The organism is Streptomyces coelicoflavus (assembly GCF_045041415.1).
GTDB lineage: Bacteria > Actinomycetota > Actinomycetes > Streptomycetales > Streptomycetaceae > Streptomyces > Streptomyces coelicoflavus.
This window is the reverse complement of the sequence record NZ_CP108218.1, coordinates 7,887,153-7,943,470: the sequence shown is the minus strand read 5'-3', so window position 1 is coordinate 7,943,470 and position 56,318 is coordinate 7,887,153. Positions and strand designations below refer to the sequence as shown.

Below are 56,318 nucleotides of genomic sequence, written 5' to 3'. Positions count from 1 at the left end.
GTCCGTGCGGTGGCGGCCGGTCGTACGTGGGCGGCCAGGTGCCCCGTGATCCGAGCCTGGGCCAGCAGACGTGTCACCGCGGTCGTCCAGAGAACGAACGGGTCGGGAAGATGCAGGTTGATGGTGTCGCGCTCCGCCCACAGACGGGCGCCGGCCCGGGTCAGGGGATCCTCGGAGAGGGCGCGGGCGACCTCGTGACTCAGTACGACCAGGCGCTCCAGCGGCGGCACGGTGTGGTCGACGTAGCAGGCGGCGAGGCCTGGCCAGGTGGCGAAGCCGCCCTGGACGACGGCCAGCGCGATGCCCTCCTTGCTGGTGTAGTGGAAGTAGACGGACCCGCTGGTGCGTCCGGACCGGGCGCTTATGTCATTGACGCTGGTCCCCGCGTATCCGTGCTGGGCGAAGAGGCAGGCGGCCGCCTCGAGAAGTGATCTGCGGGTTGCTCTGGCCCGTTCCTGCAAGGTTCCGCGCTTTCCGCTCGTCCTGGAATGAATGACGGAAATGTAGTGCGCCCGCGTACGCCTGGAGCAATCGAGCGTCAACCGTGCGCGGTTGTTCCACATTCCTTTCGAAGATGCACGCGTGCGGGTGGACCCCGACCTCACCGGGCGCGATTCCTGGTCAACCGCGCCGCTCCGTCACCGCGCCCCGGCAGGCGTGCCTGGTGCGTCCGAAACGCGGCAAGTCACCTGTCTTGTCCGGCCCATGACTACCAGTCAGCTGCTCGATCGATTCCCGCATCCATGCAGCGCATACACCACGAACGCCTTGCGGGCGAGCACTCGAAATGGTGATTGCGTCTCGTTTCGAGTCGGAAATAACGTAGCCGTCGCAATGTTTTCCTTTTGCGGCTGATGCCCGTAAATGCGCACCCCCTGCTCGAAGCCCGGGCGGGAACGCCGACGGTCGGTCCTGACCGTTCGCCATGCCCTGCGGCATCACCACGAATCGCGGTCCTGCCACGCGCGGGACCGCCCACCCGAGGAGACACCATGGCGCCGATCTCACGCACCCTGGCCGACTGGTCACCCGAGGCCATCGTCTTTGACTGCGACGGAACCCTGATGGACACCGAACGGCATTGGCAGGACGCCCGCACACGGGCCTTCCGCGAGTTCGGACTGCGGACTCCGCCGGGTTTCGCCGAGCGGGCCAAGGGGGTGCACTACCTCGACTGCGGCCGCCTGATGGCACAGGAGACGAACAAGCCCGACCTGGCCGCCGACCTCTCCGCGGCTCTGCTCCGGCACTTCCTCTCGCTCGTCACGGAGGACCCGTTGACGATGCCGGGCGCCTCCGAGTTCGTACGGCTGTGCTCGCGCCGGCTTCCCTTGGCCGTCGCCAGCAACTGCCCGCTGGAGGTCGTGGACGAGAGCCTCCTCCGCGCCGGACTGCGACGGTACTTCCGGCATGTCGTCGTGCCCACGGTGCAGCCCGAGCACTCCCGCGGGCCGAGTCCGGCGGCGGAGGGGGAGGACGAGGCGGAGCAGGCTGTACGGCCCAAACCGTGGCCCGACGTGTACAGCAGGGCGGCCCGCCTGTGCGGGGTTCCGCCACGGGCGGCTCTCGCCGTCGAGGACTCCCTCACGGGGGTCGAGTCGGCGGCACGCGCGGGCCTGCGAGTGCTGGGCGTGGGACCGCTGCCCCACGGCGGCGACCGCGGCCGGGCCGACGTATGGATCCCGGCGCTGGACTGCGAAGAGGCGCTGGCCTGGGTGCGCAGCGGGTGACCGCGTACGACGGGACGCAACCGTCGAGGGCAGGGACGAGGGATGAGATCGGGAGGGCTACGGTGTCAGCGCGAAAGTGCTGCGGCTCGCGCGACAAGGGAGTCGCGGTGGCCCTCGCGTCCGAGGCTCGGGCTCGTCGGCACGTGTCCGTCACGAGAGACGCGAGGACGGTCCACCATGACCATGCAACCCTGGTTCGCCGAAGCCAAGCTCGGCATTTTCGTGCACTACGGCATCTACTCGGTCGAGGGCGTGCCCGAGTCCTGGGCACTGTTCGACCGTGTCATGCCGCACGAACGGTACATGCGCCAACTCGACGGCTTCACCGCGTCCGGCTTCGACGCCGCCGCCTGGGCCCGGCTCTTCGCCCGTGCCGGGGCCGGTTACGCCGTCCTGACGGCTCGGCACCACGACGGAGTGGCCCTGTGGGACACGCGGTTGAGCGACCTGAGCGTGGTCCGTCGCACCCCGGCCGGCCGTGACCTGGTCGCCGAGTACGTGGCGGCGATGCGTGACGAGGGCCTGAGGGCCGGTCTGTACTACTCGCACTCCGACTGGAACCATCCGGACTACGCATCGGTACGGCACCCCCGGTCGCCGCACCCCGAGCTGGTCGACAGCACCTACGTCTCTCCCGCGCCGGGCGCCGAGGACACGCGCGCCTGGGACCGCTATCTCGACTACCGGGACGGCCAGGTACGCGAGTTGCTCACCCGGTTCGGGCCGGATCTGCTCTGGTTCGACGGTGAGTGGGAACGCTCCGCGGAACAGTGGCGGATGTCGGAACTGGCGCGGACCGTCCGCGACCTGGCGCCGGACGCGGTGTGCAACTCCCGGCTGCTCGGCCACGGTGACTACGCCACGCCGGAGCAAGGGCTGCCGGTCTCGGCGCCGCAGGGACCCTGGGAGTTGTGCCTCACCGTCAACGACTCCTGGGGATTCCGGCCGCACGACGTGAACCACAAGACCGTGGGCCAACTCGTGCGGTACTTCGCGCAGACCATCGGCATGGGCGGAAACCTCCTGCTCGGTGTCGGCCCGCGCGCCGACGGCACCATCGTGGCGGAACAGGCTGAACGGCTCGAAGGACTGGGCGAGTGGATACGACGCCACTCCCCTGCCGTGCACGGCAGCGTCGCGGGTCTGCCGCCGGGGCACCACTACGGACCGAGCACGCTGTCCGCCGACCGCCGAACGCTGTATCCGGTCTGTTTCGACCCGCCGAGTGAAACGGTCTGCGTCCGGGGCCTGCGCAACGCGGTACGCCGGATCAGCGTCCTCGGGACCGGGACGGAACTCGCCCACCGGCGCACCGGGGGTCTGCACGACGTTCCGGGGGACCTGTGGATCGACGCGCCCGCGCCGGAGGATCTCGCTGCGCACGGCACCGTCCTCGCCCTCGAACTCGACGGGGAACTGGAGTTGTACACCGGTCAGGGCCGCGACTGAGCACAGCGCGCGGCCACGCCCGAGCACAGGGCGCGCCGTCGATCCCGCGGCTCCTCGCACCGCGCGCCCACCGCTGGCGTCCCGGCGTTCGGGCCGACGCGCGTACAACCTTCGCCGAAGCGCGGACGTCTACTCGGTGAACGCAGCAAGGTCCGTGCCCTCACCGCACCGCCCGACGGCGGGAGACGCACACGGTCGCACGCCCTTCATGTGCTGGAAGCGGCGGCGAGGACCGGTGCCGTACGGCAACGCACCGGTCCCCCGCCCCGGCGAGCGGGGTGGCGGCACACCTTCGCCCGCACCCGCCGCGGCCGGCATGGAGCCGCGGGCGGTCCCGGAGACCAGGGAGGTCTTCCTGTGCGTCACCTCGGACGAGCGGCCGTCACGGCCGCCGTACTCCTCACCCTCGGCGGCGGCGCGGTCGTCGCGGCTCCTTCGGCCGCCCCGGCCCCGACCCCTGTGCCCTTCCCGTCCATCGGGTGGCAGCAGCGCAACTGCGACTACGACGGCAACGGTTTCGACGACGTGCTGACCGGTGCTCCCGGCGCCACGGTGGGCGGCGCTACCGGCGCCGGCTACGTCACCGTCCAGTACAGCTCCTCGAGTGGTCTGAGCACGACGCAAAAGAGCGTGCTCCACCAGAACGTCTCCGGCGTACCCGGCGGCGCCGAGGCCGGCGACCGCTTCGGCGGGGCCGTCGCCTCCGGTGACCTGGACAACGACGGGTACGACGACGCCGTCGTCGGAATCCCGGGTGAGGATCTCGTCGGTCTGCCCGACACGGGCGGCGCCGTGGTGTTCTGGGGATCACCCACCGGGCTGCACGGGTCCGACAGCACCTGGCTGGAGAACGACACCCCGCGGGCCGGTGCCCGCTTCGGACGGGCCGTGGAGGCCGCTCGGTACTTCGCCCCCGATCCGGCGGACCCGGACGCCGACCCGCGTGATTCCCTCGCCGTCCTGGAGAACGACACGCTGCTGTTCTTCACCCTCTCGCCCGGCTCGACGGCACGGCAACCGACGCCGGCAAAGCAGCGTGTGCGAGCGGGCGACCTCGCGCCGTCGGACGCCGGTTTCGAGTTCCGCAACCTCTCCCACGGCAACTACAACGAGGACTCCTGGGCCGACCTGGCCGTCTCCGGCGTCACCAGCGGCGAGCAGCCGGGCGTCGGCACGGTGCGCGTCCTGCACGGCGCACCCGATGCCGGCGCTCTCGGCGACGGGGGCACCTTCCCGGGTGGTCCGGCCGTGGTCTCCGGCGACTGGGACGGCACGGGACAGGACGACCTCGTCATCGGCGACACCGGGGCCGGCGCACCGACGGGAGGCGGCATCACGCTGTACCTCGGCCGGGGCGACCTCTCCGGGCTCGAGCCCGAGCCGGCGCAGTACTGGACCCAGGACTCCCCCGGTGTGCCCGGGACCGCGGAGGCCGGCGACCAGTGGGGCGCCGAGCTGTCGGCCGGGGACACCGACGGCGACGGGCACCCCGATCTGGCCGTCGGGGCACCCGGCGAGGACATCGGCAGCGTGCCCGACGCGGGCGCCGTGTGGGTGCTGCGCGGCGACCGGACCGGCTTCAGCGGCGCCGGGGTGAAGAGCTTCGACCAGCGGCTCGCCGACATCCCCGGAACGGCGGAGAGGTCCGACCGCTGGGGCGGTCAGGTCCGGCTGATCGACGCCAACAAGGACGGTCTCTTCGGACTCCTGGCGGCGGCACCGGGTGAGAACACCAATGACGGCTTCGTCTGGGTGGTGCCCGCGTCGCCGTCGGGCCTGGTCGGCCCCGGTACCTGGACCTACGACGGCACACGCCTCGGAGCGCCGGCGGCCGACGCACAGTTCGGCGCGGCCGTCGACGAGTGACGGCGCGGTGCCGGAGGCCGCCGTCTCCCGGGACGGCGGCCTCGTCGTCCGAGCCCTCCGCCCGGTCAGGCGGTGGGGCGGGCGCCAGGGGTGTGGCCGAAGGTGCGGCGGAAGACGTCGATGAAGGTGCTGGCGGATGACCAGCCGCAGCGATGAGCGACAGCGGTGACAGGGGTGTCGTCGGCCAGGAGGATCAGGGCGTGGTGGAGCCTGATCTGGGTGCGCCACTGGGGATAGGTGAGGCAGAGATCGTCGCGGAGTCGGCGGGAGAGGGTGCGGGCGCTGGCGCCGATCTGCCGTCCGAGGTCGTCGAGGGAACGGTTGTCGGCCGGATCGGCGCGCAGGATGTCGTGCAGTGCCCGGAGCAGAAGGTCGGTGGGGGCCGGCAGGTGCAGCGGCTGCTCGGGGGAGATCCTGAGCTGGTCGAGCATGACGGCGCGCAGGCGCAGGTGGGGTGCGCTGTCGTCCTCGGGATCGCGGGTGTAGGCGACGATGAGTTCGCGCAGGAGGGGACTGACGGCAAGGACGGCCGGTTCACCGAGGCCGAGAGGGTTCTCCGTGGCGGGCAGGCCGACGAGATGGAGGTCGAGTTCGCCGTGGGCCTGGTGCTGGTGGACGGTGCCGGCCGGGATCCAGATCGCGCGGGTGGCGGGGGCGACCCAGGAGCCGGCGTCGGTGGTCACCGCGATGGTGCCCTTGCTGGCGTAGGCGATCTGGTGGTCGTCGTGGCGGTGCGCGTCGATCTCGCCGCCGGACGCCAGACGCTGGGTCCGGGTCGGCGCGACAGGCGTGTGGCGGATTTGCTGCATCACCTGTCAATTTACCGAAAGCGCGACACCAGGTGCTTCTCCCAGCATGGGAGGGTGCGAAGGAAAAAATCGATCGTGCTGCTGGCGGTGGGCCACGCCTGCGTCGACATCTACCAAGGCGCCGTCGCGGCGTTGATCCCGTTCTTCGTGGCCGAACGGGACTACACCTACGCGGTCGCCTCCGGCATCGTGCTGGCCGCGTCCTTGCTGTCCTCGGTGGCCCAGCCGGTGTTCGGCGCGCTCACCGACCGGTGGGCGATGCCCTGGCTGCTGCCGGTCAGCACCCTGCTGGGCGGCGTGGGCATCGCGCTCAGCGGCCTCGGCGGTTCCTACGGACTCACCCTGTTCTTCGTCGCCGTCTCCGGGATCGGGGTGGCCGCCTACCACCCGGAATCCGCCCGCGTGGCCCGGCTGGCCAGCGAAGGCAGCCACAGCGCGATGAGCTGGTTCTCCCTCGGCGGCAACATCGGCTTCGCACTCGCCCCGCTCATGGTCTCGGCCGCGATCGGACACGGCTCCCTGCACTGGACACCCGTCCTCGTCCTGCCCGCGCTCGCCGGCGCCGCGCTGTGCGTACCCGTACTCCGGATGCTCGCCCGTCCCCAGACCGGCACGGCCAAGACACGGGCGCCCCGCGGCGCGGACGACGTGGCCTCGTTCGTGAAGCTGTCGCTGGCGGTCGTCTTCCGCTCCATCGTCTTCACCGGCCTGAGCACCTTCATCTCCCTCTACGCCCAGCAACGCGTGCAGGGCAGCACCACCGCGGGCACCGCCGCCCTGTTCGTGCTCTTCCTGGGCGGCGCCGTCGGCTCGGTCCTGGGCGGATCCCTGGCAGGCCGCTACGACCGCGTCCGCGTCTCCCGCTGGTCCTATCTGCTCTCCGTCGCCGCCGTCACCGGCGTGCTCTACGCGCCCGGCGCGGCCATGTTCCTCTTCATAGCGCTCACCTCCGCCGGCCTGTACGTCCCCTTCTCCCTCCAGGTCACCCTCGGCCAGGACTACCTCCCCTCCCGCATCGGCACCGCCAGCGGCATCACCCTCGGCCTCACCGTCAGCATCGGCGGCCTCATCAGTCCTCTGCTGGGACACCTCGCCGACACCACGACCCTCCGGACCGCCCTCACCCCCCTGATCGCCATGCCCGCCCTGAGCTGGCTCCTCTTCCGCACCCTGCCCGAACCCACCGCCCCCGGCACCCGGACCGCGACGCCCGCATCCGCATCCGCATCCGCATCCGCACGACAAGACGCGCAGTCCCGCACCGTCCAGTGAGCACGCGTGCGGCGCGCCGGACGGACCGAATTCACCGAGGTCGAGTTCGGCAGTGAGAATGCCCTAGGCGTCCCGCAACGGGCCCGCCAGAACCTCTCCGACCGGGGAGACGACGGTGGATCCGCCGCCGATGAGCACGGTGTCCGGGTCGTCGCCCTGGACCGGATGGGCGTCGGCGGGCAGTGCGGAGCGCAGCAGGTACTGGTTGGCGCTCAGTACGAGGCGGCGGCCTTCCAGCGCCATGTGCCTCATGTTGGCCTGCCGGCTCTCGCGGTCGTCGACCGTCGGCGCGCACCAGATGCCCACACCTTTGCGGTACGACTGTTTCAGTCGAGGAGCGCGGTCGCTTCGACCTCGACGAGGACGTCCGGTTCGAAGAGGTGGTCGACGCCGATGAGGGAGGCCGGAGGCAGGGGGAGAGGGAGCCCGATCTCGTCGGCGACGGACTCGACCCCTGCCATGAAGTCGCCGATCTTCTCCGGGCTCCAGCGGGTCACGTAGAACGTCAGGCGCAGTACGTCCTCGAACGACGCACCCGCACCCGTCAGGCCGATGGACGTGTTGCGCAGTGCCTGGGCGACCTGGCCGGCCAGATCTCCGGGTGCGACCGGAGTTCCGTCGGCTCGTCGTGCGATCTGACCACTGACGTGGACGTGCTTCGTCCCCGTGCCCACGGCGACGTGGTGGTACGGGGTCGGCTGCAGCATGCCGTCCGGGGTGAAACGCTGAACTGCCATGGTGTTCTCTCCTCCACAGTAGGTATCTGTACGCTACCTAGTTGAAGAAGGACACTTCAACGAGACCAGGTTTCGCCATGGATACCGACGCCGAACTCCGCATCGACGCCCCGCACCGCGAACTGCTCGACCAGATTCTCGACAAGTGGTCGCTCAGCGTTCTGAACGAACTGTGCGAACGCCCGTGCCGCTTCAACGAACTGCGCCGGGCCGTCCCACAGGTCACGCAGAAGTCGCTGACCTCGACGCTTCGACGACTCGAACGCAACGGCGTGATCGAGCGCGAGGTCGTCTCCACCCGCCCCGTGGCGGTCAGGTACCGGATCACGCCCCTCGGCAAGACCCTTCGCCACCCCATCGACGTACTGCTGGCATGGGCCACGCAGAACATGTCCGCGATCGCCCGCGCGCGCGAAGCCTTCGACGTACGGGAAGAAGAACCCGGCCGCTGAGGCCTCGCTCACTCTCCGGGCTCCCCCGGCTCCCCCGGCTCTCCGGCCATCCGCCGGCCGACGCGGGCGGCGGTCTCGCGGAGCCAGATGTGGGCCGCGTCGTGGGTGTGCACGGGGTGCCACCACATCGCCTCCCGCAACGGCACGGCCTCGTACGGCGGTTCCACCACCCGCACGGCTGCGAGCGGGGCGAGGAGCCGGGCCGGACGGGCCTGGATCAGGGCGACGCGCCGGGTTCCGGCCACCAGCAGCGGAATGATCTGGAAGCTGTCCACGGAGACCTCGACCCGCGGCTCGATGCCCAGCATGCCGAGCTGGCGGACGACCGGGTCGGCATGCGGCGGCCGCGGCTCCAGCGGATCCTCGCCGAGGCCGTACGGGCCGGCGGGGCGTCGGTCCGGCCGGGCACCACCGCCGAGATCCTGGACCAGGACGCGGACGGAGTCTCCGTGCGTCTCAGCGACGGCACCGAGGGCCGCTACGACCCGGTGGTCGCCGCCGACGGCCTCGGTTCCGCCACCCGGGCCGCGATCGGCATCACGGACAGGCCCGAACCGACCGGCATGGCCATCTGACGCTCTTCGTGGTCAGGGCCGTGCCGGTGACGCCGGAGGCGATGGTGTTGGCAACGTCGGCGTCGGTCGCGGACAGCAGGTCCGGCCCGGCGAGGTAGCGGGAACCGTTGTTGACGAGCACGTCGACGCGGTCCGTGTGTTCCGCGACGCCGGAAGCGAAGTCGCGAACCGAGGCGGGGTTGGTCAGGGCCGGCGACTCCCGTGCCGATCGTCATGCGGACCACCCTGGAGGACGACCCAGGCCGTTTCGTCTGGACCACTCCCGCTGAGCGATGTGGGGTGTTGGGTGCTCGGTGTCCGCATGCCTCACCGCATCAGAGGCTGGCGGGGCGTCGGGGTCGGCAGGCCTCCCCCTTCGTCGAGGGTCACCCCGGCCGCGTGCCGCCTTCCGAGGTCCCCCTACCATCGCACTGCGTTCTTCGGCGGACACTGACACCGGTTCGGCCGTGCCCGCCGCCCCACATGACCCGACGACGTCCACCGACGGGGCGACGAAGCCGGCCATCGAGAAGGGGAAGACTCATGCGCGCCCGGAGCATCGGCACTGCGACCGCAGCGGCACTGGCCCTGGTGGCCGCCCGCGACCTCCTCCAGAAGAAGCACGCGCTGCTGAGGAATTTCCCGCTGGTCGGGCACGCCCGGTACCTGCTGGAGACCATCGGGCCGGAGCTGCGGCAGTACATCGTGACGTCCAACGAGGAGGAGCGGCCCTTCAGCCGTGATCAGCGGACGTGGATCTACGCGTCGGCGAAGGAGGAGAACAACTACTTCGGATTCGGCACCGACGTCGACGTCGAGCACGTGCAGGGACGCGCATACGTGAAGCAGCGCACGTTCGCCGACAGCCTGCCCGAGTCGCACGGCCGGCCGGACCTCCCCGATGCCGTGCCGTCCGCCAAGGTGCTGGGGGGACCGCGCGGCCGGGCCAAGGCGTTCCGCCCGAACAGCGTCGTGAACATCTCGGCGATGAGCTTCGGATCGCTCTCCGGCGCCGCGGTCACGGCCCTCAACAAGGGGGCTGCGCTGGCCGGAACGATGCACAACACGGGCGAGGGCGGCCTGTCTCCGTACCATCGCAACGGCGCCGACCTCGTTCTCCAGATCGGTACGGCATACTTCGGCTGCCGCAACGAGGACGGCAGCTTCAACCTCGACAGGCTCAAGGAAGTGGTCGCGGGCGCCCCGGTCAGGGCGATAGAGATCAAGCTGTCCCAGGGTGCCAAGCCCGGGCTGGGCGGGATGCTGCCCGGTGCGAAGGTGACGCCGGAGATCGCGGAGATCCGCGGCATCCCTCAGGGCAAGGACTGCGCCTCGCCGTCCCGCCACACCGCGTTCGGCGACGTCGACTCGATGCTGGACTTCGTCGAACTGATCGCCGCCGAGACCGGGGTGCCGGTCGGCATCAAGAGCGCGGTGGGTGAGATGGACTTCTGGGACGAGCTGGCCACGCTGATGGCGCGTGGCGACCGCGGGGTCGACTTCGTGACCGTCGACGGTGGCGAGGGCGGCACCGGGGCGGCACCGCTCACCTTCACAGACTCCGTGTCGCTGCCCTTCCGGATGGGCTTCTCCCGGGTCTACGGCGCCTTCGCCGAGCGGGGTCTGACCGACGAGCTGACGTTCATCGGCTCCGGCAAGCTCGGTCTGCCCGACAACGCCGCGGTGGCCTTCGCCCTCGGCGCCGACATGGTCAACGTGGGCCGGGAGGCGATGCTGTCCATCGGCTGCATCCAGTCGCAGAAGTGCCACACGGACAAGTGCCCCACGGGTGTCGCCACCCAGAACCCGTGGCTGGCCCGCGGCCTCGACCCGGAGTCGAAGGCCACCCGGGCCGCCGTGTACCTGCGCACCCTGCGCAAGGAGCTGACGAAGCTCTCGGCGGCCGTGGGCGTGGCCCACCCGGGGCTCATCACGGCCACGGACATCGAAATACTCAACGGTGACTACGACGCCCGTACCCTGGCCGCCGCCTACGGCTACAAGGACGGCTGGGGCGAACTCGGCCCGCGCCTCGCCCACGAGATCACCGCGCTGCTCGCGGCCGAGCCGGGCACGGCCCGGGACACTCTGCAGGCCTGACAGGCCCTCCCGTCGGTGGTGCGGGGGCGTTCGCGCGCAACGTCCCCGCACCGGTCCGCCCGGCCTCCGGGCCGGAGTCTCGTCGATGAACACAACGGCAAGTACGACGACGTCCTGAGCGTCAGCGACCTCGACCCGAATCCGCCCGCCGAAGCCACCGGCCCCGCCCTGTGCGGCCCGCTCGTCACGCCGGGATGGAGAGGGAACACCGAGCGGGTCGGTGGTGGGCTGCGACAAACCGCCTGCGGAGCTGTGTGCTTCGGACGACCGGTACGTGTGGCTGGGCCAGTGCCCGCAGAAGGCCGGTGTCCACAGCGGGGCCGGCGTCGCCGACCCCGATCGGAAGGGCCGTGCGGTCGGCACCCCGGTCAAGGGTCAACGACACGCGGACCGGCGGCCTGCCGTGAGGGACGGGCGTACCGTCCTCGCGCACCACGGGCAGCTGGTCGTCGACTCCGAGGCCTCCGTCGGCGAGGGTGACGTAGGCGTTCATGGGGCCCAGCGCGTAGAACGGGCCCTGTGCGACCCCGTTGCCCAGGTGACGGCGGCCGTGGTCCGCGTCCTTGCCGTCCCGCACGTTCTGGTTCCACCGGTCCACCGTGGCGCGCAGGGTGGCCGGGTCGACACCGATCGCGTCCGCCAACTCCTCCAGGGTCTCGGCGCGGTGGTACACGTCCGGCCGGTACCGCTTGTAGTCCTGCACTTAGGCGTACGAGACGCCCGGGAACGTGGAGACCGGGTTCGGCCACGCGGAGAACCTCCGCGCGACCCGCCGGTCGAAGATCATGAACCCCGTATTGCTCTCCGTGGCGGCCACCGCCCGGTACATGGTGACGTTCGGGCCGGTCCAGCTGGTCAGCGCCCCTCGTACAGGCGGTCCATCTGGGGGGTGTGGCCGCCGGCCTCCTCGCCCAGGTGGAAACCGTCGCCCGTGCTCGCCGGGTTCACCGGCGGGATCCGTGCCGCGTCCTCACCCACGTGCTTCGCCTTCAGCTCCGTGGAGGCGGAGTAGTCGCCCGTTGTCAGGACGACGCCCCGGCGTCCGAAGTACCGCATGCCGTTCGGGACGCCGACTCCACCGAGGCCACATCCGTGACGTCCACCGGCCCCGTCGCCCCCGCCACCTCGTCGGCCCACGAGGCCGACGGCAGGTCCAGGGCGAGCGTTCAGCGCGATGAGCGCATGGCAGGGACGAGGAGAGCGTCCACGTCCGGATCGCCCTGGGGGCCGGGGGTTGGGGGCCGCGACCCAGCGGTTACGGCTTGGTGTACTTCAAGGGACGGACGTACAAGTCACCCTGGATTGCCCAGAGCCGCGCCTTGCGCATCGTGATCCTCAGCGCGTAGAACGAACCGCGGTCGAGGTCCATGACGGACGAGTCGTGCCACGTGAGCCGGCGCCAGCCGTGGCCGACGTCTCGGAGCGTGCTGTTGTCGGCTTCGAAGCCGCGCTGGACGACGGTGCCGCCCTGGTTCATGAGGTCCACTTCGACCCAGCCGCCGTCATCGATGTCGACGAGCAGCTCGACGTCGTCGCCGAAGAAGTTGAGGCCCTGTGTGGTGATGGACGTCGGCTTGTTGCCTGTGCGGCTCTCGTAGCAGGCGAACTTGTCCTTCTCGATGTAGCCCCGGCCGAGTGCGGACTCGCGCCAGCCGGTGTGCCGGCCCTTCCCGCCCATGTAGTAGAAGTACAGCTTGTCGTCGATCTCCACGGGGACCGACGAGAAGATGACGCTGCTGTCGAAGTCGCCGCGCGGGTACTTCCCCATCCCCTCGCCGTGCGGGATGAAAGTGCTGTCCCCGGGTTCGACGTTGTTCCACTCGGTCAGGTTGACGGACCACTGCAGGGCCAGGTCGACGGTGTCGTGGTGCGGCAGCGCGGTGTCGCCGTCGCGGTACAGCGAGGCCAGGCCGAGGTAGAGGTCTCCGTACGCGAAGACCGGCATCGAGTAGATCTGGGAGTCGAATCCGTTGCCCCGGTGCACCTCGACCGGCTTGGACCAGTTGATGAAGTCCGCGGACCGCGACATCGCGGACACGCGGATGTTGCTGTCCCACAGCCGTGTGATGAGTACGTACTCGTCCGTGCGCGAGTCGCGGAAGACGAGGTTGTGGCAGTCCGCGCCCGGGGACGGGCTGTTGGCCGGCCAGGGCTTCAGTTCGGTGAAGTGGATGCCGTCGGACGAGAAGGCCACGCACAGCGACGTTCCACCGGCTTCGCGCAGCGTGATCAGCTTGTACCTGCGCGCGGGGTCGGGGTCCTCCGGGTCGTAGAGCACGGATGTGCCTTGGACGTGCTCGTAAAGGATGTTGTTGTTCTTGCTGCCGTCGAAGCTGACCAGACCCAGTGCGGGCTTGGTCCAGTTCACCCCGTCGGTGGACTCCGCGTAGCAGCAGCCGGTTTCCCGGTCGGCTATGACGTAGTCCCGCGTGAGCCGCTGGTCCGGGGGTGTGTCGAGCGAGGCCGGATCGCGGAGGAAGAGTGTGTAGTAGCAGCGGAACTTCTTGTGCTCGGGGTCCCAGAAGACGTTGGGGTACCCGTTGTCGAAGCGTGGTTCCCAGGGCAACCGGGGGTTCTCGAAGATTCCCTCCCGGAACAGCGGATTGTGGTCGTCGTCCTTGACGAAACCGCCCATCCCGATCCGGCAGTTCTCCATCCCCCGGTGGCCGTTCCAGAGTCCGGTGTCGAACGCGAAGTACTTGTGCGACCGGCTCGTCGGGTCGGCCGGCGGAGCACCGGCGGCCGTGGGGGCCGCGGCCTGCGGCCTTGCGCTCGACGGTCCCGCCGTGGCCAGGGCGCTCCCCGCCCCCAACGCCGTCACAGCCACACCACTGCGCAGAACACCGCGCCTCGTCACCGTTCTGCGGGTCTCGTCGCTCATTGCGCTCTCCTTGCCTCTGCCGCGAAGGCATTGCCTTAAAGAACAGACGTAAGACGTCTGCTGTCGGCACGGACAGTGCCAGCAATCAGCGTGTGACGCAAGAGTCACGGATGGTTCTCCCGGAACGTCGGGCCGGGCCCGACGACGGACGAGAACGCGTGATCGCGGACAGCGGAGCATCCAGCCCTGCTCCGACGAAGCTGTGCAGATCCTGCAGCCCCGGGGGCATCTTCGCGAGCTCCACCGTCACGGCTGACGGCGGCTGTTCGCCGAGTTCGACGCCGTGGTGTGTCCGATCACGCCGACTCCCGCGTTCCCGCACGACCACGGCCCTGATCTGCCGGCACGCCGGACCGACATCGACGGCGTCGGGGTTCCCGTACTTGGACCAGCTCGTCTGGGCCGGTCCGCTCACCATGCCCGGCCTGCCCGGCCGGCACGGCCGGGTCAGTCGACGAAGAAGTTCCAGAACGCACCGACCTCCGTGTCCGAGACCGCCAGGATGCCGAAGTCCGTGATGAGACCGTCCCGCTGGGCGTCGACCCCCGCGAAGCACGAGAGGGAGAAGCCCTCGCGGTACCAGTGAGGATCCGTGCCACCGCTGAGGTCCTCGGCGTTGGTGGCGTACACGGCGGCGGGGCCGAACCGGGCCAGCAGGGTGCCGGCGGCCGACCACAGCCGACGCCGTCGCACCGGGTGGCACGCGCCGGGCGGTTGGGCACCGCCGTAGGGTGTGGCGGTCCAGTGCAGCGCGGTCAGCTCCACCGCGGCCTCGTGGGTCAGCAGTTCCAGATGATGGTCGAGGTGATGCGGCTCCAGCCGGTCGAAGGGGTAGTACGGGGAGTGCCTGGTGCGCTCGGGCCATCCGGTGTGGGCGTCGGGCAGCCAGCCGCGCGGATCGCGGGTGCGGAACTGGAGCACCGCAGCGGCGTCCACCAGCCAGTCCTCGTGCCGTCGGGGTCCCACGGCGGCCAACTGGCAGCCCAGGGTGACCAGCGCCTGCCGCCATTCCCGGCGCCCGGCGCCGAGCGACGCCCCGGGAGCGTACGGAAGCATGACGGCACCCTAGCAACCTGAAGGACGGCAGCCCGGCCCGTCCCTGGGCCAGGAACTCGCCACGACCGGGGTGCTGGTCAACGCCGTCGTTCCCGCGGCCGTCACCACGCCCATGACTCCGACGGGGCGCTTCGCCGGCGACCTGCTGAGGAGGCTCAGTCCATGTCGGGCGGGCGGTCGGACTCCAGTGCCCGCATGGCCCGCGACGCGTTGAACGGCAGGATCGTGACCGCGATGTGCGGCAGCAGCTCCAGCGTCCTCGACATCTTCTCGCCGGTCCCCCGGTGCAGGAGCTTGCCGAGGGCGTTGGCGTACATCCGCCGGGGCACGAGCACCGTCAGGGACGTGTCCCCGTCCTGCGTGGTACGGACGGCCAGTTCCCGCATCGCGTGACGGAGCCGGCGGTCGGGGCAGGCCACCACTTCCAGCTCGACCGAGGTCGCGGACGTCGACGCCCAGCGGGCGGACAGACGGCGCGCGTGCGCCTCGTCGATGGCGAAGTGCACGGCACGGACGCTGTCGGGCCGCAGCTCGTGGGCGTAGCGCAAGGCCTTCAGCGCGGCCAGGTCCAGAGTCTCGACGAGGACGAACACCTGGTGGCGCCGGGTACGCGGCCGGTCCGCGCCCATGGGCAGCCGCTCCAGGGCGGCGGCCTCACGCCGGTACTCGCGGTTGATCCGGATCAGTACCCAGACTCCCAGCGGGAAGACCACGACGACCAGCCAGGCGCCCTCGGTGAACTTAGTGACGGCGAAGATCAGCACCACGGCTGCGGAGACGAACGCCGCGAGCGCGTTGACCGTGATCTTCAGTCGGCGCCGCGGTTCACGCCTGCGCAGGTGGTACGCGGTGAGGCCGCTGCCGGCCATGGTGAAGGCGGTGAACACGCCGATCGCGTACAGGGCCACCAGCTTGTCGACGTTGGCGCCCGTGGCGAGCAGCAGGGCGAGCGAGAGGGCGGAGAGCGTGACGATGCCGTTGGAGAACGCCAGCCGGTGCCCGCGCCGGGTGAGCAGCCTGGGCAGGAACCGGTCCTCCGCGACGAAGCTGGCCAGGAACGGGAACCCGGTGAAGGGGGTGTTGGCACCGGTGTAGAGGATCAGCGCGGTCGCCAGCTGGACGAAGACCAGTCCGACGGTCCCCACCGTTCCGGTGCCGAAGGCGAGCCTTGCCTCCTGGGCGATGACGGTGGGGGTCCCGTCGGCGTAGGGGACGGCGTGGGTGACGTGCGCGAGGGTGGAGACGCCCAGGACCAGGGCGGCGAGCACGCAGCTCATGGTGATGAGGGTCCGCCGGGCGTTGCGGCCCTGCGGTTCACGGAAGGCGGAGATGCCGTTCGAGATGGCTTCGAGCCCGGTGAGCGACGAGCCGCCGTTGGCGAAGGAACGCAGCACGATGAAGGCCGAGGCGCCGTAGAGCCAGCCGTCACCGGGGGTTCCGAGCGGCACCACGCCCGGGGCACCGAGGTCGGCGTGCGGCAGGTCGCCCGTCAGTCCGCGCACCGCCGCGACGAGGAAGACCAGGCCCATCGCGGTGATGAAGAGATAGGCGGGCAGCGCGAACACCCGGCCGGCTTCGCGCACCCCGCGCAGGTTCCCGTAGCCCAGCAGCACGATCACCACCACGGACACCGGCAACTGGAGGTGGTCCAGCCCCGTCCAGCCGTGGCCGGCCAGGTGGGCGAGTGAGATCAGCGCGTTCGTGCCGGCCGACACCTGGACGGCCACCGTGACGACGTAGTCGACGAGCAGCGCCACGGCGGCGACCTGGGCGACGTTCGGCCCGAAGTTCTCCCGCGCGACGACGTAGGAGCCACCGGCCCGGGTGTAGATCGTCACGACGTCGCTGTAACAGAGCGTCAGGAGCAGCAGCACCAGCAGGATCGCGCCGGTCACCGGCATGACCATGGTGAAGGCGGCCGCTCCGACCACCGGCACGAGGACCCGGAGCATCTCCTCGGAGCCGTAGGCCGACGAACTGATGCAGTCGGACGCGAGTACGCCGAGCGCCGTGGGGTTGCCGAGCTTCTCCTCGCTGACCCGCTCCGTCGTGAGCGGCGCGCCCAGGAGCCGCCGCTTGACGCGGTACATGGGCCGTTCGAACGTCATGGCGTCGTCACAGCGCGCGGCCGCCCCGGGCGCAGTGACCGGCATCGCCTCGACGCGCGGGCGGGGCGGTGGGCTGTGAGGGCATGGCAGGTCTCCGTTCGCCCCCGCGGGCGGACCTCCGGCTGGGACGGCACCGTGAAGGTGGTGCTCCTGCCGGAGTCGATGTCTCCGGTGTCGAAGGAGCAAGCCGCCCTTGGACGCCGTCACGGTGTGCGTGATCGGATCCTTGTCGACGACGGTGGCCTTCGCACCGGGGGGCCGAGGGGTCAGTAGCCGCCGTTGCCGGTGCTCGGCTTGGTCGTGATCTTCTTGCCGTCGGGGCCGACGACGAACCACTTGGCGCCGAAGGCGTCGACGCCCTGCCCGTTGGTGTCGTCGGCCTTCTGGTCGTCGGCGAACCTGTACAGCGGGTGCCCGTCGTACGTCACCTGCTCGGACCCGTCGCCCCGCTTGGCGGTCCCGAGCAGGTCCTTCTTCACGCCCTTGCCCGCGGTGGGTGTCTTCTTGACGGTGAAGGGCGGCCATGCCTTGGCACAGTCACCGTCGCACTTCGACTTGTTCTTCGTGTCCTTCTCGAAGAGGTAGAGCGTCCGGCCCTTCTCGTCGACCAGCATCTTGCCGTAGGTGCCGTCCTTGACCTCGGCCGCGGGTGCCGCCGACGAGGTCGCCGCCGGAACCACGTTGGTGTCGAGGCGGTCGGCGGCGTTGCCGGTCTCCGTACCGTCGGCGGCGCTTTCGCCGCCGTCGCCCGCACACCCGGTCGCCGCGGTGGCGACCAGCAGGGCGGAGGCCAGTACGGTGGCTGCCCGGAGCCGTTTCATGAAGGTTCCCTTTCTGGTCGGCCACCCCCAGGGGCAGCACCCGGCCCGCCTGTCGGGGCCGACGGGCTCAGTGCACCTCCGGGCTGACGGAGCGACCATCCGACCGCGTCTGTTCGGAGTGCGGCCACACCCGGATGGGCCCGTCACGGTGCCCCGCCCCCTCGGAGCCTCCTCGGAACCGCGTACGTCGTCATCGGCCCTCCCGGACGCACGATCCGTACCCTGGGAGATGTACTGGCCGCTCGGGCTACTCGTTCTCGTCTGCCCGGCAACAAGCGTGCGGTCTCTCGCCCCTGCGGGAGACCGCGGGTGGACGAACGCGGGCTGTCCCCGTTCTCTGGGGTGTCGCCTTGGTTTCCCAGCCGACGGCGCGAATGCAACGCGCACTTCTGCGCGCGGGCCATCTGGCCACCTTCGAACAGATGCCCCTCTTGGTCGCCCGGCACGCCGAGACCGCCGGCCTGCACCGAGCGGGGATCTTCGTGAGCGATCTCCAGGGAGAGGTGCTGCGGGAGGTCACCGGGAGCGGTCCCGACGCGGGCCGGGAGGGACAGCAGCTGCGGATCATGGCCACCGCGGCCGGGAGTGCGTACACCGAATCCCGGCCGATCACGGTCCGTGCCGTGGAGCAGGACCGGCTCCGGCACTGGCTCCCCCTGCTGGACGGCGCCGAGCGCGCCTGGGAGTGCTGCGCGTGGACACCGACCACGGTGACGACGCGGTCCTCGAGGCGGCCTTGGACCTGGCCTCACTGGTGGCACTGCTCCTGGCGAGCAAGCGCACCAACAGCGACGCCTTCGCCCGGCTGATCCGGACCACGCGGATGACCGTCTCCGCGGAGATGCAGTGGCCCGTCATGCCGCCCCGGACCTTCTCCAACGACCGGGTCACCCTCGCCGCGGCCATGGAACCCGCCTACGCCGCCGCAGGGGACGCCTTCGACTACGGCGTCGCCGGCGATGTCACCTACCTGGCGATCCTGGACGCCATGGGCCACGACACCGGCGCCGGCCTGACCGCCAACCTGGCCATGGCCGCCTTTCGCAACCAACGGCGCCAGGACGCCACCCTGCCCGAAATCTGCGCGGTCATCGAGCGGTTGCTCATCACTCACTACGCCCACACCCGCTACGCCACCGCGATCCTGGCCGAACTCGACATGACCACGGGGGTACTGACCTGGGTCAACTGCGGCCACCACGCGCCGGTCCTGGTCCGCGGCGGCCGCTGGACGTCGGACCTGCCGTGTTCGCCCTCGCACCCCCTGGGTACCGACCTCGGCCTCCCGGCCAACGTGTGCGACGTGCAGCTGGAACCGGGTGACCGGGTTCTGCTGTACACCGACGGCATCACCGAGGCACGCGATGCCGACGGCCAGGAGTTCGGACGGGAACGCTTCGTCGACTTCGTCATCCGTCACCAGAGCGACGGCCTGCCCGTGCCCGAGACGCTGCGCCGACTCATCCGCGCCGTCCTGGACTACCACGACGGCAAGCTCGACGACGACGCCACCGTCCTGCTCTGCCAGTGGCACGGCAACATCGACCGCCTTCCCGACCCCACCTACCCACCCGCCTGACCACTCGACCGGCTCGCGGTGCCAACGCGAGTCGGCCGTACTGATCGCGGTCCTCAGGTGGGCGCTCAGGCAGCGTGGTCCGGTGTCCGGTGCGCTTCCGCGGGTGCGAGATGGGCCAGGCACAGGGACGGCTCGACGAAGGGATCGAGCCGTTCGACGCGGAGCGGGGCGCGTACTTCTTCCAGGGCGCCGCGCATGAGGCCCAGGTGCAGCGAACACACCGTGTCGCGGTGCTCTTCGGCGACTTCCCGGAACGGGCAGTGGCGCAGCGGGACGACCGGGTTCGGACGATCCTGGACGGGGCCGGGGGCGAAGCCGACGTCCGTGAGGACCCGGGTCAGCCGCCGGACGGCCTCCTCGGTGTCGATGCGCCGGGCGGGCGAGGGGGTGTCGACGAGGTAGCGGCCCCACGCCTCCCCCGCGCCGACGGCGGCCCGGGCCGGTTGCGCCAGGGCCTCGGTGACGAGGCCGGTGAGCATCCGGGCGAGCAGTTGGTAGCTGCGGTGGCCTTCCCGTACGGGGGAGGTGGCGACGGCGCGGTAGACGACGCGGGGCCTCCCGGGGCGGCCGCTTCCCTCGGTGGCGCGCTCGGCGAATCCGTCCTTGACCAGAGTGTCGAGGTGGAAGCGGGCCGTATTGGAGTGCAGGCCGGTCTGCTCGGCGATCTCCCGTACACCGACCGCGCCGGGTGCGGCACGCAGCACGTCGAGCACATGGGCGCGGCTCTCCCCCACGGCGGGAGGTCCGGCCGGGTCGTGCAGCGTCCGTTCGCTCATTCCGCCGATTTTACCCAGCGCGCGTCGTAGCAACGAGGGGAAACCCGCCGCCTACCTCACCCGTGTGATGCGCACCTGCCACCGCTCGGGCCCGGACTCGACGTACTCCCAGGTGAAACGGCCGGAGTGGGTGGCCTCGAATTCGCGGCGCAGCGGCTTGGGATCGTGGTTGTTGACCAGGACGAAGCTCTCTTCGGCCGCCAGGCGGGCGAAGCGGGTGAAGATGCGCGGGTGGCGTTGGCCGTGCGGGATCTCGCGGACGTCGACGATCGCCGGATCCTCCAGCCGGCCACCCTCCAGGACGGTGGTGAAGTCGCCGACGAGTGCGGACAGGTCCACTCCGGGCAGTGCCGCCAGTGCGGGCAGCAGCACGGCCCGCTCCATGCCGACATGGACCGTGAGCATCCCTTCGAGGACGCGGACCGCGCCGGAGAGTGCACCCCCGTCGCTCGCGGCGGTCAGGGAGTCGGCGTGCCGGCCGATCGCGTCGGCCGCGGCACGGAGCGCCCGGACCAGCAGCCGGGTTTCGGCGGCGCCGGACGCGGCGGCGTACAGGGTCTGATCGGTGGCGGTCAGGAGGTCGCGCAGTTGTCCGGCGAACGCGGTGCCGGTCTCGGCGGCGGGCTCGGACCCGGTCAGCGCGGCCAGCCCCTCCAGTACCTTCCGGTGGGCTTCCTCGATGACCGCCTGGGCCTGGATGTCCGGGTCGGTGTCGGTCGCCTGGATGTACACGTCTGCGGCGGGTGCCATGTGTGATCCCTCTTCGTCCCGGCCGGGGCGGTCTGCCTCGGCGACTACCGGCGCCAATTATTACATGCGGATTCATAACAATGACTCCGTGTAACGCACTGATGCGGCAGCGGTGACGACGGATTTCGAGCGGACCCGTGCGCGGCCCGGGCGCTGTGGCGTCCGGACCCCGCACGGGACGCCAGGTCAGCGCTTCATCAGGGCGAAGACTCCCCAGCCGAGGTACTCACGCGTGCCGCGCGCGTACTGGGCGGGCTCGGTGTCGAGGGCCTTCCGTACCTCGTCGGCCAGTTCGTCGTCCGGATGACGGTCGAGCCAGCGGCGCATGGTGAGCCACTGGGCCGCGGCATAGCGGTCCCAGCACTCCTGGTCGGCGAGCGTCATCTCCACGACGTCGTAGCCGAGGCCCTGGAACTTCCCGATCAGGTCCGGGAGTTCCAGGAAGTCGGCGACGGAGGCGGCGTGGCAGGCGGTGGCGGTCTCCTCGTCCGGAGGGGTCCGCCGCCAGTAGGGCTCGCCGATCACCATCAGGCCGCCGGGGCGGAGGCTGCGATCGAGCAGTTCGGCCGTTCCGGCGACGCCGTTCCCGATCCAGGTGGCACCCACACAGGCGGCCAGGTCGACGGGCCGGTCCGCCACATGGCTCGAGGCGTCTCCGTGGATGAACTGGACCCGGTCGGCGACACCGAGTTCGGCGGCACGGGCCCGGGCCTGCTCGGTGAAGACCGTGCTGATGTCCACCCCGCTGCCCGTGACTCCGTGGTCGCGGGCCCAGGTGCACAGCATCTCGCCGGATCCGCTGGCCAGATCGAGCACCCGGGTCCCGGGGGCGAGGTGGAGAGATTCTCCCAGCGCGGCGAGTTTCGCCGGGGTCAGCGGGTTGTGGATGCGGTGGCCGCTCTCACGGATGGTGAAGATGCGGGGAAGGTCCATGACCGGGTTCCCTTCCGTCGGGCCGCGGTCGGCCGGAGTCGGAACGTGCGCGGGAGAGGAGGGAGCAGGTGGGTACGGCTCGGGTTGACGGGACAACGTGGAGACCCTTGGATCGGGGCCCCGTCGGACGGCAGGCGTGCCGAATCCGCTCCTACGCGGGAGGGAGGCAGGCGGAGGTCAGGACGAGGCCTGGGAGGTGAGGACGACTCGGGCGCCGCGCGCAGCGGGCGTTTCCACGACAGTCATCAACACACCTCCTCGTATCTCCGTAAGCCGAATGATCATCACACCGCTGCGCAGCCTAGCATCCGACTGCACGACCGGTGCACGGATGGCTTCCCTCCTGGCCACGTGAGACGCTGGAGGACGTATCGAATGCGAGACGCCGAGCCCCGCGCATCTCGTCGGCCGAAGCGGAACGGAGAGACCTCACATGGCGGGCGACTTTTCCGTGGGAGACCACGTGCGCTGGAATTCCGAGGCCGGACACGTCGAAGGCGTCATCGTCAAGAAGCACACCCGTGATGTGGAATTCAAGGGCCGTACGCGCCACTGCTCGGCAGACGACCCGCAATACGAAATCAAGAGCGACAAGACCGATCATGTCGCCATGCACAAGGGTGGAGCACTGAAGAAGGCGTAGGGGCGCTGTGAACCTGGTCCACACGCTCGGGCATTCGACGCGTGCATTCGACGAGGTGCTGGAGATGCTGCGCAGCCATGACATCACCTGCCTGGTGGATGTGCGCTCCTACCCCTCGTCGAGGAAACATCCCCAGTGGAACCGGTCCGCTGTCGTGGAGCACTTGCCGTCCGAGATCGAATACCGCTGGATCGCTCAGCTCGGCGGCCGGCGGCACACCCCCAAGGGGGTCCCCAGCGAGAACGGCGCTTGGCGGGTGAAGGCGTTCCGCGACTATGCCGATTACATGGCGGGCGACGAATTCGCGGAGGGTCTGGACCAGTTGATCCGGCTGGCGCGGCAGGAGCGGCCCGCGATCATGTGCAGCGAGGCGGTACCGTGGCGGTGCCACCGTCGGCTGATCACCGACGCGTTGCTGGTCGCCGGGGTGGAGGTCGTGCACATCATGTCGCGGACGGCCACGAGGCCGGCGACCCTGAACGAGCACGCACGGGTCCGCGACGGCCGTCTCGTCTACCCGCCCCCGGACTCGGAGGCGCCGTGACCTTCGTCGACGACGTCCGGGAAGCGGTGTGCTCGATCCCCGCGGGCGCGGTGGCCTCCTACGGTGACGTCGGCGAACGGGTCGGCGTGGGTGCGCGCCAGGTGGGGCGGGCCATGAGTCTGCTCGACGAGAACGTGCCGTGGTGGCGTGTCGTGTACGCGGACGGGACGCCGCCCTCCTGCCACAGCGGGCGGGCGCCGGCCCTTCTGCGGGACGAGAGAACGCCGATGCGCGGAACGCGAGTGGACATGACCCGCGCTCGCCATCGCTGGACGCCGTGACCCTGGCGGGACCGGCCGAGGCGGTATGTCATGGGAGGGGCCACCGCGGATGGCAGTGCGTGACGGCTCACCCCGCGCTGATCGAGACGACCTCCCGGACCACGGCCGAGTTCCGCCCCGCTCCCCGGCACGTCGACCGTGCCGGCGCGGTGCGGTGCGCCCGGATCGACGTCGAACAGCGCCGCTCGGGGCAAGCGGCCCGCGACGCGGATCCTCCAGCGGTCGCCGTCGCGTGACGTCTCGCTGACCGCGTAGTCGTGCCGGTCCGACCGGCCCGAGGACGGCCGCGACGGCGGCCTGCCGCGGCGGGAGGAGGTCCGGGTAGCCCCGCAGGTGCTCCGCGTGGATCCGACCGGCCAGATGTTCCCGCACCGCCGCGACGGAAGCCTCACCGGCGGACTGACCAGCACTCGTTGCCCCCGGCCGGGTTCACCAGTCGAAGGTGGCCCGCGGCTCGACGGTGCAGTGAGTCGTCTTGTCCACGTGTCCGGTACCGGCGACGCCGAGGCGGACGGTGGCTGTGTCCTTCGCCGCGACGGGCTCCTGTGCACCGGCCTCGGCCACGGTGCGGCCGGCCGAGTCCTGGAGGCCGACGGTGACGGAGAAAACGCCGTCGCGTGCGTTGGGGTTGTGCACCTGGAGAGTCACGAAGGGATCGTCCATGGTCGCGCAGCGCGTGAGTACGGCGGTGCCGTCCTTCATCGGCGGGGCGCTGGAGCGGGAGGGAGACGCTGCGGCGGCTGTGGGGCTGGCGTCGTGGGCAAGCCGCGCGTCGTCGGTGCCGCCGCCGTCCGTACTTGCCGCTTACGAACGGCCGTCCTCGCCGGAGACGCTGCAACCGCTTACGCCATCGCTGTCACGGCCGCACCCGGTCTTGTCCTGGCCGAGGGAACAACCACTCAATATGGGCACGATCACCATGGCCGCCACTACGGCCCTGTGGGCCCGCCCCCGCATGTACATGGCGCAAGCGTAACCGGCGCGGTCGGCCCGAGCCCGCGGCGGTCCCCGCCGGCCCGCCACCCACGTACAGTCGGCTCCGAGATGACCTGCGGGTGCGTATCACGGGTGTTGCCGCTGTCGCGCATGGCGAGATCCTCCTGCACTCGTGGGAAGCCATTGGCTCGGTGTCGCGCGTGAACGCGTAACCAGCCATGCACGGAGCAAACAGGTGCACGCGCAACCGGCGACGAGGCGGCTGCTCCGTCACCCGTTCAGTAGTCCTGCGAACCGTCGGGGGGCGCGGCGGGAGAGTGGGACTCCGGGGCGCGGGAGTGAACGCGTTGCAGGTGCAGGTGGCGGGTGAGGCGGATGGCGGGCCGGATGAGCAGTTCGATGCTGCCGATCAGGAAGCACCAGGTGCCGGTCGTGGTCCACTGCTCGGAGAAGAACATGACGCTGCCGGCGATGAACCACAACGCGATGAGCACGTCGTTGGCGATACTGGCGGCCTCGTAGCGCCGCCCGATGACGAGCTCCTCCCCTCCCAGGTGGATGACCAGGGACGTGCTTTTCGCAGTGTTCCTCATCCCTCCACGTTACGGACGCCGCGGGCCGAGACGCGAAGGCGGCGCGGTCACCGGCCGCAGGGAGTTGCTCCGTCTCCTATCGCGTGCGCATGAAGTACAGGTCCTCACCCCATGCGTCGAGTACGTCGCCGTGTCCGGCCTCGCGGGCCGCCGCCTCGACAAGAGTGAACGTGTTCCGTTGCAGGGCCGGGTCGCCCGTTGCCGAAATGTCGTCCACGGCACGGAGCAACACGTCGGTGTCCCAGCCCGGCAGGGGGTGTCGGGAAAGCTCCCACTCCAGGTACTTGTTGTAGGGGCGGGGGCGACGGTCGGTGGCGAAGAGCAGTTCGAGAAGGAACCGGGCGCTGTCAGCGGCGTCCAGGCGGGCTGCGAGGGTCTGGCCGTCCCGGTGGTTCTTGAGCGACCGATAGAGGGAGTTGGCGTACGCGTCGAGCCAGTCACTGGCGTTGCGGAATGCCTCTTCCGTCTCCAGGCTCGCCTTGTCGGCGATCATCCTGGCGATGCCTCCGTCGAGCCGGTCGAGCACGACGTGCGCTCGGGCGAGAGCGTAGCGTTCGAAGCCGGGCATCCCTGCTGCGCGGAAGTCGCTGAGGGAGATGACGACGAGGTCGAGCTGGGCAGTGCGGTGGCCGGCGAACCGGGTGAGATCGGTCGTGGCGTCGTCGGCGAGGACCACGTACACATCGTGGTCGGAGTGTCGGGTGGTCATGCCGTCGTGGGCTCGGGAGCCTTTGAGGACGAGGCCTACCACGGCTGGGTCGGCGGCGGCGAGTTCGGCGAACGCGTCGTAGGTGAGAGGCTGCTGAGCGGTCATGCTGTGGGTCTCCGCGGGGTGTGAAGGAATGCCTGCCGGGGCGGCCCCTTGCTCAAGAGGCGCCCTGCACCGTCTGCGGCAGCACAGGGCCGCCGCCCGGGAGATCAACGCACAGTCCGACCCTAACTCGGGCTCGGCCGTGAGGCAGGGGCTTCGCCGGCAGATGTCCGGGGGCGACGGCTCCGAGACATGGGCCGCCGGCCAACCGTGCACCTGGACAACGATGCCCGCGCCGCGGCCGACTCGCCGCGGGGCGGCCGCGGCGGAGGTGTCAGGCGTCGGTGACCGTCGTGGTCACCGGTGTCCCGACCTCGACGGTCCTGCTCACGGTGCAGAGGCGGTCGTGGGACGTCCTGACCGCGCGGGGCAGGATGGCGCGGGCCCGCTCCGCTCCCTCGCCGTCCGGGAAGGTCACGGTGAACGCGACCTCGAGGTTCGTCATGCGGTTGCCCAGGTCGTCGCTGACCTTGTCCCCCGCGACCGTCACGGAGAAGCGGGTGGGCTCGGCGTGCCGGCCGGTGGCGATGTCCACGTCCACGGCCGTGCAGCCGCCGATCGCGGCCAGGAACAACTCGACGGGGGTGAAGCCGGTGTCCTGATCGCCGTCCGCCGTACCGAAACTGATCGATCCGCCGCGGGTGTTGGTCGCCACGAACTGGCCGCTGCTGGTGCGTTCGACGACGACGGAACGCTTCGAGTGTTCGCTCATGTCGTTCACAGTAGTCACATCGCCGCACCGACCCACGGCGCCGGTCCGGCTCACTTCGAGAGAGGGACGTACGGGCCCCTGGTGCTCTTCCTCCGCCCTTCAGCGGAACGAGTGACCTGCGACGGGTCCGCAGATGTAGTTGCCCGGGTCGGCAGGGTCGTCGCTGATCCAGAACTGGGTCCACAGCACGGTGAATTCGGGTCGGCTGAGGTGACCGTCGGCATCCTGGTCGAGCCGGTCGAACACGTCCCCGGTCGTGACCCCTCGCCCGTGCCACAGGTCGATCAGCTGCTGGTGCTCGCCCCGGGAGATGCGGCCGTCGCCATTCGCGTCCACCGCGTCGAAGACCGTGTCGGCGGTGGCGGCGACGGTCTCCCGCATGGAGGGCAAGCGGTCGACCATGGCGAGGAGGTCGTTCATGTCGATCCTGCCGTCGTTGTCCGAGTCGACAGCCGCCGAGAGGTGCTGCCACCACCCCAGGAGCACGTCCTCGACCCGCGCCGCCAACTCCGCGTCCGCTCGCACCCGCGGCAGACGGCTCCACCGGCTCGCGAGGGCCGCGAAGTCCTCCTCCTCCAGGCAGCCGTCGCCGTTCACGTCGAACGCGTTGAACATGTCCTGCAGCTTGGTCCGCTGAAACTCACTGGCCATCAACAACCCCTTTGCACGCGGTACTGAAGGGATGCTGTCCGCGCACGTCGCCCGCCCAACAGCGTGTGGGAGCACGAGGTGTCGCGGCTACACCACCGAGCGCCGCACCAACGCGCCGTGCGCCTGTTTGAAGGCCCTCGGCACAGCCAGGGCACCGTGGAGGAAATCGCCGTGTGCGATGCGCCGCACGACGCTCTCACCGCCCCGGCGTGCCTTGTTTCCTGCCGCTGCCCGACACACGGTGAACCGGCGGAGATCAACTGATCGGCGCAGCAACGAATCGTTTCGCCGGGTGATCGGTGCGGCCGTTGACCGAAGCGGCTCCCCCGGGGCTGTGAATCTGGGCGTCGCATCGACAACGGATCGGCCGGCACGGGCAGTCCGAGCCGGCGATCCCCTACTGTCTGGAGCTCTCCTTGTCCCTCCGTCGCATCGTGACCAGCGCCCTCGCGTCCTTCGCCCTGGCCCTGGCCTCCGCCGGCGCCGTCACCCTGAGCGCCGGTCCGGCCGCAGCGAACCCCTGCGGCTTCTACGAGACCGCCTCCGACGCCTACTACAACCACTGCACCTCGGACGGCTCGCACATCGTCATCGAGATCGACGACTGGGGGCCCAACAGCGAACGGTGTGTGGTGCCCGGCGTGACCTGGATCGGCTCCAGCTCCGACATCGACGGCGCCTGGTACACCGGCCGCACCTGCTGATCCGCACGGCCCGCCCCGGGGCGCCTTGGCCTTGGGGCGGGCCGTCCGCGCTGCTCGCGGTCAGGCCTCCGGTGGCCACGGGCGGCAGAACGACGCCCAGGACGGTCAGGGGGCAGAATGGTCAGTCGCTCGACACTGGGAGAGGACGGACATCATCGTTCGGCAGCGACTGACACGCTCGGCCCTGGGGTGCATCGTCATCGGGACACTGATGTCCGGGGCAGCCTGTGCCCCTCCAGACCTCGGACCGCTCCCCCCGCGCTTTTCCGGCCCGGCTCTGTCGGCGGACACGGCGGTGTCCGAGATCAGGTCGGCGCTGGCGGCGGAGGGCGTCGAGGTCGACAGAGAGCCTTCGAACTCCCTGGGCAGGTGCTCCGAACGGCTCTCGGGACAGCACGCGCCGCAGACGGTGGAGTCCGCGTTGAAGAGGGCTTTCGCACGGGCCCGCGCCGAGTACGGCTGGCAGCGAGGGCCTGACACGGGGACCGGAGCGCCGACCCTCACGAAGGGCAACTGGACGGTCCTCGTCGGCCGCCCCGTCCAGCCTCCCCGACACGGTCAGGCACCCGTCCTCGTATCGATGCTATGCCTGGACGACGGTGGCGCTTCCCCCTCCCCCGGGCATTCCGGTGGGTCTGCCACGTCCGGGAGATCGCCCGACGACAGCGGCCGCGCGCCCGGCGGCGAACGCTGAGGTCCAGGTACTCCTGATCCATTGCGGGGCACCGGGGTGAGGAGGCGGTCATCGGCCGCCAGTGGCGGAGGAGGGCCCGCGGATTCCGTCCAGGACGTACATGGTGCGGCGGTCGTAGTCACCCCGGGAAGGCCGCTTGCCGTGCTTCAGGGCGAGGGCGTTGTCGACGACGAGGGCGTGGAGGTCGCCCGCCGTGAACTCCGGCCGCAGTGCACCGCAGGCGCGCGCCGCCGTGACGATCTCTTCGTTGGCCTCGGTTCCGGCCCGGCAGATCCTCATGAGCTGCTGCGAGTCCGCATAGGTCTGCAACAGGACGTCGTTGAAGGCGGGCTGGCGGTACTGGAGGTCGCGGATCGCGGTGAGGTAGTACGCGATCCGCTCACCGACGTCGTCGATGGTCCGAGCGTGGTCGATGACGGCGAACAGCGCGCTCGCGACGACCTCTTCGATGACGGCCTCGATGAGGCCGATCCGCCCGCCGAACCGGTTGAAGATCGTGGCCTTGCTCACCCCCGCCGCCTTGGCGACCTCCTCCAGCGGCACCGTCAGGCCCTGCCCCTGAAAGGCGCCGACGGCGGCGGAGCGGATCTGCTCGGAATTGCGCCGGGCGTCGGCACGCAGCCGGGACTCCGAAGGCACCGTATTGGCCACGACCCTCACCGTCTCTTCCTGACACCCACCGACCTAATTTGACCCGCCAGGTCAGGTTACCTACAGTCGGCGGCAGACGAGAAATTGACCAGCATGGCCAACTTACAGTTCCACCCACCCACCGCCGAGACGGACGTCGTGGGCGGTCGGGAACAGACAGGAAGGCCGGCATCATGATCGTTGTCACCGGCGCCACCGGCGGGCTGGGCGGCGCGACCGTCGAGCACCTCCTCGAGCGCATGCCCGCCGACCGGATCGGGGTCAGTGTCCGCGACGCCGCCAAGGCACAGCACCTTGCCGACCGCGGCGTGCGGGTGCGGCAGGGCTCCTACGAGGACCCGGTCGCACTGCGCGACTCGTTCGACGGTGCCGAGCAGGTCCTTCTGGTGTCCGGCAACGACCCGGCCGCCGACATGGTGGGCCTGCACCGCAATGCCGTCGAAGCCGCGGTCGCGGCCGGCGCCCGGCGGATCCTCTACACGAGCCAGCACGGCGCCGTCCCCGGCAACCCGTACCGGCCGTCGGACATCCACATCGCCACCGAGGCGGTCCTCGGCGACTCCGGAGTCCCCTGGACCGCACTGCGCAACGGCGCCTACGGACCGCTCGACCAGGTCCTCGGCCCGTGGCAGCGGACCGGTGTGATCGCCCGGCCGGAAGACGGGCCGGTGCCGTACACCGACCGTGACGATGTCGCCGAGGCCACCGCGGTCGTCCTCGCCGGCGACCGCTCCTTCGACGGTCCCGTCACCCTCACCGCGCCGACCGCGGTCACCTTCGACGACCTCAGCAGGATCGCCTCCGGCCTCACCGGTCGCACGGTCGAGCGCGTGGTCCTGGACGACGAACAGTGGGTCGCCGACCAGATCACGACCGGTGGTGTGCCGGAGCCGATGGCCCGGCTCATGCTCACCTGGTACCAGGCAGCACGCGCGGGCTGCTTCGCCGAAGCCGGCCCCCTGCTCGCCGAACTTCTCGGCCGCGAGCCCCGCACCGCCGCCGACCGTCTCGCGGCCCGCACCGCCGCCTGACGCCGGAGATGCGGCAGGGCTCGGGAAGTCGGTGCCCTCGCAGTCGGCCCGGACCAGATCATGGTCTCGTACGCGTCCTCGAGCAGCTGCTCGGCGGAGCGCTCGTCCGATGCCGCGCCGTTCGACCAGCCGGTCGCCGTGTCGCTCGGCGTGCCGACGGCCACCGCGCGTGGCCGTCGGCTCTTCGGGACGGGGTGCCGGGCCCCCTGGCGTCAGGTCAGTTCGCGTTCACCAGGTCGTGCGGCGGGACGGTCACGGTCCGTGCGTCCGGCTTGCCGCCGAGCACGACCTTCCGCAGCGCGCTGTTGTTGCCGAGGTCGGTCTCCTTGAGCCGCTTCTCGGGGTTGGCCAGGACCTGGATGTAGTACGTGCCGTTGGGTACGTCCGTGATGTCGAAGGACTGGCCCGGCAGGTCCTGGGAGTACGTATCGCCGGAGCCGACGTCGAGCACCTCGCGGACGGAGATGGAGTTCTCCTCCCCGCAGGCGGTGGACAGATCGGTGTTGAACGGGTGCCAGTTGGCGTTCTTGACCGTGTAGTCGATCGCGTCGGTGTTGGCCAGGCAGAAGGCCTCCTTGCCGCTGCGCACGGCCTCCTTCTTGTCCGCCTTCAGCAGCCGGTAGCTGGCGAAGTCCGTGAAGTGCCAGTGCACGTGCCCCGGGCGGGGGTCCCATTCCATGGTGCCGGTCGGGGTGTAGCCGACCTGCTTGCCCTTGGCGTCGTAGAAGTACTGGTAGGCGTCCATCTTGGCCTTGCCGGGCGACCGGAAGCCGTCCACCACCAGTTGCGCCGGACCGGCGTTCCACACGTTGGCGCTGAAGGCCAGGTAGTCCTTGCCGGGGACGTCCTGCTCCCCGTCGCTGACGACGATGCCGTAGGCCGGCAGCGAGCGCAGGTCGGGTTTGGGGACGTCCGGGACGGAGGGCTTGCCGGCCGGGCGCTTCGCCAGGGGCTTGAGCGCCAGGGCCTTGCGCGATCCGTCGGTCTGGCCTCCCTTGTCGCCGAGCGGCAGGGAACGCAGGGCCTGCTTCTTCTTCAGCGCCCACGGCAGGGCGGGGGGCGCCGCCCTGAGCGGACCGTGGCCCACGTTGTACGAGGGTCCTGCCCCGCTCGTGACCGGTGCGGCGGCCTGCGCGGGTGTCGGAGCGTGCCCCGGCCCGTGGCCCGTGTGCGCGGCCGGGGCCTGGTGGCCGGCCGCGTGGCCGGCGTGCTCGCCCGCCGCCGCGGACCGGGACGCGGACAGCCCGACGGCACCCTGGTCGTCGTCGTAACTGCGCTCCACCACGGTGACCTTGACGGTGGCTGGCTTGTTCGCGATGCCGAACAGGTCGCGGTACTTCTTGGCGACCCCGACCTTGGCGGTGTAGGTCCCGGCCGCCAGGGCGACGGGCTCGGTGTAGGAACCCGCGTAGGTGTTGGCCGCCCAGCCCTTCTCGACACCCCAGACCGAACCGAGGGTGAACGGGTTGGTCGGGCAGCTCTCCGGATACTTGGAGGTGGCCGGCGCGTCGGGGCGTACCCGGCCGCTGGCGTTGTTCGGGCAGAAGTCCTCGGTCCGGCTCAGGACCTTCCTGCCCGACTTGTCGGTGATCGTGATCTCCGCGAAGCCGGGAAGCCCGGAGAAGTCCTTCACCGTGCCCTTGGGCAGCGTCTTGGCCTTGGCCTTGCCTGCCTCGTACACGGTCTGGGTGAGGGTCACCGGGTCCTTGTAGGACTTCCGGGTCACCTTCAGCTCCAGCGGCCTGCCGTCCGCGGTGAGGTAGGTGCCGAGGTCGAGGTAGACGCCCGGGTCCTCCTTCCAGGAGGTCAGCGTCAGCGAGTCGGTCGCGGCGATGAGGCTCAGCCTGGGCACTGTCGCCGCCTTCGCCGGTTCCGCGGTGGCGGCCACGAGTGAGGCGGTCACGGCCATGGCGGCGACGGCCGTGGTGCCTGCGAGCAGTGGACGCCGCAATCGGCTGGTGCGCGTTCTGTTCATCTGTCCCTCGTCCTTCAGGTGCTGGGGGGTGCGGTGGGAAGGAAGCAGGCGGACACGTTGCTGTGTCCGCGCTGTGAGAGGGAGCGACCGGATGCCCGGTTGTTCAGCAGGCGGGAAACCGGGGGAGCTTGGCCGGATCGCCGTGCAGTGGATGAAATCAGGCTGAAGTCACGCGTACGGGCCGCTCGGTGTTGGATCGTTTGGTAAAGGGCGCGGCGGTCGCAGGGGCCGTAGGACGCGGCGGCGGCAGGGTGGCGGCGATTCGGCGGGCGACGCCGGCCGCCGTCACAGCGCCGACACCGCTGTCGTTCCGGTCCGGGGCACCCGGCACTTCACTCTCTTCGGGCTTCGCCGTCCGATAAACCGCATTCAACCGATTGTCACTGCTTCGAGGTAAGTGTCTCGTCTCCCTGGGGGATGCGGCCGGTCCAGCGGCTAGCTTCTGCGAGTGGACGGATTGCCGTGATCCATCCCCTTCGTTGCCCACTCCGCCCCTTCTCCCGCTCGGCGCGGCCGTATGCGCCGGACGACTCGTCGTGCAAGGAGAACGCCACTCAATGTCCGTCGACAGCATCCCGGAAACCCAGCCCTCGCCCGTGCCGCCGCAGCAGTCGCTGAGCACCGCCGCGGCCCGTAACCTCGCCACCACCACCAAGTCCGCCCCGCAGATGCAGGAGATCACCTCCCGCTGGCTGCTGCGCATGCTGCCCTGGGTCGAGGCGGAGGGGGGCTCCTACCGGGTCAACCGGCGGCTGCGCCACACCCTCGGCGACGGGCGCGTCGAGTTCGTCCAGGAGGGCGCCGCGGTCCGGGTGATCCCGCGCGAGCTCGCCGAACTCTCCGTCCTGCGCGGATTCGACGACACGGAGGTCCTGACCGCGCTCGCCGGCCGCTGCGCGCAACGCGACTTCGCGGCGGGCGAGGTCGTGGCCGAACGCGGCGCGCCTTCCGACGCGGTCCACCTGATCGCCCACGGCCGGGTGAGCCAGACGTCCGAGGGCAAATACGGCGACCGGAACACCCTCGCGGTACTGGCGGACGGCGACCACTTCGGTGCCGACGCGCTGGTGGACTCCGGGGCCCGGCACGACTGCACGGTCACCGCCGAGACCGCGGGCACCCTCCTCACCCTCTCCCGCGCCGACTTCGCGGCGGTCCTCGCCTCCGCCCCGGGCCTCCGGGACCACCTCGACGCGTTCCGCTCCCGCGCACGGCTGGGGCAGAACAAGCACGGCGAGGCGGAGATCGCCACGTCGGCCGGCCATGTCGGCGAGACCGAACTGCCCAGCACCTTCGTCGACTACGAACTGGCGCCGCGCGAGTACGAACTCTCCGTCGCACAGACCGTTCTGCGGATCCACACCCGGGTCGCCGACCTCTACAACGGCCCGATGGACCAGAGCGAGGAGCAACTCAGGCTCACCGTCGAAGCCCTGCGCGAGCGCCAGGAACACGAGCTGATCAACAACCGCACGTTCGGGCTGCTGCCCAATGCCGACTTCAAGCAGCGCATCCAGCCCAAGTCGGGTCTCCCGACCCCGGACGACATGGACGATCTGCTCTGCCGTCGCCGCGGCACCAAACTCTTCCTCGCGCACCCCCGTACCATCGCCGCCGTCGGGCGTGGCTTCAGCGCCGACGGGCTCTACCCGGAACACGTCGACCTCGGTGGGCAGTCGGTCCCCGCCTGGCGCGGGGTCCCCATCCTGCCCTGCAACAAGATCCCGATCAGCAGGGAACAGACCAGTTCCATCATCGCGATGCGTACCGGCGAGAAGAACCAGGGCGTCATCGGCCTGCGGCAGACCGGCCTGGTGGACGAGTACGAGCCCGGGCTCTCGGTGCGGTTCATGGGTGTCAACGAACAGGCGGTCATTTCCTACCTCGTCAGCACCTACTACTCCGCCGCGGTGCTCCTGCCGGACGCTCTCGGCGTGATGGAGAACGTGCAGATCGCTCCCCGCCCGAGCTGAACGCCGTTCACCGCCGGTCCCTCCGGCGGCACGTCATGCACTCAACGGTGCGACCACCCCACCGCGACAAGGAGCCGCCCATGCCCGACTCGGGCTTCCTGGCAGCACTGCACCCGCCGGTCACGATCCCCGACCCGGCACCGAGCGCGGCACCCGTCTCCCCCGAGGCGAAGCCGCCCCGCACGCCCGCGGACGGCTCCGCGCTCCAGCGGATCCTGCGCGGCCCGACCGGGCCGGGCACGGCCTCGATCGCCCTGCCCGGCAGGGTCGGCCCCGCACCCGCGGACACGGGCGCACCGGCTTCGGCCGCGCCCGCCGAGGGCCGTGCGGTGCCCGGTCTGTACTACCACCCGGTCCCGGAACCCGACCCCGTGCGCGTCGAGGAGGTGAGCCGCCGGATCAAGCTCTGGGCCGAGGAAGAGGTCCAGCTCTACCCCGAGGAATGGGAGGGGCAGTTCGACGGCTTCTCCGTCGGCCGCTACATGGTGGGCTGCCACCCCGACGCCCCCACGGTCGACCACCTGATGCTCGCGACGCGGCTGATGGTCGCCGAGAACGCGGTGGACGACTGCTACTGCGAGGACCACGGCGGGTCGCCCGTCGGCCTCGGCGGTCGCCTCCTGCTCGCGCACACCGCGATCGACCCCTTCCACACCACCGCGGAGTACGCGCCGCCGTGGCGGGAATCGCTGGCTTCGGACGCCCCGCGACGGGCGTACCGCAGCGCGATGGACTACTTCGTCCGCGCGGCCGGCCCCTCCCAGACCGACCGCTACCGGCACGACATGGCACGGCTGCACATGGGTTACCTGGCCGAGGCCGCCTGGGCGCAGACCGGTCACGTCCCGGAGGTGTGGGAGTACCTGGCGATGCGGCAGTTCAACAACTTCCGCCCCTGCCCCACGATCACGGACACCGTCGGCGGCTACGAACTGCCCGCGGACCTGCACGCCCGGCCGGACATGCAACGGGTCATCGCACTGGCCGGCAACGCGACCACCATCGTCAACGACCTGTACTCGTACACCAAGGAGCTCAAGAGCCCGGGCCGCCATCTCAACCTGCCCGTGGTGATCGCGGAACGCGAGCAGCTCTCCGATCGCGACGCGTACCTCAAGGCCATCGAGATCCACAACGAACTCCAGCACTCGTTCGAGGCCGCCGCGGCAGAACTCGCGGAGGCCTGCCCCCTGCCCCCCGTGCTGCGCTTCCTCAAGGGCGTGGCCACGTGGGTCGACGGCAACCACGACTGGCACCGCACCAACACCTACCGATACAGCCTGCCCGACTTCTGGTAAGGAACGGACATCTCTGTGACGACTGAAACGACCCCCCTCGCCACCGCGAAGATCCCGGCCCCGGCGACGCCGTACCAGGAGGACATCGCCCGGTACTGGAACAGCGAGGCCCGGCCGGTGAACCTGCGCCTCGGCGACGTGGACGGGCTGTACCACCACCACTACGGCATCGGCGCCGTGGACCGCGCCGCGCTCGGCGACCCGGCGCACGGCGAGTACGAGACCAGGCTCGTCGCGGAGTTGCACCGGCTGGAGTCGGCGCAGGCGGAGTTCCTCCTGGACCACCTCGGTGCCATCCGTCCCGACGACACCCTCGTCGACGCGGGCTGCGGGCGCGGCGGCTCCATGGTCATGGCCCACCGCCGGTTCGGCTGCCGGGTGGAGGGCATCACCCTGTCCACCACCCAGGCCGACTTCGGCAACACGCGCGCGAGGGAGCTGCGCATCGAGGACCGCGTCCGCTCCCGGGTGTGCAACATGCTCGACACGCCCTTCGACAAGGGCAGTGTCGCGGCCTCCTGGAACAACGAGTCGACCATGTACGTCGACCTGCACGACCTGTTCGCCGAGCACTCCCGCTTCCTGAGGGTGGGCGGCCGGTATGTGACGATCACCGGTTGCTGGAACCCCCGTTACGGCCAGCCGTCGAAGTGGGTCTCCCAGATCAACGCCCACTTCGAGTGCAACATCCACAGCCGGCGCGAGTACCTGCGGGCCATGGCCGACAACCGGCTGGTGCCGCACACCATCGTCGACCTCACCCCCGAGACACTGCCCTACTGGGAGCTGCGGGCCGAGTCCTCGCTGGTCACCGGCATCGAGGACGCCTTCATCGAGTCCTATCGTGACGGCTCCTTCCAGTACATCCTGATCGCGGCGGACCGGGTGTAGGACGCGTCGTGCGGGACCGGGCCGCTCAGCGACGGTCCCGCACCTGCCCGCCGACCGCCCCGTCCCCTCGGGGCGCTGGCCCGTTCGAGTGCAAAGAGTACGGATCGGCCCGCGTGTCATTTGCCTTCGGCGTCGCGCTGCGCTGCGCGAGACGAGAATGCCCCCCGTAATCACCGCAGAGTATCGGGAGGAATGCGCGCTGTGACGACCGTCGAGGGGCCTCACAGGCCGGCAGCCGGCGACCATTACGCGGACGAACTGCCTCTTCTGCGCCAGACGCCCGGCAACGCAGTGATCAAGTGGCTCACGACCACGGACCACAAGACGATCGGCACGCTGTATCTGGTGACGTCGTTCGCGTTCTTTCTCATCGGCGGCGTGATGGCACTGGTCATGCGCGCCGAGCTCGCCCGGCCCGGTCTTCAGATCGTGTCGAACGAGCAGTTCAACCAGGCGTTCACGATGCACGGCACGATCATGCTGCTGATGTTCGCGACGCCGCTGTTCGCGGGTTTCACGAACTGGATCATGCCGCTTCAGATCGGCGCGCCGGACGTCGCCTTCCCGCGCCTCAACATGTTCGCCTACTGGCTGTACCTGTTCGGCTCGATCATCGCGGTGGCCGGGTTCCTGACCCCCCAGGGCGCGGCCGACTTCGGCTGGTTCGCCTACTCGCCGCTGTCCAGCGCGGAGCACTCGCCGGGGATCGGCGGTGACCTGTGGATCATGGGTCTGGCCTTCTCCGGCTTCGGCACCATCCTCGGCTCGGTCAACTTCATCACCACGATCGTCTGCATGCGCGCGCCGGGCATGACCATGTTCCGCATGCCGATCTTCACCTGGAACGTGCTGCTGACCGCCGTACTCGTCCTGTTCGCCTTTCCGGTGCTGGCCGCGGCGCTGTTCGCGCTGGAGGCCGACCGCAAGTTCGGGGCCCACATCTTCGACTCGTCGAACGGCGGGGCCTTGCTGTGGCAGCACCTGTTCTGGTTCTTCGGGCATCCAGAGGTGTACATCATCGCGCTGCCGTTCTTCGGCATCGTCACAGAGATCATCCCGGTCTTCTCCCGCAAGCCGATCTTCGGCTACATGGGCCTGGTGGGTGCGACGATCGCGATCGCGGGTCTGTCGGTGACGGTGTGGGCCCACCACATGTTCGTGACCGGGGGCGTGCTGCTTCCGTTCTTCTCGTTCATGTCGTTCCTGATCGCGGTCCCGACCGGTGTGAAGTTCTTCAACTGGGCCGGGACGATGCTGAAGGGGTCGCTCAGCTTCGAGACACCGATGCTGTGGGCCACCGGCTTCCTCGTCACCTTCCTCTTCGGTGGCCTGACCGGGGTGCTGCTGGCTTCGCCGCCGCTGGACTTCCACGTCTCGGACTCGTACTTCGTGGTGGCGCACTTCCACTACGTGGTGTTCGGCACCGTGGTGTTCGCGATGTTCGCCGGCTTCCACTTCTGGTGGCCGAAGTTCACCGGCAAGATGCTGGACGAGCGGCTGGGCAAGATGACGTTCTGGACGCTGTTCGTGGGCTTCCACGGCACCTTCCTGGTCCAGCACTGGCTGGGCGCCGAGGGCATGCCGCGCCGCTACGCCGACTACCTCGCGTCGGACGGCTTCACCGCCCTGAACACGATCTCGTCGATCAGCTCGTTCCTGCTCGGCATGTCCATGCTGCCGTTCCTCTACAACGTGTGGAGGACGGCCAAGTACGGCAAACCCGTCAACGCGGACGACCCGTGGGGCTACGGCCGTTCGCTGGAGTGGGCGACCTCCTGCCCGCCGCCGCGGCACAACTTCTGCACCCTGCCCCGTATCCGCTCGGAGTCGCCCGCCTTCGACCTGCACCACTTCGACCTCACCTCCCTGGACCAGAAGCAGAACACCGGCCGGCGCGACGCCATCGACGCGGCGGGCCACGAAGGCGAACGGTCATGACCGGCGGTCGGCGCCCGCCCCTCGGCGACGCCTCGGCCGTCGCCGCTGAGGCGGAGGGCTATCTGCGGGCCCAGGCCCACTACGACGAAGCCTGCGGCGAAGCGCGGACACTGTGCGACCGAATGCCCTGGATGACCACGGCCCAGGCCGAGGACTTCACGCGGCACTACGTCGACCATCGGCTGACCTTGACGCGTGCCATGCTCGGCACGACCGTGGCACGCGCCGGAGAGCTGCGCCAGGAGTACGAAGGACGCTACCTCCAACTGCGCCGCGCCCTGCTCAGACGGCACGCGAGTTGGCTGTCGGTCGTACTGGCCGCTGCTGCCGGCATGCACGCGACGGTCTGGATCTGGCTGCGGTAGCCGCGCCGTGACCGGCCGGGTGACGAACCGTCCCCGGTCCACGGGCGCGGCACCGGCGCCGGTCCGCGAGTCGACACCGCCCCAGGGGGTACACGCGAGTGCACGGGGCCGGAACCCGGATCACGGAAGGTGCGTGCAGGTGGACGAGTCATCGGTCAGGGCTGTGGGTTGGGCGCGGTCCCTTCCGATGAGCGGGGACGTGAAGGCGGCGAGGGACTGGTCCCGCGAGCGGCTGAGGGCGCTCGGCTGGACGGACAGCGCACCCGAGACGGTCGACGCGGTACTGCTGACGGTGTCGGAACTGGTCACCAACGCCCATGTCCACGCCCACAGCAACGCCCAACTCGTGCTGACCTGGGACACGCGCTGCCTGCACGTCGCGGTCCACGATGCCTCCACCGACCTGCCCACCACCCGCACGCCGAGCGCCGAACGCCTCGGCGGGCGGGGCATCCTCCTCGTCGACGCCCTGGCCGACAGCTGGGAAGCGCGTCCCTGCCCCTACGGCAAGACAGTCGTCGCCTGCTTCCACCCGCCTGCCGCCACCGCGCCGGACGGCCCGCGGACGTAGTCGGCTGCCGCGTCGGGCGGTGCCGTCTCCCGCGCGGGAATTCGGATGCGGCCCCGGCCGGGGCACCCCTACGCTGCGTCCATGGGGTGGGCGTGTGCCGCCGCATGGGCCTTGCGTGACCGGAGACGTTCCGGATCACGCACGTCATGGATCGAGGGTGCGCGGCCTATGAGCAGTCGACTCTCCGCAATCTGCTTCAACACCGCCATGCCCGCGGGCCTGGCCCGCTTCTGGTCCGGGGTACTGGGCTGGGAGCCGGCCGCCGGTCCGGACGACGGCATCGCGGTTCTGCCCCCGGACGGCGCCGGGTACCGCATTCGCTTCCTGCCGGGCGCGGTACCGAAGACCCCCCAGAGCCGGGCGCACTTCGACCTCACGAGTATGTCCCCGGAAGGTCAGCGGCGGACGGTGGCCAGGGCCCTGGAACTGGGCGGCAGCCACATCGACGTGGGCCAGCTCCCGGAGGAGGGACACGTGGTGCTCGCCGACCCGGACGGGAACGAGTTCTGCGTCATCCCGGCCGGAAACGCCTTCCTCGCCGGTACCGGAACCGTCGGAGCACTGGCTTGCGACGGCACGCAGGAGGTGGGCCACTTCTGGAGTGAGGCGCTGCGGTGGCCGCTGGTCTGGGACCAGGACCAGGAGACCGCGATCCAGTCCCCCGCCGGGGGTACGAAGATCACCTGGGGTGGCCCCCCGGTGGCACCGAAGTCCGGCACCAACCGGATCCATCTCGAGCTCGCGCTCGACGCCGGAGCCGACTTCGCGGCGGAGACCGACCGCCTGCTCGCCCTCGGCGCGTCGCACGCCGGCGGTGAGGAGAGCCACGGCCGGGCGTTCCTGCTCGACCCGGACGGCAACGAGTTCACGCTGAAACACCTCGGCTGACGAGCCCGGGCCTCCCCGCACCGAGAGGAAGTCGCCGCGGAGCCCGGTGCGGCTTCCGGATGTCGGTAGGGTGCGTCGATGCCGACGATCAGGAAGTTCCAAGTCACCTTCGACTGCGCGGAACCCGAGCGCCTCGCCCGCTTCTGGTGCGAGGTCCTGGGGTACGTCGTACCACCGCCTCCCGGGGAATTCGGCACCTGGGACGACTACTGGAGTGCGCAGCCGCCCGAGCGGCGCGGTGCGTGGTTCGCGTGCGCCGACCCCACGGGCGTCGGCCCGCGACTGTACTTCCAGCGGGTCCCCGAGGGAAAGGCCGCCAAGAACCGGGTGCACCTCGACGTGCGGGTGGGCACCGGCCTCGTGGGCGCCGAGCGCCTGGCCGCACTCGACGCCGAACGGGCCCGGCTGGTTCCGCTCGGCGCGGTACACGTGCGAACCCTGTACGACGGCAACGACGCGTGCATTCCGATGCTGGACATCGAGGGCAACGAGTTCTGTATCGACTGAGCGCCCCCGGCTGTGGGCGGGGGGATACGGCCGTGTCGTCGACTCGGACGCATGAACCAAGGGTGACGACTTCCCGGATCCGCCTGCCGGGGCACGTGCCGCTGCCAAGATCCCGGTAGGGAACGCGCCGGTGGGGGCGTGGGCGAGGCGGGGTGGGGCGTGAACGAGCACGGCGCTGGCGGACGTACGGCTCCGGGTGGGGTGGCACCGGCCACGGTGGACCCCGACGGGCGAAGCGACGGGCCGGCCGGTCGAGGCACCGGGTCCGGCACGCGCCCGGTGCCCAGGCACGTGGCCTGCGTGATGGACGGGAACGGCCGCTGGGCGCAGCGGCGTTCCCTGCCGCGCACGGCAGGTCACCGGGCCGCCGAGGCCACCGTCATCGAGATCATCGAGACGGCCAGGTCCGCGGGTGTCGAGTGGCTCACCCTGTACGCCTTCTCCACCGAGAACTGGAACCGGCCCGGCGCGGAAGTCGACTACCTGATGGGCCTCGTCCGACGGGTGGTGCGCAAGCACGCGCCGCTCCTGCTGGCACGCGGCATCCGCTGCCGCTTCCTCGGGGTGACCGACCCGCGCATCCCCCGCGAACTGGCCCGCGACTTCGACGACCTGACGACGTTGACCGACGGCAATCGGGGCATGACGCTGACCGTGGCCTTCGACCACGGCGGGCGCAGGGACATCGTCGAGGCCGCCCGGTCACTCATCCGGAACGGGACGCCCGCGGGCGAGGTGACCGAGCACCTCTTCGCCCAGCACCTTCCCTTTCCCGACACCCCGGACGTGGACCTGGCCATCCGCACGTCGGGCGAGCAGCGCATCTCCAACTTCATGCTCTGGAAGGTCGCTTACGCCGAGTGGACGTTCCCCGAAGTGCTCTGGCCGGACTTCCGAGCCCCCGACTTCCTGGCCTGCCTGCGCACCTACCGGTGCCGCGACCGCCGCTTCGGCAGCCTGCCGACCCGGACCAACGGAGACCCACGATGACGACCGACACGAGCCGCACGGACACCGAGCGTCCCGGCGACCCGCCCCTGTTCGGGCCGGGTTCGCAGTTCCACGCCTTCTTCGACGACCCGCGCTGGGCCCTCGCCATCATCCGCGCGACCGTGCTGGAGGCCGCCCACCCGCAGATCGGTGCGGCCCTCGCCGACAACTCCACCTTCGTCGCCCACCCCTGGCGGCGGCTGCGCAACACCCTCCTCAGCATGCGGCGCATGTACAGCGGAGACCCCGCGGTACGCGAGCGTGAGGCCGCCCGGCTCAATCGGCTGCACGCACGCATGAGCGGCACGGACTCCCGCGGCCGGCCCTACGACGCGATGGACCGCGCCACTCGCGCCTGGGTGGTCGCCACCCTGTTCGAGAGCGCCGTCACGATGTGCCGGCTCAGCGGCCAGCCTCTCGAGCAGGACACGATGGAACGGATGTACGCCGAGTACCGCGCGTACCTCGCCGCCCTCGACGGTGACGCCGGGGAACTCCCCGAAAGCCTCCAGGACTTCTGGGGCTACTTCGACCGAGTCGTCGAGGACGAACTGGAGAACACCGAGGCGGCCCGCATCATCCTGTACCGGCTCTTCGACCACTTGCCGGCCCCGGCACTGCTCGACGGTGCGCCGACCGTGTGGGCGGCGGGCCGGGCCGTGGCCGGACCGCTCTTCGGCGCGATCACCGTCGCCTCCCTCCCGGAGGCGTATCGACGCCGGGCCGGCCTGCCGGAGATGCCCGGTGCCCAGACCGTCATGCGGGGCGCCTACCTTGCCGCCGGGCTGGCTCGCTTCCTGCCCGAGGGCTGGCTCGACGCGGAGAACCTCATCGAACTGCTGACGCGCTCCCCCGCGGCCGACGACCCCGCCGCCGGGACCATGACCGCCCTGCGCGGCCGCATGAAACGGGCCTCGGCCCTGCTGCGCCTGATCACCCCGCCGGGCGGCGCCCCCGGTCCGGACCCGGAGCCCGGAAGCGATCACGAGGGGCGGCGCTCGGCGCGGGAGTTCTTCCGCCAGGTCCTCGACCAGACCGGCGACGGCCACCTCGACTGGCCGGACCTCGCGGCCATGGCCCGGGAACTGTCCACGCGCCTGGATCTGGAAGAACCCGAGGAGACCCGGCTCTACGACGCCTTCGCCGCCTGGTGGCGCGAACTCCAGGAGGCGCTCGACACGGACGGCGACGGCCGCGTCAGCGCCGACGAGTACGCCGCCGCCGTGCCCTCCCTCGCCGGGCCCGCGCTGATCCGCGTCGCCGAGGTCCTGTTCGACGCGGCCGACGAGGACGGCAACGGCACCATCGACGCGGACGAGTACCGGGCCCTCTTCCGCACCGCCTTCCACCGCGACCTCGACACCGGCGACGGGACCTACGGCAGGAGCGCCTTCGTGGGCGACTTCGTCTCCTTCATGTCGGCCCGCCGTACGAGCACTCCGTACGACCCCCTGTTCACAGACGCCTGAGTGGCGTGGTGGTGCCGGGTTTCACTCACTCGCCCGGTTGCGCCGCGCAGGCGAGGTCCCGCGCGGGTCGTTCCCCGGTGGTGAGGAACCCGGTCGCCGCATCCTTGGCGCACGTGTTGCGGCCGTACGGATAGACGCCGTGTCCGCCCTGGTCGGCCGTCACCATCGTGGCCCGCCCGCCGAAGGCCCGGCGCAGCTCCCGGGCGCCGGCCAGCGGCGTACCCGGGTCGCGCTCGTTCTGAAGCATCAGCACGTTCGACGGGCCTCGGCCGGTGATGCGCACCGGTGGCTCGGTCCGCTCCCGGGGCCAGAACGCGCAGGGGTTGATGCTCGCCGTGGAGCCGCCGAGCATCGGGTATGCGCGCCGGTCCACGGCGACGTTGCGCTGGTACTCGCGGACCGTCCCCGGCCAGCGCGAGTCACCGCAGACCACGGCGAAACGCGCGGCCAGGAGGTTCTCCAGGTTCGTGGGCAGCTCCGGGAGCGGCAGCGGACCGCCCGTGTCGACCGCCTGCCAGAACTCGGCGAGCTCGGGCATCAGGGCGTCGACGTAGAGACCTTCGAAGGTGTGGCCGCGGAACGCGGCCCCGTCGACGTTCTGGACCGGATGCGCGTCCAGCCGCTCGGCGAGCTCGAAGAACTTGGCGGTGACCTGCTTCGGCGTGCGGCCCAGACCGTATTCGGGATGCGCCGCGGCGAAGGCGGCGAAGTCCGGGAAGCGGTCTTCCATCCCCCGGGCGAACAGCCGCATGGCCGTGACGTCGTAGCCGCCGGGCCCCATGTTGCTGTCGAGCACGATCCGGTCGCCGTGCCGCGGGAACAGCGTCGCGTAGACCGCGCCCAGGTAACTGCCGTAGGAGGCGCCGAGATACGACACCTTCGGCTCGCCCAGGGCCCTCCGGATGCGGTCCATGTCGCGTGCCGTGTTGGCGGTGGTCGTGTGCGGCAGCATCCACACCGTCCGCGAACCGCCGCACTGCTCGGCGATCTTCCGCGCGGGTCCGGCCTCCCGGGCGACGTCGGCCGCGGTGTGCGCGTACGGCGGGAAGTTGCCGCGCCACTGCTGCTCCCGCGTCAGGTCACAGGTCACCGGCGTGCTGCGGCCGACACCGCGCGGGTCGAAGCCGATGATGTCGTAGGAGTCCAGCACCTTTTGCGGCAGCCCCGAAGCGGCGAGGACGGCCGGATAGACAAGGCCCGAGCCGCCGGGGCCGCCCGGGTTGGTCAGCAGGACGCCGCGCCGCTGCGACGGCTTCTCACTGGCCAGCCGGGAGACGGCGATCTCTATCTTGCGGCCGTCCGGATCGCGGTAGTCCAGCGGGACTTCGAGGGTCGAGCACCGCAGGCGCGGCGCCGAGGCACCTTCGGGGCACGGCCCCCACTGCAAGGTGCCCCGCGGCGGTGGCGCCGTGGCCGCCGACGGCGCCGCCGAGGCCGGCAGTGCGGTCACCGTCAACGCGACGGCGGTGAGAGCGAGGGACAGGCTTCTGCGCATGGGGTGTCCTCCGGTTGAGGGCTTGCTCTGGCACGTGACCGAGTCTGTTCACCGGGGGCGGCCGGCACATCGGCCCGGCGGACCGGCTCCGCCTACGACCCGGGGCGAGGCACCGGTTGGACCTGGGTCCAAGGCGTGTCCGCCCTCGGTCTGATCCGCCGGTCGCACGGGGTGGCGACAATGGCCTGGTGAATACGGACGTCGTACCGCGGCTCGGAGCGTGGCAGCACGCGTGGCGGCTGGTGGTGGCCGCGGTGGTGAGCCTGCCCGTCTGGCTCTCCACCCTCGCGCTGCTGCGGAGCCGGTCCGGCGACCCGGGTCCCTGGGTCCTCGTCGTCGATCCCCTGGTGGCTGCGGGCTGCCTGGCGGTGCTCCGGTGGCGGCGGCGGTGGCCCCTCGCGGTCGCTCTGACGGTCACCGTCGCCTCTACGGTGTCGGCGCTCGCCACGGGCGCCGCGCTGCTGGCGCTGTGCTCGGTCGCCACCCGCCGCCGTCCGGCGGAGATCGGGGCCGTCGTCCTGGCCTACGTGACGGCGTCGCAGCTCGCCGTATGGATCTACCCGGTGCCGAGTTCGCCCGACGCGTTGTGGTGGGTCCAGGTCGTGGTGCCGGCGCTGACCGCGGGGATCGCGGTGGCCGCCGGCATGGCGGTCGGGGCACGGCGGGTCGAGGTACGGTCCCTGCGCGAACGGGCGGAGAGCGCGGAACGGGAGCAGAGCGCGCGGGCCGCGCAGGCCCGGGCCCTGGAACGCAACCGTATCGCCCGCGAGATGCACGACGTGCTCGCGCACCGCATCTCCCTGGTCGCCATGCAGGCCGGGGTCCTCGACCACCGCGGCGATCTGGCGGCCGAGGAGAGCCGCGTCCTGGTCCGCGGCATCGCCGAGGGGGCCCACCAGGCACTGGAGGAACTGCGGGAGGTCCTCGGCGTGCTCCGCGCCGACCCCGGCCGGCCGGAACCTCCGCAGCCCTCCCTCGACCGTGTTCCCGACCTGGTGGCCGACGCCCGCGCCTCGGGTCTCGACGTCAGGCTCACCAGCACCGTGACCGCGGCCCCGCCCGACGGCGTCGGACGGACGTGCTACCGGATCGTCCAGGAGGCGCTGACGAACGCCGCCAAGCACGCCCCCGGCGCTGTCGTGCGGGTCACCCTCGGGGGTGCCGCGGGCGGGAACCTCGACATCGGCGTCCGCAACGGACCGGCGCCCGTACGCACCGCTCGGCCGCCGCTCTCCGGCTTCGGGCTGCTGGGCCTCGGCGAACGGGTCACCGTCGCCGGCGGTGAGCTCGGCCACCGCCCCACTCCCGACGGCGGGTACCTGCTCACCGCGCGACTGCCCTGGCGGGACGGTCCCGCCCACCGCCACGAAAGGGGCGCATGAATGGAAGGCCGACGGGATCCCGTACGGATCGTCGTCGTCGACGACGAGCAACTGGTGCGCATGGCGCTGCGGCTGGTCATCGACGGTGAACCGGACCTGACCGTCGTGGCGGAGGCGGCCGACGGGAACGCCGCTGTCAGGGTGGTGGAGGAGCAGCGGCCCGACGTGGTGCTGATGGACGTACGGATGCCGGGCCGGGACGGCCTGGACACGGCCCGGGAACTGCTCACGCGTCCGGCACCGCCACGGGTGCTGATGCTGACCACCTTCGACTCCGACGACCTGGTGCTCGGGGCGCTGCGTGCCGGGGCGCTCGGTTTCGTCCTCAAGGACACGCCGCCCGCACGCATCCTCGACGCGGTGCGGACCGTCGCGGACGGAAACCCGGCGCTGTCGCCGGCGGCCACGGCACGAGTGATCGCCGCCGCCACGGGACCGGACTCCGGGCACCTGCGCGACCGTTCCCGCGAGGTCGCGCGCGAGCGGCTGTCCCGGCTGACCGAGCGGGAGCGGGAGACCGCCCGGGCCATCGCGGACGGACTCAACAACCAGCAGATCGCCGAGCGGCTGCGCATCACCGTCGCGACGGTCAAGGCGCACACCGGCAGTCTGTTCGCCAAGCTGGCCCTCGAGAACCGGGTCCAGATCGCGCTCCTGGTCCGCGACGCGGGGGATCAGGATGTTGTTCGGTGAGTACGGCAACCGAGTCGCCGAAGGACACGCCCGGACCGGCGGCAGGCGACCCGGGCTGGGCACCTGTCGGTACCCCCGCGCCCGAAGGGGCGGTCTCCGGCAGTGCCAGGTGCCGTCCCTGGAACCGCTTCCGCAGGGCGCGGTCGTGTGTGACCAGCACGATCGCCCCCGCGTACCCGGTCAGCGCCTCCTCCAGCTCCTCGACCAGCGCCGGAGACAGGTGGTTCGTCGGCTCGTCCAGCAGCAGGAGGTCGGCGGGCTCCGAGACCAGTCGAGCCAGATCCACCCGGCGGCGCTGACCGTACGACAGCTCGCCCATCCGCCGGCGCAGCTCCGCCGGGCGGAAGAGGCCGAGGGCGAGCAGGGCATCGGCGTGTTCGCCGTCCGAGCCCACGCGACCCAGCCCGAAGGCCTCGGTCACCGTCAGGTCCGGTGCCCACCGCGTCTCGTCCTGGCGCAGATGCCCCACCCGGCCCGGCACCCGCACGGAGCCCTCGTCCGGCCGCAGTTCACCGGCGAGCAGCTTGAGCAGCGTCGTCTTGCCGGCGCCGTTGGGGCCGGTGACGAGCAGCCGGTCGCGGCGGGCGAGGGCGAGGGAGCCCAGGCGGAGGCGGTCACCCACCCGCACGTCCGACAGCTGTACAGCGGGCAGCTCCTCCGAAGCGACCGGCAGCGCCTCGGAAGTGCTCCCGGTGCCCGTCGCGACTTCCCCGGGGGTTCCCGTCCGCGCCGTGAAGACGAGCGGGGCCGGCGGCGGTGCCACCGGGTTCCCGGTCAGCCGGTCGACCCGCTCGCGGGCGTTGCGGATGCGGGCCATCGCGCCGTGCGCCCGGCCCCGCGCCCGGAAGCCGCCGTGTCCGAAGTTGGCCAACGACGCCTTGCGCGGGATGGCGCCGAGGCGGACCGCGTGGCCGGCGGCCAGCCGCTCGTTGCGAGCGAGCTCGCAGCGCCACTCCTCGTACTCCCGCAGCCTGCGGCGGCGCTCCGCCGCCTTCGCCGTGCGGTAGCCGGTGTATCCGTCGCCGTAGCGGGTGACCCGTCCCGCCTCGACCTCGAGGACCGTGCTGGTCAGTCGCTCCAGGAAAACGCGGTCGTGGGTGACAGCGAGCACCGTGCCGCGGTGCGCCCGCAGTTGGGCCTCCAGCCATTCCACGGCCTGGTCGTCCAGGTCGTTCGTCGGCTCGTCGAGCAGCAGGACCTCCGGGCGGCCGGCGAGGACGCCGGCCAGGGCGAGACGGGAGCGTTCGCCTCCGGAGAGGGTGCCGAGGCGGCGTTCACGGCCGAGCCCGGGCAGGCCGAGATGGTACAGCGCGATGTCCACGCGGTGGTCGGCGTCGTAGCCGCCCCGGGCCTCGTAGCGCGCGAGGAGGGCGGCGTACGCGGCGAGCGCCGCCGGGTCCTCTCCGTCCCCGAGCGCCTGCTCGGCCCGGCGCAGTTCCGCCTCCAGAGCGCGCAGGTCCGCGAGAGCCAGGTCGACGGCGTCCTGGACGGTGGCGGTCGGGGGCAGGGGGAGGGCCTGCGGCAGGCAGCCGACGCCGCCGGCGGCGGTCACGGTCGCCTCACCGCTGTCGGGGCGCTCCTGACCGGCGACGATCCTGAGGAGGGTGGACTTGCCGGCGCCGTTGTCACCGATGAGCCCGGCCTTCTCGCCCGGCTTCAGCGTGAAGGAGACCTGGTCCAGGACGGTGCGGCCGGCGTAGTGCTTGGTGACGTGGTCGAGGGTGAGTTGTGAGGTGTGCAAGTTCGGGTCCCTCCTGGCCGGTGTGTTGCGTCCCGGCCGGATCAGGGGTGAATGGCTGCACGGCGAGGCGCGGCGACGGCGGAGCGGTGCTCCACGCCGTCGGCGCCGGTGATCTCACAGGGAACCCATGCGGAGGACGGTACGCCACGGCGAGCACGTTGACAAGACGATACGTCTCGCCTTGCTGGAGCACGGAGCAGACTCGAACGGAAACGCTCTCAGACTCCCAATATTCAGCACCATCGGGCGACTTGATCGCCCATGAACCATCACTGGCTCACCAGCGGCACCGGCTCCCCTCACGCCCGCACACGCCGGTGTCGGGTCCCTGCTCGAGCGGAGCGACGCGTGCGCGAGGTCTGGACAGTCGTCGGGGAGCGTGTTGTCATTCGGCTTGTCGCGGGATTTCCAACGTTGGAAGAGGTGCTTCTTTCGGAGTGTCGGGAGTGCTGCTCCCCCTATGGGCGGCGGCAGTTCGCCCGACGTCCTCCTCCAGCGGTCCCGGTCCAGTCCCCCTGTGCGAGAAGGTTCGATGACGAGACAACGCACCCTCCCCCAGACCAGAGTGTGGGCACTGCTGACGGCGGCGGCCCTCGTTCTGCCCACCAGTGCCCTGACATCCGTCGCGTCGGCCGCGGAACCGGCCGCGAAGACACCCTCCGCCTCGTCCAGCGACCGGGCCGCCGTCGAGGTGCACGGCCTGAAGGGCGAGTACTTCAGCATGTCGGCCCCGGGCGCGAGGGACTTCGCCGAGCTCGGCGGCACCCTGCTCGACCCGCAGATCAACTTCTCCGGGCTGACCAGCACGTTCCAGGAGCTCACCGGGAGGACGGAGCACACCACCGCCCGCTGGACGGGCAGTATCGAGGCTCCCGCCACCGGCGACTACACGTTCTACGCCTCGGGCGACAACGGCTTCCGGCTCTTCATCGACGGCGAAGCGGTCATCGACCACTGGGAGGGGGACTGGGACAACGAGCAGACGAGCGCGCCGGTCCGTCTGGCCGCGGGCGAGCAGCACGACTTCCGCCTGGAGATGTTCCAGGACACCGGCGGCGCCAACATGTTCCTGCGCTGGTCGACGCCCACGCTGGCCAAGCAGGTCGTGCCGCAGTCGGCGTTCACCCCGCCGGACGGCTTCGAGGTCTACCCGGTGGAGCCGTCCGTCACCGAGGACGGGCGGCAGGTGCGGGCCCGCTTCGAGGGCAGGGTCGGCGGTGACCTGAAGTCTCTGGCCGAGCACCTCGAGGTCGAGTCCGACACGACGCCGATGCCGGTCAAGTCGGTCTCCACCGCCCGCGGCGACCGCAACTCCCTGCTGATCACGCTGTCGGAGCCGATCCAGCAGAACCAGCAGGTCAAACTCACCTACGACGGCGCCGGCAACCTGACCTCCGGCGGCGAGACCGTGCCGAGGATCGTCCGCTGGGCACAGAACGACTCCACGCACCGCCTCACCACCAAGTGGGGCGACAGACTGGACGAGAAGCGCCCGCTGCCGGAGTACCCGCGTCCGCAGCAGGTCCGCGCCCGGTGGAAGAACCTCAACGGCCCCTGGCAGTTCAGCGGTGCCGACGCGGGCGAGCAGCCCGTCTTCGGCAAGGACCTCGACGAGAAGATCATCGTGCCGTTCCCGGTGGAGTCGCAGCTCTCCGGTCTGGAGCGCCACGAGGACCACATGTTCTACCGCAAGCTCATCGACGTGCCCAAGAGCTGGAAGGTCGGCAAGAGCGGCCGCGACAACCGGCTGAAACTCAACTTCGGCGCCGTCGACTACCGGGCCACGGTGTGGGTGAACGGCCGGAAGGTCGCCGAACACACCGGCGGCTACAACGCGTTCAGCGCCGACATCACGGACGCGCTGAAGAGCAAGGGCCGGCAGGAGGTCGTGGTCGCGGTCACCGACACCGGTGGCGCGAACCAGCCGATGGGCAAGCAGTCCACCAACCCGGGTGGCATCTTCTACACCCAGAGCTCGGGCATCTGGCAGACGGTGTGGATGGAGCCCGTCGCCGAGACGGCCATCGACAACGTGGTCACCACGCCCGACATCGACTCCGGCACCCTCGCGGTGAACGTCCGGTCCGGCAAGGCGTCCGCGCGGGCACGCGTCGAGGCCGTCGCCCGCGACAAGCACGGCAGGGTCGTCGGCAGGGTCAACGGGCCGGCCAACGAGGAGTTGCGTCTGCCGGTGGCGAAGCAGCACCTGTGGAGCCCGGACGACCCCTACCTGTACGACCTCGACGTCAAGCTCACGGACGGGCGGTCGACGGACCGCATCGACAGCTACTTCGGCATGCGCGAGATCGGCGTCGAGAACGTCGGCGGCTACCAGAAGCTCGTGCTCAACGGTGAGCCGATCTTCTCGCTGGCCACCCTCGACCAGGGCTTCTGGCCCGACGGTCTGTACACCGCGCCGAGCGACGAGGCCCTCGCCTTCGACCTGAAGGCACACAAGGAGCTGGGCTTCAACGCCGTGCGCAAGCACATCAAGGTGGAGTCCCCGCGCTGGTTCTACCACGCGGACCGACTCGGCCTGCTGGTCTGGCAGGACTTCGTGTCCGGCAACATCACCAACACCTCCGGTCAGCGTGCCTTCGTCGACCAGGGCAGGGAGATGATGCGCCAGCACCACAACTCCCCCTCGGTGATCGGCTGGATCGTCTTCAACGAGGGCTGGGGCGAGTGGAACCGTGAGGAGACCGGCCGGATCGCCGAGTCGGTGAAGGCCGCCGACCCGTCCCGGATCGTCAACGCCCACAGCGGTGTGAACTGCTGCAACTCGAAGGGCGACTCCGGCAAGGGCGACATCGTCGACCACCACGACTACAACAACACCGACCCGGCCTGGCCGGACGAGCAGCGGGCCGCGATGGACGGTGAGCACGGCGGCTTCACACTGCGCACCCCCGGGCACATGTGGCCGGGCGCGCCGACCGTGATCTACAGCGGTGTCGACGACAAGGCGGCGCTGACCCGCAAGTACGTCGAGAACACCGAGAAGTACTACCTCGACCAGGCCGGCGCCGAGCTGTCCGGATCGGTGTACACGCAGATCACCGACCTGGAGAACGAGCTCAACGGCCTCTACACGTACGACCGTCGGGAGATCAAGGTCGATCCGGCCCCCGTCCGTGAGATCAACCGCAAGGTCATCGCGGCCGGCGCCGCGGCCGGCCGGGAAGGCGACCTGAAGGGCGGTGGCTCCTGGTCCCTCGACGAGGGCGCCGGCACCACCGCGAAGGACTCGGGCCCGAACGCGAAGCCCCTGACGCTCACCGGCGGCGCCGCCTGGACCAGCGGTGTCAGCGGCACCGCGCTGAAGTTCGACGGGCAGGGCCAGGCCGCCGAGACCGACGGACCGGTGCTCGACACCACCGGCAGCTACTCGGTCTCCGCTTGGGTGACGCTCGACGCGCTGCCCGGCAACTACGCGACCGCGGTCAGCCAGGACACCCGGCGCCAGGCCAGCCCCTTCTACCTCCAGTACGGCCAGGGCGCCTTCGCCTTCAGCACCCCCGGTGAGCAGCGTGCCCGGCTGGAAACCACCCCCGAGACGGGCCGCTGGTACCACCTGGTCGGGGTGAAGGACGCCGCGAGCAACGAGATCCGTCTCTACGTCGACGGCGACCTGGCGGCGACCTCCACCGCAGGACCGGCCTACCAGAGCACCGGGGGCCTGACCGTGGGCCGCGCCCAGTGGGGCGGCTCGGCCACCGACTTCTGGAACGGTTCCGTCGACGAGGTCCACGCCTACGACAAGGCCCTCACCGGCGAGGAGGTGAGCGCCCTGCACGAGGCCGAGAAGCCGTAACCGGCGGCACGGCACCGAGGGCACCGGCAGCACCGGACGGCCCCGGCGGAAGGCGAGGAGCCTTCCGCCGGGGCCGCTCCGCGTGCCCGCGGGCCGGGCCGGGTCGGCCCGGCGGGATACCGAGGCCCCCGGCGCCGACGCCGTCCCGGTCGCCGTGCGGGCCGAAGAGGGGCGCGGCACGAGAGGCGGTCCCGGTGACGCGGTGCAACGGCCCGGGGGCCGAGGACGGTGGGCGCGGTCCAGCAGCAAGGACGGTCGCGCGGTCCGCCACCGAGGACGGTCACGCAGTCCGGCACCAAGGACGATCGCGTGGTCCGGCACTAAAGACGGTCGCGACGTCCGCCACCAAGGACGGTTCCGGAGCCGTGGACCAGGTCGGCTGCGGGGCTGGCGATCCGCACCGCGGCGGCGTACACAAAGACGCGGCAGCCGGCCTGCGAGAGGCACGGCTGCCGCGTCCGGGGACCGTCACACGAGTTGGCGTCTGCGTCCCAGCCAGGTCTGGGCGATCACGACGAGGGCCAGGAAGGCTCCGCTGACGACGAGTTGGTAGGAGGAGTCGAGGGACCCGATCTGGTTGATGATGTTCTGGATGACCTTGAGGAGCAGGACACCGACCAGGGAACCGCTGACGTAGCCGAGGCCGCCGGTGAGCAGCGTGCCGCCGATGACGACGGCGGAGATGGCGTCCAGTTCCATGCCGTTGCCGAGGATCGTCACCCCGGAGGCGAGCCAGGCGGCGTTGAGGGCGCCGGCCAGGCCCGCCAGCGCCCCGGACAGGGTGTAGACGGCGATCTTGGTGCGGGCGACCGGTACGCCCATCAGCGCGGCGGCGTCCTCGTTGCCGCCGACCGCGTACACGTGCTGCCCGAAGCGGGTCCGGCGCAGCACCACGGCCCCCGCCGCGAACAGCGCCAGCGTGATCCACACGGGGTTGCCCAGGCCGAGCGTGGTGCCCTGACCGAGTTCGGCGAGGAACGAACCCTTGCCGATCAGGTACGTGTTGGCACCCTCGTCGGTGATGGCGAGCATCAGTCCGCGCGCCCCCAGCATGGCGGCCAGCGTGACGATGAAGGGAGCCAGCCGGGAGCGGGCCACCAGCAGGCCGTTGACGACGCCGATCAGGCCGCAGACGACGAGGGGCAGCAGCAGCGCCACCAGGGTGCCGTGCCGTGAGCCCCAGGCCGCCAGCACGCCGCCGAGGGCGAACAGGGATCCTACGGACAGGTCGATGCCACCGGTGACGATGACGAAGGTCATGCCGAGGGCGACGATCGCGAGGAAGGCCGAACCGGTGGCCATGTTCGAGACGTTGTCGCCGGTGGCGAACGAGTCGAAGCTGAAGGAGGCGACGATCGAGACGAGCACCAGCACCGCCAGGGCGCCGTGCTGCTGGACGAGGGCGCTCAGCCGCTCGGAGCGGGCGGAGCCCACCGGTGCGGTGGCGTCCGCCGGTTCGTCGCTCGCGGTGGTCACGGGTGCGTCCGTCTTGGTGGCGGTCATCGCTTCCCCCGTCCCCGTGCCGCGTAGACCGCGCACACGATCACTATGGCCTGGGCGATCTGGGTCCACGAGGGCGGCAGATCGTGCTTGATCAGCGTGGCGGTGAGCAACTGGATGAGCACCGCTCCGGCCACGGTGCCGGCGATGTTGACGCGGCCTCCGGTCAGCGGGGTGCCGCCGACGACGACGGCGGTGATGGCGGACAGTTCCATCAGGTTGCCGAGCGAGGTCGGGTCGCTGGCCTGGAGGCGTGCGGTGGCCAGCACGCCCGCCACCGCGGCCAGCAGCGCGCAGGCGACGTACACGATGATCAGTACGCGTCGTACCGGGAGGCCGGCGAGCTGGGCGGCGGGGCGGCTGTCGCCGATGGCCAGGAGCTGGCGGCCGAAGGTGGTGCGGCGCACCACGAAGGCGACCAGCAGCGCCAGCGCGGCGGCGATCAGGATCAGGTACGGAATGCCGGCGACGCCACCGGAGCCGAGGGAGGCGAGGGCCGGGTTGCGCAGGTCCTCCAACTGCGGGAGCAGGACGAGGGCCAGCCCCCGGCCACCGACCATGAGGGCCAGCGTGGCCACGATGGGCTGGACGCCGATGAACGCGACGAGCGCCCCGTTGGCCAGCCCCACACCGGCGGCGAACAGGGCCACCACCAGCAGGGCGGGCAGCAGACCGTAGCCGAGGTAGAGGGCCGTCACCGAGGCCGCCAGGGCCATCACCGCGCCGACCGACAGGTCCACGCCCTCGGTGCCGATGACCAGGGCCATGCCGAGCGCGACGATGATGACGGGCGCGACCTGGACGGCCTGGGTGCGGAAGTTCTCCGCGGACATGAAGTGCGGGGTGATGACGATGTTGACGACCAGGAGCAGCGCCACGCCGGCGTACACGCCGTAGGTCTGCAACCACTGCAGGACGCGGGCCCGGTCCAGTGGCGGGGTGCGGAGGGTTGCCTCAGCCATCGGTGGCCGCCTCCTTCGCCGCGTCGTGCGCCGGGTCGCCGCCGCCGGCGATGGTGCGCATCAGCTTCTCCTCGGTGACGTCGTCGCCGGTCAGTTCGCCGACGACCGCACCGTCCTTCAGTACGACCACGCGGTCGGACCCTTCGATCAGTTCCTCCAGGTCGGAGGAGATGAGCAGGACGCCCAGGCCGTCGGCGGCCAGTTCGTCGACGAGTTTCTGGACCTCGGCCTTGGCGCCGACGTCGATGCCGCGGGTGGGCTCGTCCAGGAGCAGCACCTTGGGGTTCATGGCCAGCCAGCGGGCGAGGAGCACCTTCTGCTGGTTGCCGCCGGACAGCTCGCCGACCTTCTGGTGCGGGGAGGACGCCTTGATGCGCAGCCGTTCGACGAAGGTGTCCACGATGCTGTCGACGCGGGCCTCGGAGACCAGGCCGAAGCGGGAGAGGCGGGGCAGCGCGGCGAGCGCGATGTTCTCCCGGACCGACAGGCCGGGGACGATGCCCTCGCTCTTGCGGTCCTCGGGCAGGAGGCTGATCCCCGCGCGGATGGCCGCCGGGGTGGAACCGCCGCGCAGCGGCACGCCGGCCACCGTGACCCGGCCCGAACTCCTCGCGAGCGCACCGGAGACGGCCTTCGCCGTTTCGGTGCGTCCCGAGCCGAGCAGGCCGCCCAGGCCGACGACCTCCCCCGGGCGGATGCTCAGGGAGACGTCGTGCAGCTTGTGCGGGACCGTGAGGCCCTCGGCCTGGAGGACGGGCCGGGTGTCGGCGGCCTGGTGGTCGCCGGAGAACTTCGTCGCACCCTCCTCCCGGACGTCGCCGAGGTCCCGGCCCAGCATGGTGGACACCAGCGCGAGGCGGTCCAGGTCGGCCAGGGGGCCGTGGTGGACGCGGCGCCCGTCGCGCAGCACGGTGACGGTGCTGCACATGGCGTAGAGCTCGTCCAGGCGGTGACTGACGTACACGACGGCGATGCCCGCGTCGCGCAGGCGCCGGATCACCGAGAACAGGGTCTCCACCTCGCGCGGTTCGAGCGAGGAGGTCGGCTCGTCCATGACGACGATCCGGGCGTCCGTCGCCACGGCGCGGGCCAGGGCGACCATCTGCTGGGCGCCGACGCCGAGGGTGCGCAGTGGCTGCCGCACGTCCACCCGGACGCCGTACGTGCCGAGCACCTCCTCGGCCTCGCGGTTCATGCGGGCCACGTCCAGCATGCCGAAGCGGTTGCGCGGCTCGCGGCCCAGGAAGAGGTTGCGGGCCACGCTCAGCAGCGGGATGAGGTTGACCTCTTGGTAGATGGTCGAGATGCCGGCCTTCTGCGCCTCCAGCGGGGTGGCGAAGGAGACCTTGCGGCCCTGGAAGGTGATGTCACCCGCGTCGGGCCGGTAGACGCCGGTGAGGAGCTTGATGAGGGTCGACTTGCCGGCGCCGTTCTCGCCGATGAGGGCGTGCACCTCGCCGGGGTGCAGGGTGAGGTCCACGTCGTCCAGGGCCCGGACGCCGGGGAAGGTCTTGCTGAGTCCGCGGACGGCGAGGACTTCGGCGGGGGGTGCCACCTGTGCCTCCAGGAAAGAAGTGGTGAAGGGGGGCCGGGGCCCGGGTGTCCGGGCCCCGGAGGAGGGTCAGTAGGCCTTGCCGATGTCCTGCTTGGCGTTGTCCGCGTTGTAGGCGCCGTCCTCGATGATGATGTCCTGCGGGACTTCCTCGCCCTTGGTGAAGGTGTCCAGCGTCTGGAACGCCAGC

At 70.7% G+C, this 56,318-nt stretch carries 50 protein-coding genes and 6 pseudogenes (2 of these 56 cut by a window edge); 28 read left to right on the top strand and 28 right to left on the bottom strand.

What is annotated here, in order from left to right; all coding sequences use genetic code 11:
• Positions 1 to 461: the 5' portion of a ScbR family autoregulator-binding transcription factor gene (locus tag OHA99_RS35835; RefSeq protein WP_153181570.1), read on the bottom strand. Its footprint begins 142 nt before the window's first position; the window shows 461 of its 603 coding nt (coding positions 1-461); it begins with the start codon at positions 459 to 461; its stop codon lies off the left edge, out of view.
• A gap of 531 nt (positions 462 to 992) precedes the next feature.
• On the opposite strand from OHA99_RS35835, the gene OHA99_RS35830 reads away from it, so the two are divergent.
• The 3 genes from OHA99_RS35830 (at position 993) to OHA99_RS35820 (ending at position 5,045) form a co-directional block, all read left to right on the top strand.
• Positions 993 to 1,730, top strand: coding sequence for an HAD family phosphatase (locus OHA99_RS35830; RefSeq protein ID WP_153181569.1), 738 nt, complete (start codon positions 993 to 995; stop codon positions 1,728 to 1,730).
• Positions 1,731 to 1,907: 177 nt separating this feature from the next.
• Entirely contained in the window at positions 1,908 to 3,179 is a 1,272-nt protein-coding gene (locus OHA99_RS35825; protein ID WP_366472773.1) for an alpha-L-fucosidase, read from the top strand.
• 357 nt (positions 3,180 to 3,536) lie between these two features.
• Positions 3,537 to 5,045, top strand: a complete 1,509-nt coding sequence (locus OHA99_RS35820; RefSeq protein WP_366472772.1) for an FG-GAP repeat protein — start codon at positions 3,537 to 3,539, stop codon at positions 5,043 to 5,045.
• Between the two features lie 65 nt (positions 5,046 to 5,110).
• Here OHA99_RS35820 and OHA99_RS35815 read toward each other — a convergent pair whose 3' ends face one another.
• Entirely contained in the window at positions 5,111 to 5,854 is a 744-nt protein-coding gene (locus OHA99_RS35815; protein ID WP_366472771.1) for a helix-turn-helix transcriptional regulator, read from the bottom strand.
• 54 nt (positions 5,855 to 5,908) lie between these two features.
• Here OHA99_RS35815 and OHA99_RS35810 point away from each other — a divergent pair, with 54 nt between their 5' ends.
• The gene (locus tag OHA99_RS35810) at positions 5,909 to 7,126 is read left to right on the top strand and encodes an MFS transporter (protein ID WP_366472770.1); all 1,218 of its coding nucleotides are present in this window, start codon (positions 5,909 to 5,911) and stop codon (positions 7,124 to 7,126) included.
• A gap of 63 nt (positions 7,127 to 7,189) precedes the next feature.
• Here the strand turns inward: OHA99_RS35810 and OHA99_RS35805 are convergent, their stop codons facing one another.
• Both OHA99_RS35805 and OHA99_RS35800 read right to left on the bottom strand, forming a co-directional pair.
• Positions 7,190 to 7,432, bottom strand: a complete 243-nt coding sequence (locus tag OHA99_RS35805) for a hypothetical protein (protein WP_282882254.1) — start codon at positions 7,430 to 7,432, stop codon at positions 7,190 to 7,192.
• Between the two features lie 20 nt (positions 7,433 to 7,452).
• Positions 7,453 to 7,863 carry a Rid family hydrolase gene (locus OHA99_RS35800; RefSeq protein ID WP_153181564.1) on the bottom strand — a complete coding sequence of 137 codons (411 nt, stop codon included), beginning with the start codon at positions 7,861 to 7,863 and terminating at the stop codon, positions 7,453 to 7,455.
• A gap of 77 nt (positions 7,864 to 7,940) precedes the next feature.
• Between OHA99_RS35800 and OHA99_RS35795 the strand changes: the two genes are divergently transcribed.
• Positions 7,941 to 8,315 (top strand): helix-turn-helix domain-containing protein, encoded by a 375-nt coding sequence (locus OHA99_RS35795; protein ID WP_153181563.1) that lies wholly within the window; start codon positions 7,941 to 7,943, stop codon positions 8,313 to 8,315.
• A gap of 8 nt (positions 8,316 to 8,323) precedes the next feature.
• Here OHA99_RS35795 and OHA99_RS35790 read toward each other — a convergent pair.
• A pseudogene (locus OHA99_RS35790) lies at positions 8,324 to 8,644 on the bottom strand (LysR family transcriptional regulator); the annotation flags it as partial.
• Here OHA99_RS35790 and OHA99_RS35785 point away from each other — a divergent pair.
• Positions 8,645 to 8,887, top strand: a pseudogene (locus OHA99_RS35785) (FAD-dependent monooxygenase); the annotation flags it as partial.
• Between the two features lie 4 nt (positions 8,888 to 8,891).
• Here OHA99_RS35785 and OHA99_RS35780 read toward each other — a convergent pair.
• Positions 8,892 to 9,077: pseudogene (locus OHA99_RS35780) on the bottom strand (SDR family NAD(P)-dependent oxidoreductase); the annotation flags it as partial.
• Between the two features lie 335 nt (positions 9,078 to 9,412).
• Between OHA99_RS35780 and OHA99_RS35775 the strand changes: the two are divergent.
• Positions 9,413 to 10,969, top strand: coding sequence for an FMN-binding glutamate synthase family protein (locus tag OHA99_RS35775; protein WP_153181561.1), 1,557 nt, complete (start codon positions 9,413 to 9,415; stop codon positions 10,967 to 10,969).
• 184 nt (positions 10,970 to 11,153) lie between these two features.
• Here OHA99_RS35775 and OHA99_RS35770 read toward each other — a convergent pair whose 3' ends face one another.
• The 3 genes from OHA99_RS35770 to OHA99_RS35760 form a co-directional block, all read right to left on the bottom strand.
• On the bottom strand, positions 11,154 to 11,672 hold the full coding sequence (locus tag OHA99_RS35770; protein ID WP_153181560.1) for a hypothetical protein: 519 nt from the start codon (positions 11,670 to 11,672) through the stop codon (positions 11,154 to 11,156).
• Positions 11,673 to 11,824: 152 nt separating this feature from the next.
• Positions 11,825 to 12,025: a hypothetical protein gene (locus OHA99_RS35765; protein WP_153181559.1), complete on the bottom strand. Its 201-nt coding sequence runs from the start codon at positions 12,023 to 12,025 to the stop codon at positions 11,825 to 11,827.
• Between the two features lie 199 nt (positions 12,026 to 12,224).
• On the bottom strand, positions 12,225 to 13,850 hold the full coding sequence (locus tag OHA99_RS35760; RefSeq protein ID WP_405698856.1) for a hypothetical protein: 1,626 nt from the start codon (positions 13,848 to 13,850) through the stop codon (positions 12,225 to 12,227).
• 232 nt (positions 13,851 to 14,082) lie between these two features.
• Between OHA99_RS35760 and OHA99_RS35755 the strand changes: the two are divergent.
• Positions 14,083 to 14,281, top strand: a pseudogene (locus OHA99_RS35755) (amidase); the annotation flags it as partial.
• A gap of 16 nt (positions 14,282 to 14,297) precedes the next feature.
• Here OHA99_RS35755 and OHA99_RS35750 read toward each other — a convergent pair.
• From OHA99_RS35750 to OHA99_RS35740, 3 genes are all read right to left on the bottom strand, one after another.
• On the bottom strand, positions 14,298 to 14,906 hold the full coding sequence (locus OHA99_RS35750) for a hypothetical protein (protein WP_405698855.1): 609 nt from the start codon (positions 14,904 to 14,906) through the stop codon (positions 14,298 to 14,300).
• Between the two features lie 155 nt (positions 14,907 to 15,061).
• Entirely contained in the window at positions 15,062 to 17,014 is a 1,953-nt protein-coding gene (locus OHA99_RS35745; RefSeq protein WP_164386152.1) for an APC family permease, read from the bottom strand.
• Positions 17,015 to 17,280: 266 nt separating this feature from the next.
• Entirely contained in the window at positions 17,281 to 17,835 is a 555-nt protein-coding gene (locus tag OHA99_RS35740) for a hypothetical protein (protein WP_381497609.1), read from the bottom strand.
• 374 nt (positions 17,836 to 18,209) lie between these two features.
• On the opposite strand from OHA99_RS35740, the pseudogene OHA99_RS35735 reads away from it, so the two are divergent.
• Positions 18,210 to 19,414 (top strand): annotated as a pseudogene (locus OHA99_RS35735) (PP2C family protein-serine/threonine phosphatase).
• 65 nt (positions 19,415 to 19,479) lie between these two features.
• Here the strand turns inward: OHA99_RS35735 and OHA99_RS35730 are convergent.
• The 3 genes from OHA99_RS35730 to OHA99_RS35720 all read right to left on the bottom strand — a co-directional run bounded on the left by OHA99_RS35730 (position 19,480) and on the right by OHA99_RS35720 (position 21,873).
• Positions 19,480 to 20,190, bottom strand: a complete 711-nt coding sequence (locus OHA99_RS35730) for a helix-turn-helix transcriptional regulator (RefSeq protein WP_405698852.1) — start codon at positions 20,188 to 20,190, stop codon at positions 19,480 to 19,482.
• 51 nt (positions 20,191 to 20,241) lie between these two features.
• On the bottom strand, positions 20,242 to 20,940 hold the full coding sequence (locus tag OHA99_RS35725) for a DUF2249 domain-containing protein (RefSeq protein WP_405698851.1): 699 nt from the start codon (positions 20,938 to 20,940) through the stop codon (positions 20,242 to 20,244).
• Positions 20,941 to 21,126: 186 nt separating this feature from the next.
• A complete protein-coding gene (locus OHA99_RS35720; protein ID WP_366472761.1) occupies positions 21,127 to 21,873 on the bottom strand; it encodes a methyltransferase domain-containing protein in 747 nt (248 codons plus the stop codon).
• A gap of 433 nt (positions 21,874 to 22,306) precedes the next feature.
• On the opposite strand from OHA99_RS35720, the gene OHA99_RS35715 reads away from it, so the two are divergent.
• The 4 genes from OHA99_RS35715 to OHA99_RS35700 are packed head-to-tail and all read left to right on the top strand — an operon-like array spanning position 22,307 to position 23,577.
• Complete coding sequence (locus OHA99_RS35715; protein WP_007388479.1) at positions 22,307 to 22,516, top strand: DUF2945 domain-containing protein; 210 nt, start codon at positions 22,307 to 22,309, stop codon at positions 22,514 to 22,516.
• A gap of 7 nt (positions 22,517 to 22,523) precedes the next feature.
• The gene (locus tag OHA99_RS35710) at positions 22,524 to 23,060 is read left to right on the top strand and encodes a DUF488 family protein (RefSeq protein WP_153181552.1); all 537 of its coding nucleotides are present in this window, start codon (positions 22,524 to 22,526) and stop codon (positions 23,058 to 23,060) included.
• Positions 23,057 to 23,341 (top strand): MGMT family protein, encoded by a 285-nt coding sequence (locus OHA99_RS35705; RefSeq protein ID WP_381497616.1) that lies wholly within the window; start codon positions 23,057 to 23,059, stop codon positions 23,339 to 23,341. The genes OHA99_RS35710 and OHA99_RS35705 overlap by 4 nt, the downstream gene beginning before the upstream one ends.
• A 59-nt stretch (positions 23,342 to 23,400) precedes the next feature.
• Positions 23,401 to 23,577: a hypothetical protein gene (locus OHA99_RS35700; protein ID WP_153181550.1), complete on the top strand. Its 177-nt coding sequence runs from the start codon at positions 23,401 to 23,403 to the stop codon at positions 23,575 to 23,577.
• Positions 23,578 to 23,770: 193 nt separating this feature from the next.
• On the opposite strand, the gene OHA99_RS35695 is transcribed toward OHA99_RS35700, so the two are convergent.
• The 5 genes from OHA99_RS35695 to OHA99_RS35675 form a co-directional block, all read right to left on the bottom strand.
• Positions 23,771 to 24,043, bottom strand: a complete 273-nt coding sequence (locus tag OHA99_RS35695; protein WP_165687054.1) for a hypothetical protein — start codon at positions 24,041 to 24,043, stop codon at positions 23,771 to 23,773.
• A 512-nt stretch (positions 24,044 to 24,555) separates the two neighbouring features.
• Complete coding sequence (locus OHA99_RS35690) at positions 24,556 to 24,870, bottom strand: YrhK family protein (protein WP_153181548.1); 315 nt, start codon at positions 24,868 to 24,870, stop codon at positions 24,556 to 24,558.
• A gap of 76 nt (positions 24,871 to 24,946) precedes the next feature.
• Positions 24,947 to 25,684 carry a hypothetical protein gene (locus OHA99_RS35685; RefSeq protein WP_366472758.1) on the bottom strand — a complete coding sequence of 246 codons (738 nt, stop codon included), beginning with the start codon at positions 25,682 to 25,684 and terminating at the stop codon, positions 24,947 to 24,949.
• Positions 25,685 to 25,955: 271 nt separating this feature from the next.
• Entirely contained in the window at positions 25,956 to 26,393 is a 438-nt protein-coding gene (locus OHA99_RS35680; RefSeq protein WP_153181546.1) for an OsmC family protein, read from the bottom strand.
• A 99-nt stretch (positions 26,394 to 26,492) separates the two neighbouring features.
• Positions 26,493 to 27,044, bottom strand: a complete 552-nt coding sequence (locus tag OHA99_RS35675; RefSeq protein WP_153181545.1) for an EF-hand domain-containing protein — start codon at positions 27,042 to 27,044, stop codon at positions 26,493 to 26,495.
• Positions 27,045 to 27,460: 416 nt separating this feature from the next.
• Here OHA99_RS35675 and OHA99_RS35670 point away from each other — a divergent pair, with 416 nt between their 5' ends.
• Complete coding sequence (locus OHA99_RS35670; protein ID WP_007388475.1) at positions 27,461 to 27,748, top strand: DUF6355 family natural product biosynthesis protein; 288 nt, start codon at positions 27,461 to 27,463, stop codon at positions 27,746 to 27,748.
• Between the two features lie 742 nt (positions 27,749 to 28,490).
• Here OHA99_RS35670 and OHA99_RS35665 read toward each other — a convergent pair.
• Positions 28,491 to 29,102: a TetR/AcrR family transcriptional regulator gene (locus tag OHA99_RS35665; RefSeq protein WP_153181544.1), complete on the bottom strand. Its 612-nt coding sequence runs from the start codon at positions 29,100 to 29,102 to the stop codon at positions 28,491 to 28,493.
• 164 nt (positions 29,103 to 29,266) lie between these two features.
• On the opposite strand from OHA99_RS35665, the gene OHA99_RS35660 reads away from it, so the two are divergent.
• Positions 29,267 to 30,124, top strand: coding sequence for an NAD(P)H-binding protein (locus OHA99_RS35660; protein WP_405698847.1), 858 nt, complete (start codon positions 29,267 to 29,269; stop codon positions 30,122 to 30,124).
• Positions 30,125 to 30,341: 217 nt separating this feature from the next.
• Here OHA99_RS35660 and OHA99_RS35655 read toward each other — a convergent pair whose 3' ends face one another.
• On the bottom strand, positions 30,342 to 32,099 hold the full coding sequence (locus OHA99_RS35655) for a lysyl oxidase family protein (RefSeq protein WP_405698845.1): 1,758 nt from the start codon (positions 32,097 to 32,099) through the stop codon (positions 30,342 to 30,344).
• A 557-nt stretch (positions 32,100 to 32,656) separates the two neighbouring features.
• On the opposite strand from OHA99_RS35655, the gene OHA99_RS35650 reads away from it, so the two are divergent.
• From OHA99_RS35650 to OHA99_RS35605, 10 genes are all read left to right on the top strand, one after another.
• The gene (locus OHA99_RS35650) at positions 32,657 to 34,072 is read left to right on the top strand and encodes a family 2B encapsulin nanocompartment shell protein (RefSeq protein ID WP_405698844.1); all 1,416 of its coding nucleotides are present in this window, start codon (positions 32,657 to 32,659) and stop codon (positions 34,070 to 34,072) included.
• Between the two features lie 35 nt (positions 34,073 to 34,107).
• Positions 34,108 to 35,370 (top strand): family 2 encapsulin nanocompartment cargo protein terpene cyclase, encoded by a 1,263-nt coding sequence (locus tag OHA99_RS35645; RefSeq protein WP_405698842.1) that lies wholly within the window; start codon positions 34,108 to 34,110, stop codon positions 35,368 to 35,370.
• Positions 35,371 to 35,385: 15 nt separating this feature from the next.
• Positions 35,386 to 36,261 (top strand): geranyl diphosphate 2-C-methyltransferase, encoded by an 876-nt coding sequence (locus OHA99_RS35640; protein WP_366472753.1) that lies wholly within the window; start codon positions 35,386 to 35,388, stop codon positions 36,259 to 36,261.
• A gap of 201 nt (positions 36,262 to 36,462) precedes the next feature.
• Positions 36,463 to 38,199: a cytochrome c oxidase subunit I gene (gene ctaD / locus OHA99_RS35635; protein WP_240469159.1), complete on the top strand. Its 1,737-nt coding sequence runs from the start codon at positions 36,463 to 36,465 to the stop codon at positions 38,197 to 38,199.
• Positions 38,196 to 38,564: a hypothetical protein gene (locus tag OHA99_RS35630; RefSeq protein WP_405698839.1), complete on the top strand. Its 369-nt coding sequence runs from the start codon at positions 38,196 to 38,198 to the stop codon at positions 38,562 to 38,564. The genes ctaD and OHA99_RS35630 overlap by 4 nt, the downstream gene beginning before the upstream one ends.
• A 187-nt stretch (positions 38,565 to 38,751) precedes the next feature.
• Positions 38,752 to 39,135, top strand: coding sequence for an ATP-binding protein (locus OHA99_RS35625; protein ID WP_194280230.1), 384 nt, complete (start codon positions 38,752 to 38,754; stop codon positions 39,133 to 39,135).
• Between the two features lie 168 nt (positions 39,136 to 39,303).
• A complete protein-coding gene (locus OHA99_RS35620) occupies positions 39,304 to 40,023 on the top strand; it encodes a VOC family protein (protein WP_405698838.1) in 720 nt (239 codons plus the stop codon).
• A 78-nt stretch (positions 40,024 to 40,101) separates the two neighbouring features.
• Positions 40,102 to 40,530, top strand: a complete 429-nt coding sequence (locus tag OHA99_RS35615) for a VOC family protein (RefSeq protein ID WP_153181534.1) — start codon at positions 40,102 to 40,104, stop codon at positions 40,528 to 40,530.
• 279 nt (positions 40,531 to 40,809) lie between these two features.
• Positions 40,810 to 41,520: a polyprenyl diphosphate synthase gene (gene uppS, locus OHA99_RS35610; RefSeq protein WP_265592418.1), complete on the top strand. Its 711-nt coding sequence runs from the start codon at positions 40,810 to 40,812 to the stop codon at positions 41,518 to 41,520.
• A complete protein-coding gene (locus tag OHA99_RS35605; RefSeq protein ID WP_153181532.1) occupies positions 41,517 to 42,989 on the top strand; it encodes an oxygenase MpaB family protein in 1,473 nt (490 codons plus the stop codon). Before uppS ends, OHA99_RS35605 begins: the two co-directional genes overlap by 4 nt.
• A 25-nt stretch (positions 42,990 to 43,014) precedes the next feature.
• Here OHA99_RS35605 and OHA99_RS35600 read toward each other — a convergent pair whose 3' ends face one another.
• On the bottom strand, positions 43,015 to 44,484 hold the full coding sequence (locus OHA99_RS35600) for an alpha/beta hydrolase (RefSeq protein ID WP_405698837.1): 1,470 nt from the start codon (positions 44,482 to 44,484) through the stop codon (positions 43,015 to 43,017).
• A gap of 188 nt (positions 44,485 to 44,672) precedes the next feature.
• On the opposite strand from OHA99_RS35600, the gene OHA99_RS35595 reads away from it, so the two are divergent.
• Entirely contained in the window at positions 44,673 to 45,866 is a 1,194-nt protein-coding gene (locus OHA99_RS35595) for a sensor histidine kinase (protein WP_405698836.1), read from the top strand.
• Entirely contained in the window at positions 45,867 to 46,559 is a 693-nt protein-coding gene (locus OHA99_RS35590; protein WP_153181530.1) for a response regulator transcription factor, read from the top strand.
• 100 nt (positions 46,560 to 46,659) lie between these two features.
• Here the strand turns inward: OHA99_RS35590 and OHA99_RS35585 are convergent.
• Positions 46,660 to 48,300, bottom strand: a pseudogene (locus tag OHA99_RS35585) (TlrC/CarA/OleB/SrmB family ABC-F type ribosomal protection protein); the annotation flags it as partial.
• 532 nt (positions 48,301 to 48,832) lie between these two features.
• On the opposite strand from OHA99_RS35585, the gene OHA99_RS35580 reads away from it, so the two are divergent.
• Positions 48,833 to 52,114, top strand: a complete 3,282-nt coding sequence (locus OHA99_RS35580) for a LamG-like jellyroll fold domain-containing protein (protein WP_405698834.1) — start codon at positions 48,833 to 48,835, stop codon at positions 52,112 to 52,114.
• A gap of 468 nt (positions 52,115 to 52,582) precedes the next feature.
• On the opposite strand, the gene OHA99_RS35575 is transcribed toward OHA99_RS35580, so the two are convergent.
• The 4 genes from OHA99_RS35575 to OHA99_RS35560 all read right to left on the bottom strand — a co-directional run.
• Positions 52,583 to 53,617: an ABC transporter permease gene (locus tag OHA99_RS35575; RefSeq protein ID WP_153181528.1), complete on the bottom strand. Its 1,035-nt coding sequence runs from the start codon at positions 53,615 to 53,617 to the stop codon at positions 52,583 to 52,585.
• Positions 53,614 to 54,576 carry an ABC transporter permease gene (locus OHA99_RS35570; protein ID WP_108989859.1) on the bottom strand — a complete coding sequence of 321 codons (963 nt, stop codon included), beginning with the start codon at positions 54,574 to 54,576 and terminating at the stop codon, positions 53,614 to 53,616. Before OHA99_RS35570 ends, OHA99_RS35575 begins: the two co-directional genes overlap by 4 nt.
• Positions 54,569 to 56,131, bottom strand: a complete 1,563-nt coding sequence (locus OHA99_RS35565; RefSeq protein ID WP_153181527.1) for a sugar ABC transporter ATP-binding protein — start codon at positions 56,129 to 56,131, stop codon at positions 54,569 to 54,571. Before OHA99_RS35565 ends, OHA99_RS35570 begins: the two co-directional genes overlap by 8 nt.
• A gap of 66 nt (positions 56,132 to 56,197) precedes the next feature.
• Positions 56,198 to 56,318: the 3' end of an ABC transporter substrate-binding protein gene (locus tag OHA99_RS35560; RefSeq protein ID WP_153181526.1), read on the bottom strand. Its footprint extends 974 nt past the window's final position; the window shows 121 of its 1,095 coding nt (coding positions 975-1,095); its start codon lies off the right edge, out of view; it ends in the stop codon at positions 56,198 to 56,200.

Excerpts from the sequence above, each read along its gene's own strand:
- OHA99_RS35605 (WP_153181532.1), top strand. The coding sequence starts at position 41,517 with ATGACGACCGACACGAGCCGCACGGACACCGAGCGTCCCGGCGACCCG.
- OHA99_RS35725 (WP_405698851.1), bottom strand. The coding sequence starts at position 20,940 with ATGGCACCCGCCGCAGACGTGTACATCCAGGCGACCGACACCGACCCG.
- OHA99_RS35795 (WP_153181563.1), top strand. The coding sequence starts at position 7,941 with ATGGATACCGACGCCGAACTCCGCATCGACGCCCCGCACCGCGAACTG.
- OHA99_RS35675 (WP_153181545.1), bottom strand. The coding sequence starts at position 27,044 with ATGGCCAGTGAGTTTCAGCGGACCAAGCTGCAGGACATGTTCAACGCG.
- OHA99_RS35715 (WP_007388479.1), top strand. The coding sequence starts at position 22,307 with ATGGCGGGCGACTTTTCCGTGGGAGACCACGTGCGCTGGAATTCCGAG.
- OHA99_RS35655 (WP_405698845.1), bottom strand. The coding sequence starts at position 32,099 with ATGAACAGAACGCGCACCAGCCGATTGCGGCGTCCACTGCTCGCAGGC.
- OHA99_RS35830 (WP_153181569.1), top strand. The coding sequence starts at position 993 with ATGGCGCCGATCTCACGCACCCTGGCCGACTGGTCACCCGAGGCCATC.
- OHA99_RS35825 (WP_366472773.1), top strand. The coding sequence starts at position 1,908 with ATGACCATGCAACCCTGGTTCGCCGAAGCCAAGCTCGGCATTTTCGTG.
- OHA99_RS35740 (WP_381497609.1), bottom strand. The coding sequence starts at position 17,835 with ATGAAACGGCTCCGGGCAGCCACCGTACTGGCCTCCGCCCTGCTGGTC.
- OHA99_RS35680 (WP_153181546.1), bottom strand. The coding sequence starts at position 26,393 with ATGAGCGAACACTCGAAGCGTTCCGTCGTCGTCGAACGCACCAGCAGC.
- OHA99_RS35775 (WP_153181561.1), top strand. The coding sequence starts at position 9,413 with ATGCGCGCCCGGAGCATCGGCACTGCGACCGCAGCGGCACTGGCCCTG.
- OHA99_RS35720 (WP_366472761.1), bottom strand. The coding sequence starts at position 21,873 with ATGGACCTTCCCCGCATCTTCACCATCCGTGAGAGCGGCCACCGCATC.
- OHA99_RS35760 (WP_405698856.1), bottom strand. The coding sequence starts at position 13,850 with ATGAGCGACGAGACCCGCAGAACGGTGACGAGGCGCGGTGTTCTGCGC.
- OHA99_RS35685 (WP_366472758.1), bottom strand. The coding sequence starts at position 25,684 with ATGACCGCTCAGCAGCCTCTCACCTACGACGCGTTCGCCGAACTCGCC.
- OHA99_RS35730 (WP_405698852.1), bottom strand. The coding sequence starts at position 20,190 with ATGAGCGAACGGACGCTGCACGACCCGGCCGGACCTCCCGCCGTGGGG.
- OHA99_RS35690 (WP_153181548.1), bottom strand. The coding sequence starts at position 24,870 with ATGAGGAACACTGCGAAAAGCACGTCCCTGGTCATCCACCTGGGAGGG.
- OHA99_RS35570 (WP_108989859.1), bottom strand. The coding sequence starts at position 54,576 with ATGGCTGAGGCAACCCTCCGCACCCCGCCACTGGACCGGGCCCGCGTC.
- OHA99_RS35575 (WP_153181528.1), bottom strand. The coding sequence starts at position 53,617 with ATGACCGCCACCAAGACGGACGCACCCGTGACCACCGCGAGCGACGAA.
- OHA99_RS35765 (WP_153181559.1), bottom strand. The coding sequence starts at position 12,025 with ATGCGGTACTTCGGACGCCGGGGCGTCGTCCTGACAACGGGCGACTAC.
- OHA99_RS35695 (WP_165687054.1), bottom strand. The coding sequence starts at position 24,043 with ATGAAGGACGGCACCGCCGTACTCACGCGCTGCGCGACCATGGACGAT.
- OHA99_RS35650 (WP_405698844.1), top strand. The coding sequence starts at position 32,657 with ATGTCCGTCGACAGCATCCCGGAAACCCAGCCCTCGCCCGTGCCGCCG.
- OHA99_RS35625 (WP_194280230.1), top strand. The coding sequence starts at position 38,752 with ATGAGCGGGGACGTGAAGGCGGCGAGGGACTGGTCCCGCGAGCGGCTG.
- OHA99_RS35800 (WP_153181564.1), bottom strand. The coding sequence starts at position 7,863 with ATGGCAGTTCAGCGTTTCACCCCGGACGGCATGCTGCAGCCGACCCCG.
- OHA99_RS35745 (WP_164386152.1), bottom strand. The coding sequence starts at position 17,014 with ATGACGTTCGAACGGCCCATGTACCGCGTCAAGCGGCGGCTCCTGGGC.
- OHA99_RS35630 (WP_405698839.1), top strand. The coding sequence starts at position 38,196 with ATGACCGGCGGTCGGCGCCCGCCCCTCGGCGACGCCTCGGCCGTCGCC.
- OHA99_RS35590 (WP_153181530.1), top strand. The coding sequence starts at position 45,867 with ATGGAAGGCCGACGGGATCCCGTACGGATCGTCGTCGTCGACGACGAG.
- OHA99_RS35580 (WP_405698834.1), top strand. The coding sequence starts at position 48,833 with ATGACGAGACAACGCACCCTCCCCCAGACCAGAGTGTGGGCACTGCTG.
- OHA99_RS35660 (WP_405698847.1), top strand. The coding sequence starts at position 29,267 with ATGATCGTTGTCACCGGCGCCACCGGCGGGCTGGGCGGCGCGACCGTC.
- OHA99_RS35815 (WP_366472771.1), bottom strand. The coding sequence starts at position 5,854 with ATGCAGCAAATCCGCCACACGCCTGTCGCGCCGACCCGGACCCAGCGT.
- OHA99_RS35600 (WP_405698837.1), bottom strand. The coding sequence starts at position 44,484 with ATGCGCAGAAGCCTGTCCCTCGCTCTCACCGCCGTCGCGTTGACGGTG.
- OHA99_RS35750 (WP_405698855.1), bottom strand. The coding sequence starts at position 14,906 with ATGCTTCCGTACGCTCCCGGGGCGTCGCTCGGCGCCGGGCGCCGGGAA.
- OHA99_RS35645 (WP_405698842.1), top strand. The coding sequence starts at position 34,108 with ATGCACTCAACGGTGCGACCACCCCACCGCGACAAGGAGCCGCCCATG.
- OHA99_RS35620 (WP_405698838.1), top strand. The coding sequence starts at position 39,304 with ATGAGCAGTCGACTCTCCGCAATCTGCTTCAACACCGCCATGCCCGCG.
- OHA99_RS35615 (WP_153181534.1), top strand. The coding sequence starts at position 40,102 with ATGCCGACGATCAGGAAGTTCCAAGTCACCTTCGACTGCGCGGAACCC.